Genomic DNA, 57,671 nt, shown 5'->3' on the forward strand with positions numbered 1-57,671 from the left:
CAAGGACCCGTGCCCTGTCTTCGATGGCAGTGTGTGGCACGTCTTCGGTTCAAGCGGCACGGTCACCACCGAGACGTGGAGAATCCTGCATGCCACGGCGCCCGACCTCTATGGCCCGTGGACCGAGCATGAGCCGATCGAACTTCCGATCAACGGCACTGGTGTCGCGGCTCCCGGTGTGATCCACGAAAGCGGCGTGTTCCACATGTTTATTCAGACCGAGTTCATGAAGTCTGGTGGCCGTTGCGAGCACGCGGTTTCCAACGACGGGTTCCATTGGGTGGTTCTCAGCCCGGCCATCCTTGCCATCCCGGACACGGAGGAGGATGGTATCTACGATCCGCATCCAGCGGTCATTGGCGGCAAGCGCTACCTCGCCTATTCGGCCATGCCGAAGTTCACCAGGGTGCCTCAGCCCGACATCTATCTGGCGCGCAGCCAATCCGATTCCTGGTTCGGTCCCTGGAAGCGGATCGGCAAGATCCTGGACCACAACGATGTTCCTCATCACAATACGAGAGAGGATCCGGACTACGAATGGGGCATAGAAGGCGCACAATTGGTCGAGTTGCCGGATGGCCGAGTGCTGCTCAACGCAACTTGCTTTCTTCCGAATGGCCTTCGGGGGAACCGGCAACGGGTGTTTTTTGCCATCGCGGACGAGGTCAGCGGACCCTACGTCTCCATCGGCCCGGTGCTCGAACCGGGGCAGCCGGGAGAGAATGGTCACTCGACGGTGATGATCGAAGGCAGCCAGCTTTCACTGTTCTACCAGAGCCGGGTTGCCGCAACCGATCACCGGTGGCGTTACGGCTTGGCCAGATGCGACGTCGCTCTGTTTTCAAAGGTTGCATGATCACTGCCATTCTGCACGCCGCGTCCTATCCAAGGAGCTTGCGGCAAATGTCGCGAAGGAGCTGTGGCAGGACCTCGAACGCATACCCGACATGCAGTCGCTCGAGCGGCGTGTGATAGTCTCGTCCCCAGGGACCGATATTGATCGTCGGAATGTTGGCCAGGGCTCGCCGCGGTGGCCATCGCACGCTGTCCTTCCAGGCCGGTGTGTTGCGGGCAACGATGTCGAGAGAGGCTTCCTCGGCTTCGCCAAGGAAGCTCATGTCGGAGATGCCGGCGAAATAGTCCGCGCAACCGACCGCGCTGCCGTGGCGCGCCATCGCCTCGGCGGCGACGGTGACGGCGGCGGCTCGCAACCGGGCGGCGGCCGGCAGTTCGGAAAGGTTCGTCGGCAGATAAGGGATTGACCCGAAGCCTGTAACGATGGCCGGCCCGGTCAACCGGCTGAGTTCCCAAGCCTGCTCCGTTATCAATCGGCATTTCTCAGGCAGCGCGAGATCGCCGGCAGCAATCGAGGCGGCAACAGCTTCGAGTTGCGCCCGCTCCGGCTGGCCCAGACGCTCTATCAAAGTCTCGTACCGGTGGACCGGAACAGACCTTGCCGTGTCGACCTGGCCTGTCGTTGCACTGACGCGGCTCTGCAGTTCCTGGAGAAGGCGCGAGGCAGCTTCGGCGCATAATTTGTCGAACCGGTCGAGCACCTCAGTGGGTGTCCGGCGATAGCTCAGCACATTGAAGCTGGCATAGGCCACCCGCGGCGTGGTGACATCGTATCCGGTCTTTCCGTCCCGTATCCCAAGCAGGCTGGGCGGCGTGCCTGGTGCCGATCCACCCTCTTCGGTGAGTTCGGGCGCCCATTCCAGCCGAGCAGCGATTGCGGCGGCGATGGCCGCCGCGTTGAGGCCATTCAGGGGAAAACCGCTATGTGTGGGAACGCCAACGACAAAGGCGGTGGGAAGCAGCTTGCCCACTGTTCCCAGGGCGATCACGCGCCCCTTGCTGCCGTCGCCGTCATCAGCGATCGCGTCGAGATTGATTGCCGCGATCAGATCGAGGTCGCGCTCTTCGCAGATTTCGGGCAGCATCCGTGCCGCCTTGCGGGCACCGGCGGAATTGTTCTCCTCGTCCGGCACGGCGATAAAAAGCAGGTTTCCAGACGGCTTCGCCTCTCCGGCGAAATCGGCGCATACGGATAGGCCCGCCGCAAGGCCGGCCTTCATGTCGAGAAGGCCACGTCCGGCCAGGAAATCGCCGCCCGCGAGATCGTGATGGGCCAATCTGGCGGCTGGAGCCTCGGCTGCGACGAGGCAATCGCGAAGTGCTCGTGTCAGGGCCTCTGGCCGAGTGGCCAGATGCTCCAAGTGCCTATAGTCGCTGGTTCCAACGGTGTCGTAGTGACCTGTCAAAAGCACCGTTGAGCGTCCTGTGCCGCGAAGCAGCATCGCCACGCAGTGACGGCCGTCCCGAGGTCCGATCTCGATCGTCCACACCTCGGCGTTCCGGAATGCTGTCTCCCGTCGCAGTTCGCCCGCCAACCACGGGCCGAAAGCGGCCTCGCCGTCCGTCCCGGTGACGCTTTTCTGTTCGGTGAGTTCAACGGCCCAGCGCCGCGCGTGGCTGGACAGCGTCACGGGAAACCTTTGGCTCATTATCGTCCTGACATTCGGGTTGGCGCGATGAACAGTATCTTGGCCAAGCGCCATCTCTCAAGCACGGTTCGGTGTGTTCCAGGAAAATCCCCCGCGGAAACATTCCTGCTCGGAGGAACTTTCGGACCGGGGCAGCTTTTGTTTTGATCACACGCAAACGATGAGGCGAAGATGCAGGTGCTCGATACAGCCGTACATAGCGGGCCGGAGAATCTCGTGGTCGAGTTTCTCGGCGAAGGCGGCCAAAAGATCGCCACCACCGCGGACTTGTCCGACCGGCAACTGCCGCTCGCTGAAGCCGCGCTGGTCGCTCGGCAGATGATGGTCCAGTGCGCTGTTCGGCATCGCGGCCGCTCGGAACGGTTGGGCGGTGCGAGTTCGCGACGGCAGCGGCAACATAGCCGTATCCATTGATTTCAAGGCCGCAAGACCAGCGAAGGCGGTCGCTGGACGAAGGAGCTGATCGCCCAGCTTTGCAGTGGAAGGCCAGTTATATGTACAATTTCATGTCATTGCATGCGATCGCTGCCCGGAGAAGCGACGGGTTGCGACCGGAACTCATCCGGCTGTTTCAGGTGCGCGCCGCCTTGAAGGCAGCTGGAGTCGCAGACCTGCAATCATATAATGGCGCCGGCTTTGAGCAGGCCGGACCAAATCCGGTCGGAGACGCTGGGACAGGGCAAGATAATGTGGTCCCTCTTCCTGCCGACAGAAGGCAACAGCCAGGCTCTCCGGCGCGTTAGGCTGTTGAAACAGGGATAGCGGCAGAGGTCGCGCTGCTGGTTTGGCGCCAGGCGACGGCCATCGCTGATTACCCCAGCCCGGCATATCGTTGCATCCCTGTCGAATGTCGAACAAAGGCATCGAACACGCCGGGGCCGGGCAGGCCATTCCTGACGTGTTTTGCTGACGAAGCACACGCACCACGGCTCGATCGCAAAACCTTTCGTTCATGGAACATCCAACGTTTCTCGAAGTTGGGCAGCCAAGGAGGAACGTGCCATGAACAGTGTTATCTATCTTATCGGCCTCGTCGTTGTCGTGCTTGCTGTCCTCTCTTTCCTCGGTTTTCGCTAGGTGGTGACCATGCAAAGTGATGACGGCCAGGGCCGTAAACCCTCTGATTTCGACCAGGCGAAACGTGATGTTTCCGACAGGCTTCGTCAGGAAAAAGAACGCGCGAACGAGTTGCTTCACGATGCTCGCGACGAACTGACCAGCAAGGCTGGCGAGTACGCAACAGAAGCCACGCAGGTCATTTCCGACAAGGCGGAGGAGGCGCAGCGCGACGTCGGATCGAGCCTGGCGGCACTGGGCGGCGCACTGCGCGCGGCCAGCGATCACCTGGCCAACAACGACGAAAGGACCGCATCGAAATTTGCGCTGGACGCCGCCGGTGGCCTGGAGCGGCTTTCCTCGTCACTGAAACAAAAGCCGTTCGGACAGGTGCTTGAGGACATGCAGTCTTTTGGCCGACAAAATCCCGGTGTCCTCCTTGCTGGATCGGTGCTGGCCGGACTGGCGCTCGGCCGGTTCATCAAGGCTTCTCCACCGGCAAGCCGTCAAGCATCTCAGAATGCTTCGGAAGACGCCAACTCGCAGACTGCTCAACCGGCTGAACGGGCTGACGGCTCGTGGGGATTCGACCGTATCGGCGATGATGTCGCCACGCAGCATGCGGAGCAAGACAGATGAACACGCAAGACAATCCCAGCCTCGCGACCCTGGTAACCGACCTGGCCCAGCACGCCACCACGCTGGTGCAAACCGAAGCCCGACTTTTGCGGGCAGAGCTGTCCGAAAAGCTTACCAAAGCGGGATCGGGCGCCGCCGAGGTGCTGGGCGGCGCGATCTGCCTGCTCGCGGCCTTACTGGTGCTGCTGCAGGCACTCGTCATCGCTCTGACACGGGCAGGGCTGGGCGCCGGGTGGTCCTCCCTGTTGGTCGGTGTGGTCGTGGCAATTCTTGGCATCATCCTGCTGCGGACCGGAATGGCAAGCATGGCGCCTTCCGAACTTACTCCCGACCGAACCCAGGAACAGCTCAGGCGCGACGCGAATGTGATCAAGGAACAAGTGAGATGAACGAGAAATCCGCAGCCGAATTTGAACGCGAGGCGGAGGCCGCGCGCGCCAGGGTAGTGGAAACCGCCGAATCCATCCGAGGCAAAATGACACCGGGACAATTGCTGGACGAATTCACCGGCATCTTCTCCGGCGGAGAGACTTCGGCCATGCTCAACAACCTGAGAACGCAGGTCAGGGACAATCCTTTGCCCGTGACGATGGTAGGTGCGGGCCTGGCTTGGCTCATGCTGGGCAGCGGTCCTTCAAACGGCGGCCGACGCCCGGCCGGTTACGCGGCGGCTATGGCGCCCGGCCGTCGTGACGATGCGGATGGTGGAGAGTCGGGCAGTACGCTCGCCGACGCTGCCTCGTCGCTCTCCTCGGCTGCAAGTAGCGTCGGCGACACCTTATCGAGCGCGGCATCGATCGCCGCCGAGGGGCTGACGAGCAGCGCGGCGAGTGCAGGATCCGCGACTGGCGACATGGCTGCGAAGGCCGGCCGCTCGGCTCAGGAGCTACTGAATGACCAGCCCTTGGCGATCGCGGCGGTCGGTCTCGCGATCGGCGCCGCGATAGGTGCCATGCTGCCCCACACCGCAATGGAGGATGAGCAACTAGGGGGCTATCGCGAACAGCTTCGCAACACTTCTCAGGACATGCTTAACCAGGGCCTTGAGCAGGCCAAACAGGTTGCCGCCGACGGCTATGAAACGGTCAAGCACGAAGCTGGCCGGCAGGACAAGGACGCAGGCACATTGGCCGACCAACTCGGCGGGATCGTCAAGTCTGCGGCCGACGCGACGGAGCAGTCCGTGCGCGAGCGGACTTCGCGCCTTTCGGAGGAAGAATCCTAGACGACGGCAGCTTTTCGATGGAGTCGTGGCCAAGGCCGCCGGCGTCACTCGCTTTCTCGTCTAGTCTGCGGCCGACAAGAAGGACGCGTTCGTGCGCGAGAAGCTTTCGGACGTCGAAGCCTCGGCGGGCAAGACATCCTAGTTGCGCTTTGACCGCCACGGCGCAGTCGATCAGCGGCGTGTTCGCCGGCGACGAGGCCATGAAAGGTCTCTGGCGAGCTTCACGTTCGAACCTATGGAAATCGCGTCCTATACGATCCTCATCCCGCCTCCAATGCCGCGGGCGACGGCGAGATTGCACGTGTGTGCGAACAGAACCTGCGCAAAAGAGCAAGCCATGGCCGAGTGGCTGAAGGACAACCTTCCGCGAGTCGCCGAGACCTTTCTGACGCGCGTGGAGCCGATAGCGACACCGCCAGGCGGAGGATCGACTTAAACCCGGAGCCTGCCGGGGTGCCGTGGGGCGGGATGCTCAGCCAGTGGTCGGCTATCACAAAGCCGTGGCGCGGCACGAGCGCCGTTCGAATCCAGGAACATTCCTTTGCCCAGGGGGTTAGTATTGCTCCGCAGTACCGGAGCGCTCGTGTTGCTTTCGAATCTCCAGGAGCAGTCGTTTGACGGGCCTCTCGCGGCCATGGTGTCAACGGCGAGCCACCACCTTGTCGTGCCGGGAGATCGGCAGGCCGCGGTCGCTCGGGGCCTGACGACTATTCCGGACCAACCGTGCGGACGGGAAGGCCAACGCGAATGAAGATCGCGCTGGCTTTTCTCATGCTCCTTGCCCTAGCCGCTCCGACACTTGCCGAGCCGCCGACGATGATGATCGGTTATCTCGGTGAACAGCGCAAATCGCCTCTGCCGCTCGGGCCGCTGGATGAGGCCGTTACCGACGAAGGCCTGCAGGGCGCTCGGCTCGGCATTGCCGACGACGCCAGCACCGGCCGGTTTCTCGGCCAGCAATTCCGATTGCAGGAAAAGATCCTGAAGCCGGGCGAGGCTCCGGCCGAGGCCGTCAAGGAGTTCGCCGCCGCGGACATCAGCTTCGTCGTCGCCGATCTCGACGCGGACCGGTTGCTGCAGGCGAGCGCCGCCCCAGGCGCCGAGCGGATGACGCTATTCAACAGCCGCGCCCCGGATGACCGGCTCCGCCAGGACGATTGCCGCAGGAACGTGCTGCATACGATACCAAGCCGCGCCATGCTCGCCGATGCGTTGGCGCAATACCTGATCTGGAAACGCTGGCAGCACTGGTTTCTGCTGGTCGGGCCCCATCCCGGGGACCAGGCGATGGCGGCCGCCTTTCGACGGGCGGCGGCTCGCTTCGGAGCCGAGATTACCACCGATCAGCCGTGGACATTCAGGCCCGCCAACGGACGTGCCGATACCGGGCATGTCACGCTGCAGACCGAAATACCCGCGGTCACGCAGGTGAGCGACTATGATGTTCTCGTGGTCGCCGACGAGGCGGATGAGTTCGGCGCCTATCTGGAGGAGCGCACTGCTCTGCCGAGGATCGTCGCCGGCACCCAAGGGCTGGTCGCCACCGGCTGGAGCCCGGTCAGCGAGGAGTGGGGCGCAACCCAACTGCAGGATCGTTTCCACCGGCAGGCCGGGCGCTGGATGCTGCCCAGCGACTATGCCGCCTGGCTCGCGATGCGCAGCATTGGCGAGGCAGCGACGCGCCTGCACAGTCTCGATCCCGCGGCGATCGCGCAATATATACGCGGCGACGCGTTTCTTCTCGCCGGCTTCAAGGGGCAGGGGCTCAGTTTCCGTGCCTGGGACGGACAGATGCGCCAGCCCATCTTGATCGCAGGGCCGCGCCTGCTGGTTTCCAGCTCGCCCCAACCGGGCTTCCTGCACCAGCGCACGCCGCTGGACACGTTGGGCATCGACCTGGAGGAGAGCACATGCAAGTTCTGATCGCGCTGCTTTTGGCGGCGCTCGCTCTTGCCGCTCCCGCCGCCGCCGAGACCGTCTATGTGTCCAATGAGCAGGACAATGCCGTCGCGGTTGTCGATGGCGCGACGATGACGTTGCTGGCGACGATCGACGTTGGCCGACGTCCGCGCGGACTGGCGCTCTCGATCGACAACAAGTTGCTGTTCGTCGCGGAAGGTGACGACAACCGCATCGACGTGGTCGACGTCGCGAAACGTCTGGTGGTCGGGCAGTTGCCCTCGGGAGCCGATCCGGAATTCTTCGTGGTCCATCCGGACGGCAAGAGGCTGTTCGTTGCCAACGAGAACGACAATCTGGTGTCGGTGGTGGACATCGCCGCGGCCAAGGTCATCGGCACGGTGGATGTCGGCGTGGAACCGGAAGGGATGGCGGCCAGCGCTGATGGCCGCTATGTCGCCTGTACGTCGGAGACCACCAGCATGGTCCATCTGATCGATGCAGCCACCCTCGAACTCGTCGACAATCTACTGGTCGACACCAGACCGCGCGCGGCTTTGTTCACGCCAGACGGCAAGCAGTTGTGGGTCTCGTCGGAGATTCGGGGCACCGTCACCGTTTTCGACACGGTAACTCGAGCGCAAACTGGCAAGATCGAGTTCGCCGTGCCGGGTATTCGACGCGAAGGCGTGCAGGCGGTCGGGATGGAGATCTCCCGCGAGGGCGCAACCGCCTACGTGGCGCTTGGACCCGCCAACAGGGTGGCCGAAGTGGACGTCAAGACGCTGACGGTCCGTCGGCTCTATCTGGTTGGCCAACGGCCATGGCACGTTGCGCTCTCCGCCGACCAGAAGCGTCTGGTCAGCGCAAACGGCAATTCAGGCGACATCTCCTTCATTGAGCTCGAGAACGGGGAAGTGGTGAAATCGCTGCCGGTGGGACGCGGTCCCTGGGGCGTGGTGATCGGCCCATGAACGCCTTGTCGGTCGACCATCTTAGCCACAGTTTCGGAAGCCGGCGGGTTCTGGATGACGTTTCGTTTTCGGTGCCGGAGGGCGGAATGTGCATTCTGCTTGGACGCAACGGCGCCGGCAAGACGACACTGTTCTCGCTGATCACCGGCCTCTACCACGCCCGCGCCGGGTCGGTCCTGGTCTTCGGCCACGCGATGAACGCGAACCCGTCAACTGCGCTTGCCGAAATGGGCGTTGTCTTCCAACAGCCGACGCTTGACCTCGACCTGACAGCCGGCGAGAACCTGCGCTACCATGCTGCCCTGCATGGCCTTCCCAAGGCGTTGAGCAAAGAGCGTTCCGTCGAGGAGCTCAGACGGCTCGAAGTGGCCGACAGGATTGGCGATCCTGCTCGCGCTCTGTCTGGCGGCCAGCGGCGGCGTGTCGAGATCGCACGGGCGTTGATGCACCGGCCGCGTCTTCTGTTGCTCGACGAGCCGACCACCGGTCTTGATGTGCCGGGCCGGGGCGCGCTCGAGCGGCATGTGCGCGACCTCTGCCGCGACCGCGGCATTGCCGTGCTTTGGGCCACGCACTTCCTCGAAGAAGTGAGCTCGGCCGACCGCGTCGTGGTTCTGCACGAGGGAAGGGTGCGTTGGGGCGGCCGCGCCGACCGCCTCGCTGCCGCTGTCGGAGTGGCCAATACGGCCGAGGCGTTCGCCTCGCTGACGGGCTAGCCATGAAGATGGATCACGCGTTGCGGGCACTCACGGGCATCGTGCTGCGAGAAACGCTGCGCACGCTCAGGCAGCGCGGTCGTCTGTTCTCGGCAATCGTACGGCCGCTGGTCTGGCTAGCGATCTTCGCCGCCGGCTTCCGATCCGTGCTGGGCCTCTCGATCACGCCGCCCTACCAGACCTACGTGCTTTACGATGTCTATGTCGTGCCCGGCCTGGCGGCCATGATGCTGCTCTTCCACGCCATGGCGAGCTCGCTGGCCATGGTCTACGACCGCGAGATGGGCAGTATGCGCCTGTTGCTGACGGCGCCGTTGCCGCGCTGGTACCTGCTTGCGGCGCGGCTGCTGGCCAGTGTCGTCGTCGGCCTGCCGCTGGTTTATCTGTTTCTGGTTATTGCGCGCTATTGGGACGTTCGGCCGCCTGCACTCGGCTACGTGGCGGTATTTCCAGCGCTTTTGCTGTCCGGCCTGATGCTTGGTGCCTTCGGATTGCTCGTATCGTCGGTCTCGACCCAGATGGAGAACTTCGCCGGCGTGATGAATTTCGTAATCTTCCCAATGTTCTTCGCCTCGACAGCGCTCTATCCGCTATGGCGTCTGGCCGAGGCGGGGCCGGTCTTGGCAACCATCGCCGCCTGGAACCCGTTCAGCTCGGCGGTAGAGTTGATCCGCTTTGCGCTTTATCTGCGCTTCGATGCCGGTTCAGCCCTCGTCGTACTCTTCTGCCTGTTCGCATTCTTCCTGGCAGCCGTGCTCGGTTATGACCCCGGTCGCGGCCTGTGGTCACGGCGCCCCGGAGGTTAGTCACTTCAGAGCATAGAGGTAGGCCGCGATATCGCGCGCCTGCTGCTCCGTAATCCTGGTCGATGGCATGGCCGTGTGCGGATTGATGTCCCTGGCCGATCGTATCCAGCGGACCAGGTTCTCTGGATTGTTGGTCAGGACGCCGCCGATTATGACACGGTCGGCGAGGCTGGAATCGAGGCGAGGACCGACTTGCCCCTGCGCGCCCGGCACGCCCGTAATCCTATGGCAGCCAGAGCAGCCGTTCGTGGTCATGATCGGCAGAGCGCGCGCAACGTTACCGCCTGTAGCCGCCTCCGCCTCGTGCCGGATGCGCGCGGCCCGATCGGACCACAAGGTCAGCCCGGCAACGGCCGCGGTGAGCAGCACCAGCAAGGCACTGGCGGTGGCAAGCAATCTAGACAGGCCAGAGCGCATGCGCCGCCTCCCTCCTTCCGCTCGCCCTGATCCACAGCCCGGCCAGCAGCAATGCCGCCCCGCCATAGATCAATCCGGCCGGCACCCACATCACCAGCCCGGCAAGCTGCTGGTCTTCGAGGGGGCTCAAATTCCACAGCGCCGCCCCCACGGCGTTCTCCGGGTACCAGAGCCGTGGCGAAAGCAACAGGAGAACGCCGAGCAGGCCAGTGTGCAGCGAGGTGACGAAGAGATGCATCACCGCGCCCCCATAGTTGTGCTGACGGCCGGAACGCGGCAAGATCGCCCACCAGAACAGCAGGCCGGTTCCAAGGAAGCTCGCGTGCTGGGCATAGTGCAGCACGCCGCGCTCCAGCGCTGCCTCGAACACCGTCGGAATGTGCCAGATCCATATAGCGACGCCGTGAATAATGGACGCGCTGAGCGGCCGGGTTGCGAAAGCCCAGACCGCCTGCAACCATCCGGCGTGCCCGGCAATTCCCAGAACGTGGCGGAAGCGGGTGGGGAGGCCCCACATCAAGGCCGCGGCCGGGCAGGCCGCGACCAACAGCGGCGCCGCCAGGGCCATCAGCAGTTCATGCTCGATCATATGCGCCGCAAACACCTGCTCGCCGAGCGCGTGAATGGGGCTGACCAATGCGGCTGTTAACACGCCCCATCCGGCCGTGAACAGCAGCGCCTGGCGCAGCCGCAAAGTCCTGCCGCGGCGGCTGCGCCGCCAAAGCCGGCTCGCGCCCACGACATAGACGAGACCGAGGGCGGCAAGCGGCAGCGTAATCGGCAGTGCGAGCGTCCATCCGGCTTCTGGCGCGCCGGCACCATAGCAGATCGATGTTGAGAACAGCGCGTCGAGGTTCATCGCAGGCACTCGTCCAGGATGAGCGCGGCGCTGCCTTGCATGACGATGACAAGTGCAAACAGCAGCGCCGATAGCATGCCGAGATTGGCGACAAACCGTTCGGTGCCGCGCGTACGCTCCGGCTTGAAAGCGGCACCGCCTCGGCGCTTCGCCCGCCAGGACAGCGCCCCGCCGAGCAGAGAAAACAAGACGAGCAGCAGCGCCAAGGGAAGCACTACCGGCACCTGGCGGTTGCACTGCCAGGGGACCAGCGCGTAATTCAGTTGCGTCGAGAGTGCCCAGGCCAGCGGGCCCGACAGAAGGCCACCCCAGGACGTTCCCACACGCAATGCACGCATTTCAGCCTAGCCTCGGCAGCCAATAGATGAGCAGGTAGATCGGAATCCAGGTCAGGACCACGAAGTCCCAGTAGAAGACATTGTCGCCGACATCGCCGAAGCGACGGCCGCTATAGCCATGGCGCGTGAACATCAGCACAGCCAGCACGATGGTGTCGCCGACATCGGTTATGAGATGCGTGGTGTGCAGCCCGAGGAGGACCCAGAGCATCGATCCATAAGCATTGGTGTCCCAATAGATGTTCAGCGCCGGAAACTCGAACCAGCGCACGACAAGCGGAGCCAGACCGAGCAGCGACATCACCACCATGCCGATCCGCACCGGCCCGATCGCGCATTGCTTCGCGTAACGTTTGAGGATGTGGTTCGGCACCAGGCTGAGGATGAGGAGCAGCGTCACGATCGTCCCCGGCCAATGGTTGGGCTGCGGAGCGCTTAGACGCCAGTTGGGCCACAGGGTCGCGAGATAGAGATAAGCGCCTGCCGCCAGCGCGAAGCCGGTGCCTTCGAGTGCCATGAAGCCTAGCGTGCCCCACCACGTCGGGCTGCGCGGACCATGTCCAAAGGTCGGCAGGCCGGAAATATCGGCGGCGGGGCGCTGGTTCATTCCTCGTCCTCCGGATCGCCCTTGGGCCAAAACCATCCGACCAAAGTGATGGCGATCGGTGCGGCGCCCCAGACAACTGCCCATGGCGTAAATATCGAATAGACAAATGTACCGCCGACGGAGAGCGCCGCAAGCAGCGGCCAGATCGACGGCGTCGCCGATTTCTCTCGAATGTCTGGATGGGCTTCGGCAACAGTCGAAATGAGAAGCTCGCGTGCATCGACCCGCAACCCGGTCGCCACGGGCAGCGCTTCGCGCTCGGCCCAGAGCGGCTCGACATGCGTGACAATCGGAATGCGCGCGAAATTATAGCTTGGCGGCGGCGAAGACGTCGCCCATTCCAACGTGCCGGCATCCCAGGGATTGTTTCCGGCCGGTGCGCCCTTCAGCGCGCCATGCGCAAGGTTGAAAGTGAACAGGACGAAGCTCAGGAAGAAGAGCACCGCCCCGGCCGAGATGAAAAGGTTGATGTTTCCCCAACCAAGTTCGGCCGGATAGGTGTAAACCCTTCGCGGCATGCCCCACAGCCCGACGAGATGCATCGGGAAAAAGGTGGCATTAAAGCCGATAAACGCCAGCCAGAAATGCCAGCGGCCGAGGCGTTCGCTCATCATGCGGCCGCTGATCTTCGGGAACCAGAAATAAGCCGCGCCAAGCAGCGGAAACACCGAGCCGCCAATCAGCACGTAGTGGAAATGCGCGACGACGAAATAAGTATCGTGGACCTGAAGATCCAAGGGCACCGAGGCGAGCATCACGCCGGTTAGGCCCCCGATCACGAAGATGAAGAAGAAACCGAAGACGAACAGCATTGGCGTCCGGATCACCGGCCGGCCATCCCACAGTGTCGCGAGCCAGCAGAAGATCTGCACGCCGTTCGGAATGGCGATCATCATGCTGGATGCGGTGAAGAAGCTGGCGCCAAGCTTGGGCAAGCCGGTGGCGAACATGTGATGAACCCAAAGGCCGAACGACAGGAAGCCGACCGCGATCAGCGACAGGACAAGCCCGAGGTGTCCGAAGGTCGGCCGCCTAGCGAAGGCGGGGATAATTGAAGAGACCATGCCAGTGGCCGGCAGGAAGATGATGTAGACTTCCGGATGGCCAAAGAACCAGAAGAGATGTTGGAACAGCAGAGCATCCCCACCTTCCGCCGGGTTGAAGATGTGCGTGCCGACCAGACGGTCCAGGATCAGGAACGTGGAGGTGATCATCACCGCCGGCATCGCGAAGACGACGACGAAGGAAGTGACTAGCATCGCCCAGACAAAGAGCGGGATCTTGTCCAGCGACATGCCGGGGGCTCGCTGCTTGAACACTGTGACGATGGTCGCCACCGCGACGGCCAGTGACGACACTTCGGTATACGTGATCATCTGCGCCCACACGTCAGCGCGCTTGCCCGGTGCGAATTCGGGACCGGACAGCGGCACGTAAGCAAACCAGCCGACATCGGGCGCCATGTTGAGCGCGAAAGACACCCAGGCGAAAGCGCCACCCGAAACGTAGATCCAGTAGCTGAAGGCGATCAGGCGAGGGAACGCGATGTTGCGGGTGCCGACCATCAGCGGCACGAGATAGATGCCGGTCGCCTGCACGATTGGCACAGCGAACAGAAACATCATCGTAACGCCGTGCATTGTGAACAGCTGGTTGTAGAGGTCCGGCCCGATCAGGCCGCGCCGTGGACCTGAGAGCTGGATGCGCATGGCGACGGCATTGAGCCCGCCCAGGCACAGAAATACGAAGGCGGTGATCAGATAGCGCCGTGCGATGACCTTGTGATCGACGCTCGACAGCGCCCCGACGATGCCGGGAGGCGTGCGCCATGTCCGCGCCAGCCAGCGATGCAGGCTGGCTTCGTCCATGCCGGTGTCGCGAGGTCCGTCGCGTTCGGGAACAATGTCGCCCTTGGACGCTGTGTCCGGCTCCGGGATTTCGCGCTCGCCTGTGATATCGGCGCTGCTCATTTCAGACCCTCGAGATAAGCCACGATGGCGTTGAGCTCGTCGCCGCTAAGATCGACCACCGGCATATGGGATCCGGGCTTGACACCTTGTGGGTCGGCTATCCAGGCGGCGAGATTGCCGCGGCTCATCGTCAATGTTCCGGCGGCCAGGGTTTGCCGGCTGGCTATATGGGTCAGATCGGGAGCGACCGTTCCTCCCGCCGGCGTGCCGCCTATTCTGTGGCACATCACGCAGGGGCGCCTCAGAAACAGATCTTGGCCGGCTTTCGCCTCGGCATCGGTCGGCGCCGCGGCCGGCTGCAACTGGTCGTTCCACCACGCGTCGAACTTTTCACGCGTTTCGGCGATGATGAAGGTGCCCATGTTGGCGTGCTGCGCGCCACAGAACTCGGCGCATTGGCCTCGATAGACGCCGGGCTTGTCGGCCTTGATGTCGAGCACGTTCATGTGGCCCGGAATGAGGTCGAGCTTGCCGGAAAGGCTCGGGATCCAGAAGGAATGGATGACATCGGTCGAGGTCAGAAGAAGCCTCACCGGCTCGCCGGCAGGGATATGGATCTCGTTCGCGGTCGTCAGGATGCGGCCCGGCGTGGCATCCTCATAGCGCACCTCCCACCACCATTGATGCCCCGTGACCCGAATGGTCAGCGCTGCATCCGAGCCGATCGCGGCGAGCGTCCTGTTGGCGAAGAAGCTCAGCAAGGTCAGCCCGACCAGTATCACCGCGGTCAGCGCGACGGCGATCAGAACCACGCGAAGCTTCCGGCCGTCCGCGCCGACGTCGATCGCAAGCGGTTCCGCCTGCGCGCGCGACCGCATCATCAACGGCGCGGCAACCGAGATCATCACCAGCACCCACACCACCGCGCAGAGGCCGGTGAAAAACCAGATCAGCCATGCCAGCTCGCTCGCCGCTGGACCTTTCGGGTCGAGAGCCGATTGCCAGCCTGCGCATCCCTGGAGCAATAGAGCGCTGGCGGTGGCAAACGCCATCGAGACGAGGCGCTTCACGGCGACTTCCCCAGCGTGGCGGCGTCCGGCATTCGGTTTTCCGAGGGATGCACCATCATGTCGTCATTGCGCGATGGCGCAGCGGACGAGGGTGCATTGCCGCCCAGCGACCGAACGAAGGCAGCAAGCTCCCATATCTGGTCGTCGGGGATCTTGTCGCGGAAGCTCGGCATGCCGTTCGGCCGGCCGTCGCGGATGGTGGCATGAATGCTTTCCATCGAGTTGCCATAGATCCACTTCTCGTCCATCAGGGCCGGTCCCATGCCGCCGCCGCCATTGGCATGGCAGCCGGAGCAGTTGAACCAGCTGAACAGGCGTTTGCCCTCGCTCATGTGGAAGGCGTTGGCCTCGAAGCTCGCCGCCTTGTTGTCGGAAGGTGAGGGTCGCTGGCCGCCCGGCTCCAGCGTGGTCACAGGCGCCGGCTGCTCGCCTGAGCCGAGCGCCGATTGCGGCCGCGTGTCGCGCTCCTCACGCTGGCAGGCGGCCAGGGCCATCGTCAAGGGCAGCACCATCGCCAGAGCCAGCCTCATCGCACCGGACTCCCGGGCATGTCCAGACGCGGTACGCCGTATTGCGCCAGAACCGCATCGATCTCGGCCTTGTGTCTGGCAAGCGCGCTGTTCACATCGCCGCGCAGCGCATCATCCTCGCGCCGAACACCCATCGAGATGTCATACATCAGCGGCAGTTGCGGTCCGTCGATGCGAGGCGTGACAGGGGTGATCCGGAGGGGTACCCTCTGCTTCTGGGCGAAATAGCCCGCGAGCGGACCCCAGACCACCGCGAGGTCGATTTCGCCGCTCGCCACCGCCTCGACGATGCGCGCCGGAGGATTGGGAGCGGAGTAATCGCCATAGACAGGGTAGCCGACGAGATGCCCGACGATGCCGCGGCGGCCGAGCGCCTGGACAGGCGGCGAGTTGGCGCCGTCGTCGCCGATGAGCTGAACACCGATCCGCAGGTCGCGCAGCCGCGGATCATTGAAGGAGGTCACATCCGGGCCGCTCTGGCGGGTCACAAAAACATAAGACGAACGATAGTAGGGCGCGGTGGTGCGCAGCATCTCCAGATTGGCCGGCGTGCCGGGCACGAGATCGCAGCGACCTGCCTTCAGCGTGTTGCGGATAAAGCCGCGGCGCTGCGCCCACCAGGTGTAGGTCAGCTTGGCGCCGAGATCGCCGGCGATGATTTCCGCGATCCTGTTCTCGAAGCCCTGACCGGCCGCGTTGGAAAAGGGCAGGTTGTTCGGGTCGGCGCAGACCCTGAGCTCGCGGGTGCCGGCTGTCGCTGGTAAGACCAGCAAGACGAGCGCGGTGATGCCGCGCGCCATCCGCGGGAATACATTCCGTGCCACGCTGTGGATCAAGCCGAATACATCAGGGCAGACGGAACACATAAAGCGTGCCTCCCGCCGTGGTCGCGTTCTTCAGGTCCTTCATCGCATTGACAAAGCCGAGCGCGGCGGTGGCATCGCGCGGGTCGAGATCGCCCGATACGATCGCGCCGGCCCAACCGCCGACGCCGGACAATATGGCGACATATTGGTGGCCGTCCGGGCCACGATAGGTGATGGGTTGACCGATGATGCCCGAAGAGGTCTTGAACTGCCAAAGCAGGTCACCAGTCTTCGCGCTCACCGCCTTGAACCAACCTTCCATCGTTCCATAGAAGACCACGTCGCCGGCGGTCACCACCGCGCCGCTCCATACCGGGAAGTTCTCCTTGAGGCTCCAGGCTGGTTTCTCGGCGGCGATGTCCCAAGCGGTGAAGGCGCCGCGATTGCCGCCTGGGCCTGGGATCATGCGCACGTTCATTCCGACGTAGGGCGTGCCGGCGATGTAGTTCACCTCTACGCCTTCTTCGTCCATGCACAGATTGTTGTGCGGGATGTAGAGCAGGCCGGTTTTCGGCGAGAAGGCGGAGGGCTGCCAATCCTTGAGGCCCGAGGCAGTTGGGCAGATGTCGCGGACGACCTTACCAGTGCCGGTCTTCTTGTCCGGGTTTTCCGCCAACTTCCCGGTTTTGAGATCGACGCCCTTGCTGGAATTGACAGGGCCATAGGGTTTTGCAGACAAGACCTCACCGGTGGTCCGGTCGAGGACGTAGAGATAGCCATTGCGCTCCGGCCGGACCAGCACCTTGCGCGGCTTGCCCTGCCAACTCATGTCGAGCAGGACCTGTTCGTTGATGCCGTCATAGTCGTGCAGGTCGTGCGGGCTCCACTGATAGAACCATTTCGCCGCTCCGGTATCGGGATCTCGGGCAAAAATGCCGGATGTCCATTTGTTGTCGCCGGGCCGCAGATCCGGATTCCAAGGCCCGGGATTGCCGGTGCCGTGGAAGATCAGGTTGAGATCGGGGTCGTAGGAGATCCAGCCCCACATGTTGCCGCCGCCGATCTTCCATGCTTCTGGCGGCCATGTCGTGACGCCAAGATCCTTGCCTTTGTCCATGTCGTAATGCGGTTTGAAGTCCGGCCCGATCAGCACATCCTTGTCGGGGCCGGTATTGTAAGCCGTCCAGACGACATGACCGTCGCCGGCGTCGAGCGCCTTGACCCAGCCGCGAACGCCCATCTCGCCGCCGGAATTGCCGACCAGGACTTTGCCTTTCACCACCAGCGGCGCCATGGTGATGGTCTCGCCGATATTGATGTTGCCGATATGGGCGTTCCAGATTGGCTGGCCACTATTAACATCGAGCGCGATGGTATGGCCGTCGAGCGTATTGAAGAAGATGCGCCCGTCGGCGAAAGCCGCGCCGCGATTGACGACATCGCAACAGGCAACCCCTTGCGCGGCGGGCTCGGGATTGGGCTCGTACTTCCATTTCATCGGCGCGCCGGGCTTCGAGAGGTCGAGCGCGTAGACGATGTTAGGAAACGGCGTCACGATATACATGGTGCTGCCGACGACAAGCGGCGCCGCTTCCTGGCCTTTGTTCACCCCGGTCGAAAAAGTGAAGGCCACCTGAAGGTTCTTGGCGTTGCCTTCGTTGATTTCCGCGAGTTCGCTGTAGCGGGTCGAGGCATAATTCTTGGCGGGCATAGTCCATTGCCCATCGTCGGGCGGTGCGGCCGCGGCGGGCGGCGAGATCGTTAGTGCCGGCGGAGCTACCGAGGCGGCTGTCAGCAAGGGAGCGCAGGCCAACAGCAGCAGCGCAAGAATTCTCTCAGAATGTTTTCGGGGTGCCGCCGAGCGCTTGATAGGTGCCGCGTGAGCGCAGGGTCTTGCCGATTGCGCTGCTTGCTTCATTTTGGCGTCGAACCTCCGACGCCGGCGCCCAGTTCATCCGCTATGTCAGCCTCGTGCCCGGCACACAGCGGATGACCCCAGCCGGAAGCGCTTTTCCCGCCGGGGTCGAGATCGTAGATAATGGCATCCTTGCGATTGGGGTTGACACCGGCCGGAACCTTGTCGAGGCCGAGGGCCGCGCGGATGCGCCAGGCGACATTGTGGTCGGCGCAGGAAGAATCGCCGCTGACGCCGAGTCCACCCACAATTCCCTTGCCGTCGTAAAGGGCTAGGCCGCCGCCAAACACCACCACGCCCCCGATCGGCTTGCCGATCAGCGGATCGTTGGCGCTGCCGAACCTCTTGGCGTCGCCGGCAAAGGCCGCGGCTTGATTGGGGGGATTGGTGAACTGTAAGCCGAACAGCGGACCCCCTGGCTGCACCCCGGCATAGAGGTTGGAGGTGGACAGGGCCATGTTAGCCAAGCTGAGGCCATTGGCTGTGTTGGCCTTCTCAGCCGCGATCAACCTGCTGCCGGGCCACTGCGCATCGACCGCGAGCCCGCTGAAGGCAATGGCGCAGACTATACCGTCGCGGGCGACGATCGCCGCCCATTCGTTGGTCTCGAAGCCGCCATTTGCCGGGCCGCCGCTCGCCTTTACGTTGGCCTTCAACGCCGAGAGCAGCCTGTCGTGATCGGAAGGGCAAGGCGCCTGCGCCCAAGCAGCACCTTGCGGCATTGAGCCGAACGCCAAAGCCAGGAAACCAAGAGTTAGTGGCGAGAACCGACGATGTGCCATGGCCTCGAAGCATGTTGTTGAACATCATCCCAACTGGCAGTCGGTTCCTTTGTTCCTCGATGCGAAAAAGTTTGTAACCGACCATTCCGCCGGCTGCGGCGAGTAAATCCTGAAAGGGATTGGGCGGAGCTGAATCAGAAAACGGTCGCTGGGTCGGGCCGTTTCGCTGACCGGACGCACATGTCGCGACGACCGTAGCTACGCACAGTTCAAACCGCGGCCAGTCAGCAGAGTTTGGGCTGCTGTTGGCCGCTCTGGCTTTAAAGGGGCCGCCCAACGTCTTCGTTGCAGTCGATGTTGCCTCAAACCGAAGCCCAAAACGTGTTCCATTTGCCGGCACAATTGACAAAGCGTTTTGTCTGGACCCGCTTGGAACAACCACACGACCGCGTCGTTCGGTTCTCGATGGAACAGCTTCGTTCAGATTTCGCGGCCATGCTCCAGCCCGGCTACTGGATTGCTCTGGGGTTGCTGGTCGTGCCGTACGGGGTCGGCGTGTTCTTTCTCGTAAGGACCTGCCATTGCCTCTGATCGCTCGAGCAACCTGCAGTCTGGCGGATCGGGGTTAACCGTCCGCTTTCGGCAGGCGAACTGACGCAGTGTTTATTGGCACGGGCATGATCCGGCAGTTCGGCTCCAGCTTTGGCCCGGCTCGCGATTCAGCGTAAAATGGTTCAGGCGACGTCGGCCACGCCTATTCGCCGATAGATGAAGGCTTCCTCCGCGGCAGCAGTTTCCGCTGCGCGGCCTGTTCCGGCGATAAGCATGGCCATTCGCTCGTGAATCGGCGACTTGATGCAGGCCGGATCCGCAGCTGCGGCGTCACCGGCAATCGCCATCGCCTGACACCTACAGCCGCCCCAGTCGACGTCGCGGCGCTCGCAGCTTCGACACGGCTCCTGCATCCACCCGCTGCCGCGGAAGGCATTGAAGGCCGCTGAATCGGCCCAGATTTCTGCAAGCGTGCGCTCTCCGAAACGCTCGAAGCGTAGCGAAGGAATCGTCTGCGCGGCATGGCACGGCAGCACGGTGCCGTCCGGCGCCACCATGAAGGCGTCTCGCGCCCACCCGCCCATGCATGGCTTGGGATAGATGGCGAAATAATCCGTCGGGACGAAATCGATGTTGATAACGCCGGCAAGCCGCTCCTGCGCCGCCGCGACGATCTCCGCCTGTCGGTCGACGGCGGCACGTTCGGGCATTAGCGAACTGCGATTGGCCAGCGCCCAGCCGGCATACTGGACGTTGGCGATCTCGAGCCGCTCGGCGCCCAATGAAAGAGCCATATCGATGAATTCCGGCACTTCCTCGATGTTGTGACGATGGACCGGCGCGTTGATTGTGAGCGGCAGGCCGGCCGCGCGGGCGCGGCGTGCCGTCTCCAGCTTTTTTTCATGGCTACCCCGGTGGTTGCCGATAAGGTCGGTAGTCGCCGGCCGGGCACCCTGAAAGCTCAGTTGTAGGTGGTCGAGCCCGGCTTCGGCAAAAGCCTCGATGCGGCCCTCGGCAAGGCCGACGCCGGCAGTTATAAGGTTGGTGTACACGCCGCGCGCCGAAAGTCCGGCGATCAGTTGCTCGAGATCGCGTCGAAGCGTCGGCTCGCCCCCGGAAAGGTGCACCTGGAGGACGCCGAGATCGGCGGTCTGCGAGAAGAGATCGAGCCAAGTCTGCGTATCAAGCTCGCGGTTTGCCTTCAGCAGTTCAAGCGGATTGGAGCAATGAGGGCACTGCAGCGGGCAGCGATGTGTCAATTCCGCAAGCATTCCGATCGGAGGCAGGAGGGACTCGCTCATAGCTTCACCAGCAACTTGTCCGACCATTCCTGCAGGAAGGCGATGACGTCGGCCGCCACGGCCTCCTCCTCGGCGTCATATTCGGCGGCAAGATCGGCGATGATGTGGCCGACCGTGGACTGACCATTGCAGCGACGCAATATCTCAAGGCTGATCTCGTTCGGCCAGAACACCTTCTCCGGCGAAAGCACGGCGAAGCCCTGCCGCACGGAATCGTATTGTATGCGCACGTGCCTCGGCAGCGATGGCGCCGATCGCAGCGACACCACGGCTCTTTCGCGCTGCGCCATCATCTGGCCGCCCCCGGGCGGAAGGCGCCTGGCGGTAGGTTTCCCGGCTCGCCATAGGCATGTTGAAGCGCATCGAGCATGGCCCAGAGTATGTCGCATTTGAACACCAGCGCATCAATCGCCTGCTGCTGGCGCTCCGCCGTGTCGGCATGCTCGAGGACGTAGGCGAGGGCGAAGTCGGCATCGCGCGATGCCTGTTCTGGCCGCCGGCTGAAATAGGCCACCGTGTCCTCGGTGATGTAATCGTATCTGGCCAGCATCGCCGACACCCGCTCGCCAATGATGGTCGGCGAGAACATCTCCGTCAGCGAGGAGGCGACCGCCTCGAGCAGCGTGCGGTTCGTGCAGAAAGAAAGATAGGCGCCGACGGCGAAGCGGGTCGCCGGCAGCGCCAGCCTTTCGCTCCTAACGGTTTCTGTATCGAGCCCGAGCGAGGTGGCTAAATACAGCCAACGCGCGATGCCGCCGCTCCAGCCGTCCTCGCCGTCGTGGTCCTCGATCCGCTTGCGCCAGGCGGCGCGAAACGCCGGGTCCTCGGCATGAGCCAGGATCATGGCGTCCTTGCGCGGAATGACGGCCTGATAACAGTATCGGTTCAGCGCCCAGGCCTGCATTTCCCACTTCGACAGGGCGCCACTGGTCATCCTGTGATGGAACGGATGATGGATGTGATAGCGCTCGGCACCGACCTGCCGCAGCACGGCCTCGAGTTCGCTCTTGGACAGGCCACCTCTGGTCGCGTTGCGGAAATCGCTCAAAATTCCATCTCCATCCCGTCGTAGGCGACTTCCCAGCCAGCCGCTGTGACTGCCGCGTGTTCGGCGGAATTCTCATCGAGGACAGGATTGGTGTTGTTGATATGGACGAAGATCCGGCGGCCGATCTTCACATCGGCGAGACCGGCGATCGAACCTGCTACCCCAGACATTGCTATGTGCCCCATCCGCGTACCGGTTTTCTGGCCGACGCCAGCAGTGATCATCTCGTCGTCTGTGTAGACGGTGCCGTCGAACAGTAAGCAGGCGGCATCGGCCAGGTGCTCGCGCAAGGCGGCATCAACGCGCGCGCAGCCCGGGATGTAGACGATGGCGCCGCGACTGCCGGCCCCGGTGATCCGGACTCCGATCGTGTCGCAGGCGTCTGAGCTGTAATCGGCGTCTGGATGGGCTCTGTCCTCGAGATAGAGCGCGATCTTCCCGGGCACGGGAAAGCTCTCGACGACCATGGCGGTCTCATGGCCGTGGGCGTCGCAGAGCACAACTTGCTCTTCGGCCGCTAGGAGACGCCGCGGCACGATCGCCGGATCGAGAACGTTGAAAATCGAATTCGCCTCCAGCGTCGCCAGCACCTCTGCGGTCGCATAGACAGCGAAAGGCTGTCGTTCGCGCAGGCTGAGTAGGCCGGCGATATGGTCGACATCGGCATTGGTCAGCACCACCGCCCGGATTGGAGTCGAGCGCAGCGGTGCGTCGGCTGCGGGTTGCAGTTCGGCCGTTTGTGCAATCTGCTGGCGAATGTCCGGGGAGGCGTTGAAGAGAACCCAGTCAACCCCATTCACTGATGCGGCAAGGCTTGATTGGGTTCGCGACCGCACGCCGGCCATCGCGGCGCGAGCCACACGGCTCAGGTGATAGTTGCAGTTCCACTGCGGAAAGCCGCCCCCCGCCGCAGACCCGATGATCTTCACGCGCATGGCGATGCCTGCTCCGCAGTCCATTTGACCGGCAGCCAGTTCTCCGCGACAAACGGTTTCCTGTCCGCGTTTTCCGCGCGATAGCCTGTCGCGAAGTCCTCACACGGCACGGAGGCGCATGCACCTGTTGAGAGGAACCTGCACGTTTGCTGCTTATTTCCTGGGCGGGATTTCAGCCGGCAGATACCGCGAAATTTCGAAGCCCGCTGCAACCTGGCACATGGTCGGCTTCTTCCAGTTCTTTTTCATTGCTCTCTCCTGTTGAGCGGCTTCTGCTCGCGCCTTGGTATAACCAGCCACAGGCCGGCTTGGTTCCTTGCACGAACCGGGAAAGGTCGATCTCGGAGGAGGGGCGGACAAGGCAATCAGCTTTGCCTTACGCCCATCCTGGGTGTTGTTGCCGTCCATCTGACGAGGCTGTCGGATGAAAAGCGATGAAGAGCGCGCAATTCCGGGATATGGTCAAAGGACGCGGATGGTGGCGAATTTGGCCGCGCCTTACACGCCGAAGGCGCGCCAGCGTCCTTGCTGCTATCGATGCCTCGGGCACCTGGCGGACGCCAAACCCCGTCGGCGCCGGAGACATAGCGGCTGAAGGCGAAGCGGAATTCGCCGACCAATCGCCTATGGCATTCATTTTTGGCCGCGACCGCGGCGTCTATGCTGGCCGGACCACGCTGGTTGCGGGTTCAGGCTTGCTTCCAGACGAATTCTTCAGTCGCCAATCGGTGGCCAGACGACACGGAACAATACGGGAAGACTTCTGATCTTGGCCCGCGAAAAACCCAATAAAGCCAATCATCCGGATACGTCCTCCGGGCCAACTATTGCTAAATATTTGATTTTGTTTCATAAGTGCCGCGTCTTGTCCAGAAACGTACACCTAAAACGTACACCTGGAGCGGGCGATGTATCTATGGCGCGAAGACTCGGGATTCTTCTTCCAGATGCGGATCCCTGCCGGGCAAGTCGTACACCTTGGTGCCCTTTGCGCATATGGCTTGGAGCACTGAGAACGCGTGAGGCGCAGCGTCGGACCACGGCGCTCGCCGTGATAGCATTCGAAGGATTGAATGCAGGCATGGACAGGGAGACGCTGACACGCAGCCTGAAGGCCTTGGCGTTGGAGCTTGAAGGACTTCGACAACATCCCTAGTCGAGTTCGATGATGCTGCAGCCATAGGCCGGGAGCGACCGCTTACCGCCGCGTACTTTGCCATCGCCGAGCAAATCCTTGCCAGCGGGGACATTGCCGATGCTTGCCGGCTCGCCCAGCGTGTTGAGGATGAACAGCAGGCGGCGGTCCTTGCTCTCGCGGATTGTCGCTTCGACGCCGGCCGGCATGTCGGCGATGAGCGGCACGATACCGGCGTGCGACAGCACCTGATCGGCCAGCACCTCGACCAGAGCATCGCTGAGGTACGTGCCGAGGTAGATCACGTTGCCCTTGCCGACTTTGCGCGAAGTCATTGCGGCGTGGCCCTCGGCGAAGCGGCTGGCCCAGCTGCCGATAACCTCCGTGCCGGGCGCGACGTTAAGCAGCTCATAAAGATGCGCCGCCGTCACCTGCGCATTCCCGATCTTGAGCTCGTATTGGCGGCTCGCCGACGTCGCCGGCAGCTTCTTGCGCACCGTGTTGGCGCCGAAGCGGCCGCCATGCTCGAACAGGCCCTCGCCGCCGATCGGCGTCAGCAACCCGAACTCCTCGACCGTGATCCCGGCCAGCGCCGAGAGCGTCTTGCCCGGCGAGGTGTCGCGGATGACGTGGTTGTTAACGTCGCGTGATCCGGTGCGGCCGCCCAGGATTACCGTTCCGCCCGCCTTAGCGAAGGCCTCGACCCGCGCCGTCCATGCATCGGTCCATTTCAGCCAATGCGGCACGTAGAGCGCCTTGAGCTTGCTGAGATCATCCTCGGGATGGATGAAGCCGCAGGCGATGTTGTGGCGGTAGCAATAGCGATGCAGCAGCGTCGCATCGTCCTGCGGGCTCGGCATGCCGATGGGGCAGGAGCGGTGCATCTCCTGATTGTCGAAATCTGATCCGGCGATGCCCAAATCCATGCGCACATGCGTGCCGAGGATCTTGTCCTTGAGCGCCGTGACCTCTCCCGCAAACTGCTTGGCCTTGTCATAGCGCCGCCGCGGGATGTCGTCGTGATCGATGATGCCCATCCAATAGATCTCGGCGCCGAAATGCGCCGGCCGCCAGCGGAAGAACATCACGCCATCGGCGCCGCGCGCCACTGACGTATAGGCCATGCGGCGCATCTCGCCGGGTTCGGGCGTCAGCGTCGAGAAGTTCGGCTGCGCACCGAAGCCCGATTGCTGCTCTGGCACGATGAAGTTGCCGGTGAAGCCGCGGCAGATGTCGAGACGCAGCGCCTGCGCCTCGCCGACGCTGCCGACCCGCTGCATCTCGTCATCGAGATGCGGGTAGATGTCGAAGCCGAGAAAATCGAGATCGGTCGAGAACTCGCCGCGGAAGTCGATGTCATCGATCCGCCCCAGATTGTGGAAGACGAACCAGTCTGGATTGGTGGCGCGCAGGATCAGCACCTGATCGTGCTGGAACCGCGCCGTGACGAAGGCGAGGAAGCGGTGATAGTCGACCACATGGGTCGGCCCGACCGGCGCAGGGGCGTAGTCGAGCGGCAGCACCACTTGATCGAAATCGTCGTAGGCTGTGGCCCAGAAATGCCCGCCCCACGCATCGTTGAGCGCGGCGATGGTCTTGTATTTGTCCTTGAGGAAGGCCTGGAACTCGGCCAGGGCCACCGGACCGTAGGACAGCGATCCAGAGGTATTGAACTCATTGTCCGTTTGCCAGCCGATGATGTGTGAATTGCCGCGATAATGCTCGGCCATTGCTTTAGTGATGCGCTTCGAATGCTCGCGGAACACGCCGCTCGCAAGATTGGCGTGCTGGCGCGAGCCATGGCTCATGGCGCGGCCATTGGCATCGACGCGCAAGACTTCGGGATAATGCGCCGTCAGCCAGCGCGGCGGCGTCGCCGTCGGCGTGCACATGATGGTCTTGATGCCAGCCTTGCCCAGAACATCTACGGCGCGGTCGAACAAATCGAAGTCGAACGTCCCCTCATGCGGCTCGATAATATGCCAGGCGAATTCCGCAAGTCGCACCGCGTTGAAGCCCGCGAATGCCATGCGGTCGGCGTCGCGCTGCCAATAGCTCTCATCGACATGCTCCGGGTAATGCGGGGTACCGACGAGGAAAGTGTCGGTGGCGATCGGCCGCCAGACAGAGAGCGGCGCGGATTTCAAGGCAGTCGTCATAGTCGGAAAACTCCAGGAGATACTCTATTTGATGGCGCCGGCGGTGAGGCCGCCCTGCCAGAACCGCTGCAGCAGCAGGAACACCACGATGACCGGGATGATACTGACCAGCGCGCCGGTGATGATGATTGAGAACAGCACCTGTCCGCCGCCACCGCCCTGCTGCGCGAGCTGATACCAGCTCGCAAGGCCCACCGTGATCGGCTGATACTCCGGCGAGCGCAGCACGATCAGCGGCAGAAAGTAATTGTTCCAGGTCCCGACGAACGAGAGCAGCGCCACGGTTACCATGCCCGGCGCCACCAGCCGCAGCACGATGGCACGGAAGATCACGAACTCGCTGGCGCCATCGAGACGCGCTGCGTCGAGCAGTTCGTCGTCGACGCCCTGCTCGATATAGACGCGCATCAGATAGACTCCGATCGGCGAGATCATCGAGGGCAGGATCACGCCCAGCGGATTGTCGCTGAGACCCGACAGCGCCAGCAGCAGGAAGATCGGCACGACGAGGGCCGTCTGCGGGACAAACACCGCGCCCAGCACGAGCCCAAAGGTCAGATTTCGCCCGCGGAACTTGAACTTGGCGAACGCGTAGCCTGCCGCGGTAGAAAAGATCGCGGCACCGAGCCCGGCGACGGTCGAATAGAGCACGCTGTTGAACATCCAGCGCGAGAAGATGCCATTGTCGCGGCTGAACAGATCGCTCAAATTCTGCCAGAGGTTGAACTCGGTGCCGAAGCCGAAGCCGAACGTGGTGAACAGGTCGCCGTTCGTCTTCGTTGCCGATAGCACCAGATAGACCAGCGGCGCGAAGCTATAGACGAGGAACAGTGACAGCAGCAGCGTGAGGACGATCCGCGAGCGCTGCCGTTCGCCGGGCAGGCGCCTGGCAGCTTCGAAAGTGGCGTCGGTGGTCGCAGTCATCATTGCTCCGGCCGACGGCGGTTGGTGATCAGGGTGAAGATGTAGGAGGCACCGGCGATCACGACGCCAAGCACGAACGAGACGGCGGCCGCATAGCCATACTGCTGGTTCTGAGTCGCCAGCGAATAGGCATAGAGGTTCGGCGTGTAGCTCGAATTGATGGTGTTACTGGCGAGCGAGCGCATCAAATACGGCTCATTGAACAGCTGCAGTGTGCCGTTGATCGAAAAGATGATGGTGAGCAGGATCGCCGGCCACAGCAGCGGCAGCTGGATCAGCCGCGCAAATTGCCAGGGCGAGGCGCCATCGATCCGCGCGGCCTCGGCGAGGTCCGAAGGGATCGCCTTCAGCGCGGCGTAGTAGATCACCATATTGTAGCCGACATATTCCCACGTCACCATGTTGGCCAATGAGAAGATCATCACGCCCGGCGACAGGAAGTCCGGCGGCGGCAGGTTGAACGCCTTGGCCATCTGCGTGAACGGGCCGAAGTTGGGGCCGTAGAGATAACCCCAGACGATCGTCGCGATCACGCTCGGCACGGCGTAGGGGAGAAAGAAGCCGAGCCGGAAGACGCCCTTGCCATAGACCTGGCCACGATCGAGCACAATGGCGAACAACAGCGCCAGGCCCAGCATGATCGGCACCTGCACGACGCCGAACAGAACGAGGTTCCACACGCCGCCCCAGAATTTGGCGTCGCCCGTGACCTTGATGTAGCTGGCTGCACCCGCGAATTGCCGTCCGCCCACCAGCGTGTCGCGGTAGAGGCTCATATAGAACGCATAGACCAGCGGCGCGACGATGAAGGCGATAAACAGCAGCACGAAGGGCGCCAGGAACAGATAGGGCGTGAGCTTTCGTAACGTAAAACCGCCCGATCGCGTTGGGCGCATCGCTGCGGCTGGCCAATTCGACATTGCCATGGTCCCCCGTCCGGCAAGATGAAGAGGCCGGGCGCGCCGGTCAAGCGCGCCCGGCGGTTGCCCGGGAGGAGTTAGCCGACGGTGAAGCCTTGTTCCTTCGCGTAGGTGACCACGGCGTCCTGGATGCGGTCGAACGCATCCGACAGCGTGCCCTTGCCGCCGATCGAGGCGCCGAATTCATCGGACATCGACTGGTAGAGGAAGTCCTGGAACGGGCTCCACTCAAACGGCGCCACGGCATTCGCCGATTTGGCGAACACTTTGTTCACCGCTTGGCCGCCGAAGAAATCCGGCTTGGCGTTCGCCCATTCCGGATCCGACAGCAGCGCGCGGGTACAGGGAAAGAAGTTTTGCTTGGTGGTGTAGAGCTTTGTGGCTTCGGGATTAATGTTCAGCCAGATCGCGACTTCGGCGGCCTCGGGCAGATGCTGGGTCGTTTTCATCACGGCCAGCGCTGAGCCACCCCAAGCGCCAGTCGCGAACTTGCTCGCGTCCCACTGCGGCAGATCGGCGGCACGCCACTTGCCCACGCTGGTCTTGGCGACCGAGGTCAGGAACAGCGGACCCCAGCCGGCAGCGAGCCAGGTGGCATAGCGGCCCGAGTCGAGGCCGGTGTACCACTCATTGTTGAAGCCCGGCTTGGTCTCGATGACACCCGCGGTAATAAGGTCCTGCCAATAGGCGGCGAAGTCCTTAGCAATCTTGTCGTTGATGTTGATCGCGAGCTTGTCGCCATCGCGGCTGACCGGCTTCCAGCCCATCGGCCACAACAGACCCAGGACCCAGTCGGCATTGGCTCCGAACGGCGCGTCGGTGATGAACACATTCGGATCGGCCGCATGGATCTTCTTGCCCGCATCGGCAAACTCGGCCCAGGTGGTGGGCGGCGTGATCCCATGCTTGTCGAAGATGTCCTTGTGATAGAGCATCGCCATCGGACCGTAATCCTGCGGCATGCCGTTGACCACATCGCCCTTGGCGACCTGCGTCCACAAGCCTTCGGGGAACTCGCCCTTATGGGCATTGGCGTACGCGCCGATGTCGGCGAAGGCGTCGACCTGGCGGAAGGTCTCGAGGAGCTGGTATTCGATCTGGACGACGTCGGGCAGGCCGCTGCCCGCCTTCAGGCCGGCACGGACCGCCTGATATTCTGGGTTCCCTTGGCCGGCATTCACGAGTTCGACCTGGATGCCCGGATGCGCGGCGTTGAACATGTCGACCTGAAGCTTGAGATCCGGCACCCACGACCACAGCACCACCTTGACGGGATCGGCAGCGCGAACTGCCGTCGGCAGGGCTGCTACCGCAACGCTCGCACCCGCAACTTTCAAGAAGTCACGACGCTGCATCGTCCGCCCCAGCGGATTGAAAATCTTCGTCATTGAAGTCCTCCCACGAAAGATACGCTCCCGCACGATGCAAGCCACGTTTTTCTTTCAGTTAGAAACTTAATGCCGACATACAGTCGCTGTCAATTGCGATCGATTGATCTTCAGTCGGCCATCACGAGGCTGTCGGCAGGGTTGAGGGTCGTCGCATCGAGCACCAGGCGCACCGCTCCAAGCACGACGTCGCGGTGCCCCAGCGCGCCGATCACGAGGCGCGGCGGGTCATACACATTGCCCTTGAGGCGGTGCCGCAGCACATCGAGCACCAGATCACCGCCGCCGACGACCCGGCCCGCCAGTACGATGATTTCGGGGTTCATAAAGGCAGCAACGCTGCCCACCGCCATCGTCGCATAGTCGAGCAGTTCGGTCACGACTGGCGCGATTTTGCCCGCCTGCCGGTCGGTGACGGCAGCCAGGGTGAGCTTCCCCGCCGCATATTGCGTGTTGGCCTCTTCGAGCATCTTGGTCGCCTCCTCGGGGATGCCGAAAAAGCGCAGCGATTGCTTGTCGCCCAGATGTTCGAACGGCCGCCCGGTGAGGAGGGGGTCATCGAGATACCAGCCGAGCTCGCCCGCCGCATGCGAGTGCCCGCCATAGAGCTTGCCGTCGATCACGACGCCCGCGCCGGCGCCGGGCCCGATCGAGAGGCTCACGACGCTGTCGGCGCCACGCCCGGCCCCGAATCCCCATTCGCCCACGGCGGCGAGGTTGCGCCCGTTCTCGACGACGATGGGCATCTGAAAATGTTCGCTGAGCCGCGCCCGCAATGGCATGTCGCGCCAGCCGAGCCCGAGCGTCAGCACCACTTCGCCCTCCGGCTGCCTAACGATAGAGGGCAGGCCAATGCCGATGCCGCGAATGGTCTGGCCGCGCGGGCGGGGGGCCGCCATCAGTCGGCGGATCAGGCCGACCAGATTCTCGAAATTGTGCTCGCCAGCATCGTTGGCGGTCTCGTGCATTTCGGTCTGCACGACACCCTCGAGATTGGCCACGGCGCCATAGAACTCGCCCTTGCCGGCCTCGATGCCGATGATCGCATGCGCCGCGCCGCGGAACTTGATACGCGCCCGCGGCCGGCCCCGGACATTGGCCTCGTCAAACCCGTCATACGCCACCAAATCCTCGGCAATCAGATCCTCGATCACCCGCATCACCGTAGGGATGCTGATGTTCAGTCGCTGGGCGAGGCTCGATGGTGATGCCACTCCTTCGGTGCGGATCAAATCCACCACCGCCGAACGATTGAGTCGGCGTAACAGGCTAGACGTCGTGGACTGGCGCTTCATTCATGGACCAGTTGCAAAGGCCGGCGGACCGGCAACGAGCGTCGGCATAGACCAGAACCGTCCCAGAGTCCGCCTTTTTCTGATGACGCCGAACGTCAGTGTCGCTCCGCAGTGAAAGCTACCGCGGTAGCCCGTTCGATGACTACGGCGATCCGTTCCGTGCGCGCCCGAGCCCTCCGGAGTCACTGCGCTTACTCGTGCAAATAACTGACTCCGGTTGCTTCAATCGGTTACGAGCTCGTCCGCCTTTGGCGCGGAACCAACAAGGACCGTTTTTGGCGCAAAGCGGCGCGCACTACGCTCGACGTAAAGGTCGGCTTTCTTGCCAGTCATCTTGAAAGCTGCCAGGCCGTTAACGCCGCCAATGCGGCCGCGCTCGTAGCGCTATCGTCAAATAGAAGCTTCTCGATCTCCAAGCGACGTTTCATTGCTCGCCTCCCGTGGCTAATCTGCCAACGGCGTTCGTCGCACGGCGTTATTCCTTTACCGCGCCGGTCATTGAGGAAACGTAGTGCTCGACAAAGAATGAGTAGAGCACCACCACTGGCAACGACCCGATCAGCGCGCCTGCCATCAGCGCGCCCCACTCATAGACGTCGGAGCGAACCAGCTCGGTGAGCACGCCGACTGGCACCGTCTTCTTTTCCGACGATTGAATGAAGGTCAACGCGTAGATGAACTCGTTCCAGGATAGCGTGAAAGCGAAGATGCCGGCGGAAATCAGGCCAGGGACTGACAGCGGCAGCACGATCTTGGTGAGGATCTGCCAGCGGCTCGCCCCGTCGATGAGAGCACATTCTTCAAGTTCGAACGGGATCGAGCGGAAATAGCCCATCAGCAGCCAGGTGCAGAAGGGGACGAGGAACGTGGGGTAGGTGAGGATCAGCGCGAACGGGGTGTCATAGAGGCCGAGGTTGAACACCATCAGCGATAGCGGGATGAATAGAATCGAAGGCGGCACAAGATAGGCCAGGAACACTGCAAGGCCGACCTGCCGCGCGCCCGAGAATCTCAGGCGTTCGATCGCATAGGCCGCCAGCACCGCTGCCAACAGTGACAGGAAAGTGGCGGCGGTCGAGATGATGATCGTGTTGAGCAGCCAACCAGGATAGGAGGTCTCGAACAGCAGATAACGTATGTGCTGCAATGTCGGGTGAACAACCCAGAACGGGTTGTAGTTCACGTAGTCGGTCATCTCGGCATTCGGCTTGATTGCCGTGATGGTCATCCAGTAGAAGGGAAACAGGAGCACGATCATAAACACCAGAAGCGGCAGATAGACCGTCACAACCCGGCGGGGCAGGCTTTGCAAATAGCCCATGCCGCCATCGTCGGTCTCGATGCGTTCCGCTTGCCTGATCGTGGCCATATCAGTCTCCGCCGCCTTGCTGCCATTTGCGCCGTTGCAAGCCGAAATAGCTGAACAGGATCGCCGCCAGCAGGAAGGGGATCATGGCGACGGCGATTGCCGCACCTTCGCCGAGTTGGCCTCCGGAAATGCCGCGCTGGAACGATAATGTCGCCATCAAATGAGTGGCGTTTACCGGGCCGCCACGAGTGAGCACATAGATCAGTTGGAAGTCGGTGAAGGTGAACAGCACTGAGAAGGTCATGGTGATGGCAATGATCGGCGTCAGCAGCGGCAGGGTCACGTAGCGGAACAACTGCGACCGACTGGCGCCGTCGAGGGTGGCGGCCTCGTATAGCGATTGCGGGATGGTCTGCAGACCCGCCAGCAGAGTGATGGCGACGAATGGAATGCCGCGCCACACGTTGGCGGCAATAACCGACGCGCGCGCATTGGTCGGGTCGCCGAGGAAGTTGATGCGATGATCAATCAGTCCCATCTGCTGCAGCGCCCATGACAGGATCGAGAACTGCGAATCGTAGATCCACCAGAAAGCGATCGCCGAAAGCACCGTCGGCACCACCCAGGGCAAAAGCACCACTGCACGAAAGAAGGACTTGAAGCGAATGTTCTCGTTGAGGATGAGCGCCAGCCAGAGCCCGAGCGCAAATTTCAGGATCGAAGCGCTGACCGTATAGAGCAGCGTGTTGAAGACCGAGAGCCAAAAGATGCTGTCGCTCCACAGATACTCATAGTTCTCAATACCTACGAAGATGCCAGGGCGACCGATGCGCGCATCGGTGAAACCGAGCCAGACGCCAAGCCCCAGCGGGTAGGTCAGGAAGACCAGCAGCAGCGCCGCCGCCGGCAGCATGAAGCCGAAGCCCAGGACATTTCGGCTTTCGGCCAGACGCGACAGGATTGATGGGCGCGGCCGAACCGCAGCGGACGTCACGGCCATGGCCGGCTCCTCACGAGGTCTGGTTGCATGGCGACGCAAGCCGCCGTCCGAAACCGAACCGGGCAACATGGTCCGCCGCCCGGTTCAGCTGTGGTCAAACGCGATAATAACGGTTGGCCCGCTTTTCCGCCTCTTCCATCGCTTCCTGCGGCGTGGCCTGGCCTGTCACGGCCTTGGCGAACATGTCGACCAGAACATAGTCGGCCATGGTGGCCGCCGAGGCGTAGCCGAGCGGCCCGGCATAGCCGTTGGGACGCAGCGTCTCGGAGGCTTTCGCATATGCCGCATTGTTCGGGTCAGCCTTCCAGACCGGATTGTTGGCGAAGGCTTTGAGCGTCTGGCAACAGTAGCATGCCGAGGAGGTGATCCAGTCCGACATTTGCGGATCCTCGAACATGAACTGCAGATAGGCTTTGGCCGCGTTGGGGTAGGGCGTGTAGTTGAAAATGACGGCCGTGGTCACCTGGAACAGCTCGACGGATTTCCCGACCGGACCGATCGGCATGTTGGTCGTGCGCATGTCCTTGGCAATGTCGGTCAGCTTCGGATCATTGTCCTTGTTGACCTTGGCGGTGTTGTAGACGGAAATCCCGTTGGCGATGACGCTCACTTCGCCGGCGAGGAAGGCCCGGTTGTTGTTGACGTCGAGCCAGCTTTCGGTGCCGGGGATGAAGGTCTTGTAGAGCTCCTGCGCATACTGGATCGCCTTGAGCGTCTCGGGGCTGTTGATCGTGACCTTGCCTTTCTCGTCGACCATCTGGCCGCCATGGCTCCACAGCAGCCAATGCGCATAATTGTTGCCGTCGCCGACGCCGTGACCGTGGGTAAAGCCGGCCGGATGACCTTTGGCCTTGAGCGCCTTGCAGAGCTCGAGGAAGCCGGCCGTGTCCTTCGGAAACTCCGAGAAACCGGCCTCCTTCACCCAGCTTTCCCGGTAGACGATGGCGTTGCCGATGGTGGCCAGAGGCAGGCCCACGAACTTGCCCTCGCGTGTCGCATATTGTTTTGGCCCCTCATACCAGCCGCCATATTTGTTGCCGAGATAATCGCCCAGTTCCGTAACATCGAGCAGCTTGTCGGGGTACTGGTGCGGATCATCGAACCAGACGAACATCAGGTCCGGACCCGAGCCGACATTGGCGGCGACCGCAGCCTTGGGGCGAATGTCTTCCCAACTCTCCTTGTCGACGCGGACCTCCACCCCCGTCGCTTCCGTGAACCGTTTGGTGTTTTTCAGCCACTGGTCCTCGTCGCCCTGCACGAAAGGCGACCAGCGCAGCAGTCTGAGCTTCGCGCCATCCTCCGGTTTGTACGTCAAAGCCTCCTTGGCGAAGGCCGGAGAGCCGACGAACCGGCTCCCCAACGCGCCGGCGGCGGCGCCGGCCGTCGTGCGGATCACGTCGCGTCTGGTGAATCTCATGCTCGTTTCCTCCTGTGTTTTCCTCGTTGCGTGTTGCCCTACTGCTGCGGGAGGCTCATGCGCTTGCCGGTTTCGCCGTGAAAGAGATGAACGAGACCAGGCTCGACCGACAGCCGGATGGTTTCTCCCGGCGCGAAGGAATGGCGTTCCCGAAAATTGGCGACCACATCCTCGCCTCCCGCGGTCCGGCCTATGATCTGTACTTCCGAGCCGGTTGGCTCGATCACCACCACGGTGACCGCAATGCCATTGTCGCCGAGCCGCAAATGCTCTGGCCGTATCCCCAGCACGACGGGTTCGCCATTGCCAATGGAGAACGGGCCGGCCAAAGGCACCGAAATCCCTCCCGCGCCCTGAAAACGCGGCGTGCCTTCGGTCAGGATTGTTCCCTTGAGCATATTCATGGCGGGAGAGCCGATGAAGCTTGCCACGAACAGGTTGTTCGGGCGGTCGTAGAGCTCCAGCGGCGACCCGATTTGCTCGACCATACCGTCGTGCATGACCACAATCTTGTCGGCCATGGTCATGGCCTCGATCTGGTCGTGCGTGACATACACCGTCGTGGTCTTCAGCCGCTGGTGCAACTCCTTGATCTCGGCGCGCATTTGCACCCTGAGCTTGGCATCGAGATTGCTGAGCGGCTCATCAAACAGGAATACCTGCGGATTGCGCACGATCGCGCGGCCCATGGCGACGCGTTGACGTTGGCCTCCAGAAAGCTGCCGCGGATACCGTGACAGAAGCGGGACCAGCCCAAGGATTTCGGCTGCCCGACCGACGCCTGCATCGCTCTCCGCCTTCGGAACACCCTTGAGCATGAGCGAGAACGCCATGTTCTCCGCAACCGTCATGTGCGGGTAGAGCGCGTAATTCTGAAAGACCATGGCCACGTCGCGTTCCTTAGGAGCAACGTCATTGACGATCCGGCTGCCAATCGAGATATGGCCCCGCGAAATCTTTTCCAGACCGGCAATCATCCGCAGAAGCGTCGATTTCCCGCAGCCGGAGGGTCCGACGAGCGTGACGAACTCGCCGTCTTCAATATCGACGCTGACGCCATGCAGGACCTCAGTGGCCCCGAAGGATTTGTAGACATCGCCAATCGCGACAGCCGCCATCGAACTCCTCCCGATGGTCCCTGCGAAAACGTCGCTGGGAGCCGTTGTATCAGGCGTGGCTTGAAACGGATGCCGGCAGTGCGGCGATCCACCACTTGCGTCGGCGACGTCTGCCTCCAGTTCCCCCAGGTCACGCGACTCTGAAACGGTAGCGCTACCAAATCCGCCTGTAAAGCGGGCATGCAGGAACCGCAGAACAGCGGGTCTATAGTCCAAATCCGTGGCCGAAGGGCGCCATCTTGGAACTCGGCTGCGGCCAAGTTGGTGGAAGGCGACCGGCCCGCTGGAGTATCGTCAAATCCTTGCGCGGCGATTGAAGCAGCTGATGACGGATGGAGCGGCCATTGCCGTGGCATCGCCATCCGCCTCGCTGATCAGGGCAAGACCACTGTTGCCGCTCTCGCGTGGCAAGAGACGCGGACTGACGATATACCTGACCGCCAACTCCGAACCAATGACTAAATTAGCGCCAAGGTCGCTGCCGCTGAGAAGGAAACTGAAAATGTCCTTGCATAGGATCGCGGTGATCGGTGGCGACGGAATCGGCCCCGAGGTGGTTGAGGCCGGCGTCGAGGTGCTGGAGACCTTGGCTGCCGCGGAATTCGGTCTTGCCTTCGAGTTCAAGCGCTTCGATTGGGGCTCGGACTATTATCGCCGCAATGGCCGCATGATGCCGCAGGATGGGCTTGCTCGGCTTGAGAATTTCGACGCGATCTATTTCGGCGCGGTCGGCGACCCGGAGCTCCCCGACGACATCACGCTGTGGGGCTTGCGCCTGGCGATCTGCCAGGGGTTTGACCAGTATGCGAATGTGCGGCCAACACGCCTTCTGCCCGGGTTGACAGGCCCGCTGCGGCCCGACCTCGGCCAACAGATCGACTGGGTGATCGTACGCGAGAACAGCGAAGGCGAATACGCGGGGGTTGGCGGTCGCGCCCATCGTGGATTGCCCATCGAAGTCGGCATGGACGTTGCTGTCTTCACCCGCGCCGGTATTGAGCGTATCGCACGTTTTGCCTGCGATCTTGCCTTGTCGCGCCCTCGCAAGCTGCTGACCGTCGTAACCAAATCGAACGCACAGCGCCATGGCATGGTGCTCTGGGACGAAGTCGTGCGCGAAGTGGTCCGCGGCTACCCAGGGCTGACCGTTGACTGGATGCTGGTCGACGCCATGACGCAAAGAATGGTCAACAGGCCCGGCAGCATCGACACTGTGCTGGCGACCAACCTGCACGCCGACATCCTGTCTGATCTGGCGTCGGCGCTTGGGGGTTCGCTGGGAATCGGATCAACCGCGAACATTGAACCGTCGCGCAACCGTCCGTCGATGTTTGAGCCGATCCATGGCTCGGCGTTCGACATCACCGGCAAAGGCATCGCCAATCCGCTTGGATCGTTCTGGACGGCAAGCCTGATGCTCGACCATCTCGGCGAGCACGCCGCGGCGCGGCGCCTAATGGTAGCGATTGAAACCGTCACCGGCCGGGGGGAGCATCTCAGTCCGGATCTTGGGGGGATGGCCCCCACCGCCGAGGTCACCGCTGCAGTGATTGCCGCGCTGTCAGGTCTAAACAGCACGAGTTCATCTCCGCCGGTCGGATAGACAGTCACGGTTGCTCGCTTGCAAGTCGCATGACCAGATTCCCTGTATAAGGTGCTTGGGGTTGCTGACTGTCGGCCGTGGCTTGCGAGATGCGGTCCCAAGCAGGCGCGTGGAGCACCAGTGCGAGACTGTGAGCTTGAATTGGCTCAGACCTGGGCTTGAAAGCCGTCGAAGACTGCCATATCTTTTGCCCAAGAAATCTGACTCTCACTGTGGCAGGATGAATTCTGTGGCCCAGGCACTCAAGATCCCCGAACAGAACGGACCTCTCATCCTGTCCTATATGGACCGGAACGGGAAGATTGCGATCGGACAAGTCGCGGATGGTTTTGGCATGTCCAAGAGCCAGTTGGCCCAAACCGCTGGTCTTGCTCGCGAGACCCTTTATCGGTCAGAGCGCAGCGCTGCGGTAAAAACACAGGGGCGTCTGCGGGAGATGCTCGAGATTATCAGTCGCGTGACGGATTGGGCGGGCGGCAAGGAGCAGGCGATGGCCTGGTATCGGGCTCAGCCGCTTCCAGCATTCGGCGGACGCACGGCTGAGGCGCTGGTGAAGGACGGCAAGGCCGTTGCGGTTCGTGATTATCTCGATCACATGGCCGTTGGTGGCTTTGCGTGAAGTTTGTCGGAACCTGCTATCGGGCGCACGATCCACGTTGGGCATTCAAACCGACTTCCGGTGAAGGAGCAGCGATCCGAGGGGCCCGATTCAATCCCAAAGGTGTGCCGGCGCTCTATCTGGCGTTGAGCCTGATGACAGCCATCAAGGAAGCCAACCAGGGCTTCGCGCAGCGAATCGATCCCTGTGTGCTGTGTTCGTATGAGGTCGACTGCGACGACATCGCGGATCTGACAACGAAAGAGACGAGGGGAGAATTTTCTGTCGCGCTCGAAGACATGGCCTGCGCCTGGGCGACGGCGCTTAGCGACGGGGAGCGTCCGGCGTCCTGGTCCGTCTACGACCGGCTGCGGCCTCGAAATGTTGCCGGCATCGTTGTCCCAAGTTTCGCGGCGAGCGCCGAGATGGAAGATCGCAATCTGGTCCTTTGGGACTGGGGGCCGGATCTGCCGCACAAGATAGCTGTATTCGACCCGAGCGGTCGGTTGCCCAAGGACCAGCTATCCTGGCGGTAACGCGCTTTCGCTCCTCCGAACGGCAGGGGAGGGGTCTTTCGCCCTGCAGGTCTGATGGTTTGGTGACANAGACCAGCTATCCTGGCGGTAACGCGCTTTCGCTCCTCCGAACGGCAGGGGAGGGGTCTTTCGCCCTGCAGGTCTGATGGTTTGGTAAGATTGACACAAAAGCAATCGCGTCTGCGCCTCGCCAACTCAAATCTCGGGTAGCTCAGAACCTCCATTCCCGGAATCAAAGCAGCCAGGCAGGTAGGCAGCTAAAGCGCTGCGGGCGAGCGCGCTAGCAGAACCTCTCAGCGATGCACGTTGCAACGGCGGCAACGACCCACAACTAATCGGGTTCTGCCACAGCCTTCGGCGAGGATTATGCGCTGGAGAAGCGTCGCGAGTTGATGAGCCAGGGTGTTCCGGCCGGAGATCTGCTGATGACGGTGGCGCGCCGGTCGAACGGCGATGGCCACGCGGTGCTCACCATGCGCACCAACCTCGGCGATTTCATCCTCGACAATCTGGAATCCAGGGTGCTCGTCAGGACCGACACCGACAACACTTACCTGAAGCGCCAATCTGACGAGAATTCAGGCGTTTGGGTGACGATCGACGAGGGCCGTGAAGACGCGGTCGCCAGCGTCCATTAGAGCGCAAGGATAACGAGAGCAAATTGGTACCGAACGGGCGTCAGTCCGCCATCTCGGAACAACCGTCACTTTGCGTCTTGTTGTCCCAGGTCGGCCCCTATCATACCGATTAGGTCGACGATGGGGGTCTTCAGCCGCGTCATGTCGCCTGCGGCTCTGCTTGCGTCACCGGCTTGGCGGTTGCCATCGCCCAGATCCCGGCCAGCACCATCGGCGTCGACAGGATCATGCCCATAGTCAGCCAATTGGTGCCGAGGAGGTAGCCGAGCTGCTGGTCGGGTTCACGGAAGAACTCGACGAAGATGCGCGACAGGCCATAGCCGCAGATGAAGGCGCCGCCGACGAAGCGCGGCGTCTTCAGCTTGAGGCGTGAATGGGTGAGGATGCGCAGCACGAGGAACAGCACGACGCCTTCGAGCAGGGCCTCGTAGAGCTGGCTGGGATGGCGGGCAAACGGCCCGCCATTGGGGAATTCGATTGCCCAGGGCACGTCCGTCGGCCGGCCCCAGAGCTCGGAATTGATGAAGTTGGCGACGCGCACCAGGCCAAGGCCGACCGGCACGCCGGCGGCCACGACATCGAACAGCGACCAGGTGCGGATGCCGCGCTTGATGGAAAACAACGTCATGGCGAGGATGACGCCGAGCAGGCCACCATGGAAGGACATGCCGCCTTGCCAGACGGCGAAGATATCGAGCGGGTGGGCAATGTAGCGCGCCAGATCGTAGAACAGGACGTAGCCGGTGCGGCCGCCAAGCACAACGCCGATGGCCGCCCAGACGATGAAGTCGTCGAGGTCCTCCGGCTTCATCGGCAGCACGCCGTTCGGCCACAGCTTCGGGTTGGCGGCGAGCCGTTTGGCATACCACCAGGCGAACAGGATGCCGACGATGTAGCCGACGCCGTACCAGTGCACCGCCAGCGGCCCGACCTGGATGAGGATCGGGTTGATGTTGGGGAAAGGCAGCGAGGCCAGCGGCAGCAGGAAATATTCGTTCAACGGGGAGCTCTCGGTTGCGAACGCGTTTGGGCGCGGACCATGCGGCAGGGTTTTGACAGGGTCAAGGCAACCCTATCCCCCATGCCTGCATTTGGCGCCGTCTATTCACGCGAGCAGGCTGCAGAGCCAAATTGATGCGGCATCGTTGACGATCCCAAAGAACTGCCACGCGAGGCGTCAACGTTACCGGCGATGTGGCTGAACTTATAATTGAATCAGCAATACGATTGGGCCAGCCCGGGTTGCCGCCGCGGTCATTCGAATGATCTGGCGGACAAACCTCACTACGATCTTGATGTTCGTCCATGTGCGAGCGCGCCATGATCGCGGCTGGTTTCTGTTCCAACCCATATACATGTCATGGGTCGGCTTGCTACCTGAGAGCAGAGTTTGAAAAACGAAACCAAGGGAAGTGCGGCCGCGAGGTGGTTTCATTCAACCAAGGCTGTGGCGGCAATCGTCTTCGTCGCAGCGTTGATGCTCGACTTGGGGACAAAGATGTGGGTACGCGCGTCGCTTCCATCCCCCGACGGGCTCGACCCATTGCCGTTTTTGGCGCTGCGCCCGCGGTACAACGAGGGCACGACGTTCGGCCTGCTGTCAGGTGGCACCACAACAGATCTCATGGTTTTGGTGACGGTAACCGTGCTTGCTATCCTTGGTCTTTGGTGGTGGGTCGCGCGTGCCAAAGGGCCACAGGTCATCATTGGCGCTGGTCTCATGGCAGCGGGTGCGCTCGGTAATCTCGTCGATAGGCTCACCATAGGGATGGTGACGGATTTTATAGGTCTGCACGTAGGCGGCTGGTATTCCGTCATCTTCAATATGGCCGACATTTGGGTGGTCTCGGTTCAATGCTGGTGTTCTTTGGCTCACGTGAGAGACGCAAGGAGGGTTCCGGGGAAGCATGAACCGGGAGCAAATCTGCATTCAGACCGCGCGACAGGTGTGAGAAAGAATTGTCTCGAACAGCGTAAATTGGTGGGCTGCCACGTTCTCCCTTGCAACATTCGCCGAATCTTAAGCGTCGTCTGCGAGCACCTCGGGAAAGCGTCCTCATTTGGAGCCGTTCCATTGTCCGATCTTCAACATCGAAAGCTGGGCTCGAACGGCCTCGAAGATCGTTCGTTCGGCCGTTTTGGCCGGGCGTGGTCCCATATTAGTCGGCATGGCGTGCTTGAGCCAATAAGGCTCGTCCATCGGCATGGGCTCGGCGCAAGCCTTGGCTTTGTTTAGCGCAACATCAGGCACTCGCCGACCGTCTCGCCCGGAAATGGGATCGCCGCCACGGCGTCGATACGGCCGGCTCGATCCAGCTCGACGCCCTTAGTGTCGTCGGCCCGCACCGCGCCAAGGGCAATGAAGCCGTCTGCACCTCGCCCAGAACCGCTGCGTCGAGCGGTGCTGTGCAGTGAGAGTCCCGAAAGCGGTGGGGGTCGATTTGGTTTGCAATCACCCCTCCAGCTTTCTTGCGTTCCGCTGCAGCGTCTTCCAACACTGCTGGTCTCCTCGATCAGGTCGCGATCGTGTCGAAGAGGAGTCCTGCTGCTTGGCGCGGTACTGATTTCATAGGCTGCCCTATCGCAAACCCCTGTTGCGAGTCCGGATATTCCACTGTGTCCCTGTCACGGGTCACGGCTGGCTGGTGCCCCTTTAACGCCAAGAACCTCGCTGGCCCACTAATGTTCCCGCGCTTAATCAACCCATCGCTGATCGAAGAAACAGTGGCGCCCGCCCGTCATATTCGCGTGTAGGATGTAGGTCGCCAATTTCCTGAAACGCTCGGGGCAGCAGCAGAGGTCGGAGTATTGGAGGGCAATACCGCTTGGCTTGCTGGACACGTTTAGTGCCCTTCCTGGCTCGATCTCTTCGCGCGGGGCCATCACCTGGGCAGGTCACCTATCATCGAGTTTAACGGCACAGTTGCTCACTGCAAGCCGTCCTTGGCGGGGGCGCTTTTAACGATCCAGAAGTTTTCCTGGCGTACAGCAGGTTCATGAAACCGCTACGGCATTTTGGCGAACCAACCCGCCGTCTCTTCCTCTTGAGAACGGCTTTGCCCATCACCGTGGTGACGCTGATAGTTGCGATCGTCACTGCGGGACTTTTGCTGTGGTCGGCTATCCAGACTGACCGTGTTGCCGTGTCGCGGCAAAAAAGCCTGGTTGCGCTGATCGTATCCAACCTGGAGAGCGGAGTAGCGCATGACCAGGAGAGCGTCACGGTTTGGGACGATGCGGTCAATGCGCTGCGGAGCCGCGACGCAAAATGGATCGACACCAATCTCGGCAGCTGGATGCACACTTACTTTGGCCACGACCAGGTCTACATTCTCGACGCCAATGACGCGCCAGTCTACGCATTCGTCGACGGCTCTATTGTCGCTTCCTCCAGCTACCGTTCCGCAAGTCCTATGACAGCGCCTCTTGTCCTTAATCTTAGGGCAAGGTTGAAACGTGAGGACACCGACGGAGTGACGGAGCAGGTGCTCACGATAGGTGCTTCCGACATGGCCGTCATCTCGGGCCACCCCGCCATTGTGAGTGTAAAGCCGGTCGTTTCCGACAGTGGCCACATCGCGCAAATACCAGGGGAGGAGTTCCTGCACGTCGCGATTCGATATCTCGATGGCAGTCTGCTTACCTTGCTGCGCCAGGATTATCTGCTCGAGGGTGCGCGTTTCTCCTGGGTCAACAAGCTCGCCTCGGCAGAGGCATCTTATCCCCTCGTCGACCGATCCGGCTCGACCATCGGCTTCTTCGTCTGGCAGCCATACCGGCCCGGGACCTTCGTTCTCTTTCAACTGGTTCCAATTCTGGTCGCCTTGTGCGGGCTGGTTCTGGGCGGTGTCATTGTAGCTCTCAGAGCGTTGCGCAGGCGAACTTTGAAGCTAATTGAATCGGAAGATCGAATCTTTCAACTCGCCCACAACGATCTGCTTACCGCGCTGCCCAATCGCGGGCAATTCAACGACCGTTTGGCCGACGCGCTGTCGCGGCTGCCCTCGACGGGCGAGCAACTGGCAGTTCTTTACCTCGACCTCGACAGGTTCAAGCAGGTTAATGATACCCTCGGTCACCCCGCTGGCGATGAGCTGCTTAGGGAGTTTGCAGACCGGTTGAGGCGGCTAACCACCGAGGCAGACACGGTCGCGCGCCTGGGTGGCGACGAATTCATCATCATCAAGCGTTCGGTCGCAGGCGAAGATGAGGTCAGGACGTTATGCGAACATTTGCTCGAGTCCGCGCGCCGTCCATTTCAGGTCGCCGGAGCTCAGGTCTTTGTAGGGGTGAGTGTTGGCGCAGCGTTCGCTCCAAGGGACGGATTGGAGTGGATAGAGCTGGTGCGTAAAGCCGACGTCGCACTATATCACGCCAAGGCTCGCGGCCGCAGCAGCTATGCATTCTTCGCAACCGAGATGGACCAAACCCTGGCAATGCGCAAGGGTCTCGAACAGGACCTGCGCAGTGCTTTGCAAGCGCCCGGCCAGATTCAGGTCTACTACCAGCCGCTATACACCGCAGACACAAACCGGATGGCAGGTGTTGAAGCGCTTGCCCGCTGGTCGCATGCGGAGCGTGGTTGGGTTGCGCCCGACTTGTTCGTACCGTTGGCCGAAGAAATGGGACTGGTTGAACAATTGGGCGAACTGGTTCTCCGCCAGGCGTGTCTGGATGCGGTACACTGGCCAATCGAGACATTGGCGGTGAACGTGTCGGCGTTGCAGTTGAACAATCCGAGCTTTGCCATGAAGGTCACGAGCATCCTGCTGGAGACCCAGATGGACCCTCGACGGCTTGAACTCGAGGTCACCGAAAGCACGCTGTCTCAGCACCGAACTGAATGCCAGCAGAACGTCGAAGCGTTGCGCAGCATCGGCGTGCGCTTTGCTCTTGATGATTTTGGGACGGGGTTCTCCTCACTTGGACGCCTGCAGACCCTGGAAGTCGACCGGATCAAGATCGACCGAAGCTTTGTGCAGGGCTTTGGTCACTCAAATGGAGACGAGGCTATTGTTCAGGCGATAATTGACCTGGCCCGCGCCACTGGCCTCAGCACCACGGCGGAAGGTGTGGAGACGGACAGCCAATGCGATTTTCTGCGCAAACTCGGCTGTGACCAGCTACAGGGATTCTTGCTGTCCAGGCCCGTGCCCAAGCAAGAGATCGAGAATCTCATAACGGGCGCAACAAGGCGCGCTTCCGCCTGAGGCCGCCGAATGCGGGTTCGGGTGGCCCTTAACGGGCTTGTGGCAGGCGATGCGGTTCTGGCACTCGGTCAAAATCGGCCAGCACATTTCCTGGCCGAGAGGAGCTGAGCACACGTCGCCCAGAACCTCCACTTTGTGGTTGCGCCTGCCTCCCATGCCGTTTTCCATAGAAACGTTGCCGCGTTGCTTGTCACTCACTCTGTTGATGTTCCAATCTCCGGGCTGCCGGTACGACGGATAGCTCGCGAGCACCGTCTCCAGGCGAGCCAGGCGGGCCTTTTGGGCGTTCAGCTCATAGCCGGAACGCCATGCGCTTCTCCCGGGTCGTGCGTCTCTGCATTGATCGATTTGAAGCAGCGAAATGCTGAGGCGGACCGCGTCGATCTCTTTGACGAGCGCGGCCATCACCGGTTTGCGACTATGCATGGCCATACTTCCTGTACGAGGGTGGCGCAAAACGTCAAGCAAGAGGAAATGTTCCCTGGCCGCGTGTGGCGGCGGAATTTGCCTGGCATCTGGCCTTTGCCGGGCCGCGAACATCGTGCACGTCGCACCAGTCGGCATTCTTGCCAAGTCGGTCCGAGGCCGCCTGGCCTCTCGATGGTCATGGTTAACGAGATGGCTATGGCCAAAGTTTGCGCCTCACGTCAGATGAGACTTGCGTCGTCAGCCCCGACGATGCCGGCGACGGGCGGCCCGAAGCAAAGCGGTCTAAGCACGGCCCGGGGGCGGCAACAGCCGTCTTGTATTGGAGCTCACTTTAGCCCGGCCTAGCGGCGTGATGACTCTCCCGGTTCGTCGCATTCTTCGCAGGCGCGACAGTGCACCAGGGCGGTGCCGGACATGGAACAATGCACTGGCGGTCTGGTTTGATAGGCAAGCACTGAGAGCTGGAACTCGGGCTTTGCGGACAGACGGAAAGGAACTGAATATGTCGAGATCTTTCTACCCAAGCGGGCCGGGCAACAAAGGCAAGGTCGACAACGCCCCTGACGGATCTCCAGAACAGGATCCCGTGGAGGGGTCGCGCGAAACAATCGACCGCGAACTCGAACGGACAGACCCCAAGGACGGCTCCGACAAAACCGAACGCCTCCGCAGAGATTTGGGACGACAGGTGAAGGAGGAGACGAACTTGCCCGGGCGCGGATCGGCCTGACAGGGTGAATAGTTCGCTGGAATGCATACGAGCACTGGCCGGCTTGGGTGGGCATGCTGGTCGCCCGAGCAGGTCATATTCTCCTAAAACTCCAGGAACCGATTGCTGCTATCCGATTTGACTCCGGTCAGGGAGTCGCAAGTGCATGCGTAAACCGGAAGGCCAACTCGCTTTCATCGCGTTCCAATCGCCAACGCTGGTTCTAAACACGCCCGAGGAGGCCGACTGGCTGCATGAAATCAAATATGACGGCTACCGGACGGAGCTTGTCGTCGAGGGCAGGCAGGCGCGCGCATTTACCCGCCGGGGCTACGACTGGTCGCGCCGCTACAAGCGGATTGTTCAGGCGGCGGCGCAGCTGCCCGTCAAATCCGCGATCCTCGATGGCGAAGCCGTTGTTCTGGGCAGCACCGGCCTGCCGGATTTTCAAGCTCTTGAGCGGGAACTGGGGAATGCGAACTCGCATAAGCTTATGTTCTTTGCATTCGACCTTCTGCACCTCAACGGCCGCGATCTTCGGCGAGAACCACTGATTGCACGCAAGGCCGCCCTCCAGAAGGTGCTGAAGGACACGGCGCCGACGCTGACCTATGCCGAGCACCTAGAGGCATGCGGTCGCGACGTGTTCGACCACGCGTGCCGGATGGGCCTGGAAGGCATCGTATCCAAGCGAGCCGCTTCGCCGTATCGCTCCGGCATCCAGACGAGCTGGCTCAAGGTGAAATGCATCAAGAGCGACACGTTCCCGATTGTCGCCTTTGTCGAGAAGCTTGGTGCTCACCCCCGCCGTATTGCCTCGCTGTATATCGGCAGATGGAAAGGCGACCGGCTGCTTTATGCCGGGAAAGCTCAGAGCGGCTATACGCTGGACGCAGCACGGAGGGTCAGGGAACGGCTAGATCCGCTGGTCGTCGGCAAATCCCCCTTGTCCGAACCGGTTGAGAAGCCGAAGGCGACCTGGGTCAGGCCCGACGTGCTGGCGGAGGTGCAATTCAGCGGTGTCACGGATCGCGGCATCTTGCGGGAAGCCGTGTTCAAGGGGCTGCGGGAAGATCTTCAGGCGATCCCGGCCAAGCCGCCGTCTCCCTCCAAGCGCAGATCGGAAGGCCGGCATGGCATCCCTCGCGAAAACATTCTGCAGCTTCTGCCCGATGCTATCGCGCCGCCCAAGGAAGAGCTCGCGCGCTATTGGGAGCGGGTGGCCGATCAGGCTTTGGTTCATCTGGGCCGGCGGCCGCTGAAGCTGGTCCGCCACGCCTTCGGCGCCACCTTCTATCACAAGGGGCAATTGCCTCCGATACCGGCTTCGGTGCACCAGCTTCGGGTCCAAAAGCGCGAAGGTGGCGAAGGTGTCCGAGTGTGGATTGACGATCTGGACGGTTTGCTTGGCTTAGTCGAAATGGATGCCGTCGAGCTGCATCCTTGGAACGCCACCATTGACGATGTCGAACATGCTGACCGGCTCGTCCTCGACCTTGATCCCGGTGAAGGCGTTCCGTGGCAAGCGGTGGTTGAGGCCGCGCTGTCGCTGCGCCGTATCTTGGAAGCGGCTGGCTTGGAGAGTTGGCCGAAGGTGACCGGCGGCAAAGGCATCCACCTGATGACGCCGCTCGCCTCCAGGATGACCCACGACGAGGTCCGGCAACTGGCCAGATCGCTGGCTCAATGCCTCATGGATGCCGAACCCCACCGATACCTGCTGTCAGCCGACCCGGCGGCCCGAAAAAGCCGCATCTTCCTCGACTATCTGCGCAACGGCCGGGGCAACACCGCCGTCGGGGCTTTTTCTCCGCGAGCACGGCCGGGCTTCCCCATTTCCCATCCTGTCACATGGGGACAGGTTGAACGAGGTATCAGGCCAGACGCCTTCACACTCGCCAATCCCTTCAGACCTGATAGCCGAAGGGCGGCATAACCCAAAGTTTGGCCACAAGCCGCAGCTTTCGCAGTGGAAGAAGCGTGAGGCGGCGGTGGCGCCCTGCCTCACCGATCAGAGCCCAAGTGTTTGACCTGCTTCAAGCTGAAGGAAGGCTGCCGACGGATTCCTGAAAACCGCGTCCTGAAAAGCCTCGGCAGCAGAGGCGTGGGTGAGGTCGACCAGAATGGCTGCCGCTCGCTCAACTTCATCGGCCGAGTGGTCGAGTCGATCCATGCGCTTCAGGACGCGATCATGGAGCATCGACAACCGCGCGGCATGGTAGACCTCGCTTCGCTTGTGACCATCCCAATTGAGTGGTTCGAACAACATCATGGGTTTTGGCTCCTCAAGGCATGCTTGTCGGGTGCGCTATTTTGAGTAGCCGCCGACGGGCTGCTTTTGCCCGCGCCTGCCCGGCTCGCATGCGGCTGCACAGCGCAAGACTGGTCGCAAGCCCGTGGTTGTCGTTGTTCATTGTCTGTGGCTGATCGAGGGAGAGTTCGGCGCGCCTAGCGTGTTGCCTGGCGACTGCCATTTCCAGGTTCAGAAGTTCAACCATTCCAGGCTTCCTCGATCATCACCCTTCCATTAGAAAATCGTCACTTGGCCCTTTCGTTCCGCTCCCGGCCCCAAAAAGGGCCGCAAACACGTGCCGGCTGGGAGCGTCCTATCGCCTGAACGTACACCCGCTGGCTCCGGCCTGCGGGTTCTTTGCTGTCCTAGCTTTTGCGACGCGGCGAAGTCGGGGGCCGGGGATGCTCGTCCCGCCGTCGGAAATCCCCGGAAATGCATCGCCGGCCAAGTTGTCGTCTGCCGCTGCCAATCCGAAACGGACTGTAGCCTGGCTGCTCATATGGACCTGGTACAGCTCCCGATGTCGACTTGCTGACGGGAAACTGGCAGGGTTAGAAATCCTCCTGTTCGTCAGCCGGATCGCCTTCGCGCCTGTTGCCGGGAATAGGCGGACCAAGTTCGGAGAGCATGAATTCGGAGGAATGAGTCGGGTCGCTTGGGTCGGCCAAGCTGTATTCGTATGTGGCGGCATTGGCGCAAATCCCGCTGGTCCACCTCTTGCCCACAATTCGGGCACGGATAGAAATGCCGCTCTTCCGGGATGTCTTCGCCGCCGTGCAGCTTGCCGGGCTAGGCGGGTCAAGCTTTGAAAGCTTCGTCATGTCGGTTTGTCCACCAGCGGCGTCTTACTCGTCGGCGGCTTGTAGGCATTCACCAGGCGCAGCGTGTCCAGGTTGACGGTGATAGGCACGCCAAAGTTCACCGTCGCCAGATCACCATCGATGTGAGTGACGCTGCCGATAAGCTCGATCGGCTGGCCCTGCTGCACTTGGGAAGTCCGGTCGATGATGGAATGCGGGAAGCCATAAGAGGGGATCGAGACGCTTACGCGGTCTGCGGTGACGCGCCGCCGGACTGTCGCCACGATTGCCACCTCATCGCCTATGCTGATGCTGCCCTTAGCCATGCCGATTCAAACTCGGAGCAGGCGAGTTTGTTTCGTAAGGAGATGCTAAAGTGTTATCGCCCCTCTTGGAACATACCTCTACCTTCGCGGTTATTAGCGTTCCGATTTTGCGAAGTGTGGGAAAATCATGAAGCGAGACTTTGCATACCTGTGCGATTGGGCGAGTGCACGGGGCATCAAAATATATCAGCGTTCAAAGACGGTATGGATCGTGGCTGGGGGCTATCGAGGTCGGGATTTGGAAGTTAAGGGGCGGTCGCCACTTGTTGCACTCTTACTATGGATTGAGGCAACCCAGTACAGAGGAACGATTTAGGACTGTTGGCGCACCTGCGAGTAGCCACAAAATGCGCACGACCGTCGGGATCTCCCCCGCTAATGCATGTCGCCTCCAACCGACACGCATTTCAATGATCCCCGCATTCTCAGGATCGATCGCCGGCCGTTCGGATCGCTGGCCGAGCATGATGAAGCGCTGATTGCCCGGTGGAACGAGACCGTCGGCCCCGAGGATGAAGTCTGGCATCTGGGCGACTTCGCGCGCCACGGCAAATCGAACGTCGAAGCCCTGCTGACACACCTAAACGGCCGCAAGAACCTCATCGTCGGCAACAATGATGCTTCCGAAACAACGGCCGCACACGGGTGGCACAGCGTCCAGCACTATAGGGAGCTGATACAGGAGACCCAGCTTATCGTGTTGTGCCATTATCCGTTCCGGACGTGGAACCGGATGGGCAAGAAGTCGATAAACCTGCACGGACATTCGCACGGCAAATTGAAGCCGTTGACGCGCCAATATGATGTTGGTGTCGACAGCTGGGACTTCCGGCCCGTTTCGCTGCAAACCTTACGCGGCAAGCGCGCGCTCCGATGACGCGGCTGAAGCGGAGAGGGTTGGTGAGCGAGCACCGGCGGCCGTTGCCCTTTCACTTTCTATCCAGCACCTTCCGGATCTTCTCCGCCAATTCGTCGATCGTGTAGGGCTTGGTCAAAAGCTCCGTTCCGAAATCGAGCGTGCCGTTGTGGACAATGGCGTTTCGCGTGTAGCCGGTGGTGTAAAGCACTTTTAGCGACGGGTGCGTCCTCTTGAGCTGGTCCACCAGCTCGCGTCCCGACATCTCCGGCATGACCACGTCAGTGAACAGAAGCGAAGGCACTTGCCCGCTTTCGACGGCTGCCAGAGCGTCCCGTGGCCCTTGCATCTCAAACACGGAATAACCCAGCTCCCGCAGCGCTTCCGCAGCCATCAGCCGGACGCGATCTTCATCCTCGACAACCATGATGATCTCGTCCGCACGTCCGGGGTGCTCGCCCGCCACGGCCTCGGTTTGGCTGTCGAGCACGCCGCCATGCGAACGCGGCAGATAAATTTTCAAAGTGGTTCCGATACCCTTCTCGGAGTAGATTTTTACGCTGCCGCCCGACTGACGAACGAACCCATAGACTTGGCTCAGCCCCAGCCCAGTGCCCTTGCCGACCCCTTTGGTGGTGAAGAACGGATCGAAGGCTCTGGCCAAGACATCGGCAGTCATGCCGATTCCGGTATCCGTAACGGCTATCATTACATACTGGCCCGAAGGAATTGCGTTCTCCCTGGCGTAGCGATCGTCGACGTGTGCATTGGACGTCTCGATCGTCAGCTTTCCACCGGTGGGCATGGCATCGCGTGCATTGACGCAAAGGTTGAGCAGCGCGCTTTCCAATTGCCCTGCGTCCACCTCCACATGCCATAATCCCGCAGCGAGCACGGTCTCGATCTGGATGGTCTCGCCAAACGTCCGGTTCAGCAATTCGCTCATGCCGGAGACAAGGCGATTTGGGTTCAGCCGCTTCGGCGCCAGCGGTTGCTGGCGGGAAAAGGCAAGCAGTCGCTTGGTAAGTTCTGCCGCACGTTGTGCTCCGTCGATCGCTCCGGTCACGAATTGGTGGACGTTGGTGTCGCCGTTTCTGAGCTTGCGCTGCACAAGGTTCAGGCCGCCGATGATGACGGCCAGCATGTTGTTGAAGTCGTGCGCGATGCCACCGGTGAGCTGTCCGACAGCTTCCATCTTCTGAGCCTGGCGCAGGTGCTCTTCTGTCTTGGTGCGTTCGGCGACTTCGTCTATGACGCGTTGTTCGAGCGTGGCGTTGAGTGTCTGCAGCGCCTTGAACAATCGGGAGTTGTCGATTGCCGTCGCGGCATGGCCCGCAAGCCCCAGCAAGGCCGCCTCTTGCTGTTCGGCGAAGACGCCGGTCTCTGAATGACCAAAGAAGAGGCCGCCCAGCACCTCGCCAGAACGCGAGACGACCGGCACGGCAAGATAGGAACGCACCGGCAGATGGCCCTCTGGCATGCCCTTGCGGGGAGTGTTCTTTCCGTAACGCGGATCGGCGAGGATATCGTCGGAGCGCACAACGCTTGTACCGCGGAAAGTGGGCTCGAACACCGCGGTGTTGCGCGGCATGGGAAAGTTCTCAAAGGCAGAACGAGGTGCCCCCGACAGGGCGTAGAGCATGTAGCTGTCGCCCTTGTCGTCGATCACATTGTAGAAGAAAGCTCCAAATAGTGCGCCCGACAGCGCTACGCCGGCATCAGTGACTGTCTGGACAATGCGCTCCACGTCAAGCTCGGCCGCAACGGCGGCAGCGGTGGCATTCATCAACTGAAGTTGATGTTCCACCCGCTTTCGCTCGGTGATGTCCATGACGGTGCCGATAAAGCGGACCGCGCGGCCGGATCGGAAAAACGATTCGCCGGTTGCGGCTATCCAGCGCTCCTTCCCATCCCGCAAGCCGATGGTCCGGTATTCAATGTCGTAGCGCGAAGACGTGTCCCGCGCCAGCGCCCGGCGCACGGCCTCGTCGGCCCGTGCCCGATCTTCTGGATGGAGGCCCACCAAAAAGGCGCTCTCATATGTCACCTCCGCGTCCGGCGGCAGGCCAAAAAGGGCTTTGCACCGGGCGTCCCAACGCAGCACCCCGGTTACGGGATCGTAATCCCAGATGCCAATAGCGGCCGCGTCGGTAGCAAGCCTCAGCCGCTCCTCGCTCGCCCGGGCCGCCTGTTCCGAGCGAACGCGCTCGATGTGAGCCCAGGACCGTTCCGTCACCTCGGTCAGCAAAGACAGTTCGCGCTGCGACCAGACGCGGGCCTGCTTGTCGTGGATGGCCATCAAGGCGGCCAGCCGGCCCTGTTTGACCAAAGGCATGCAGATGGTTGCCGTTATGCCGATATCCTGAAAGGTCTTTGCTTCCTCGGGAGCAATTTCCTCAAGGTTGTTGTTGATGATAAGCGGCCGGTTGGCGCTGAGCTTGCTGACAGCCAGGCGACCGAAATCGGCAAGACTGTAATGTCCTTTGATGCTGGGCGAGCCGGGTGCGCTCCAGTCGCCTCGGATTGTGAAATGATCTTGGTCCTGCTCCATGTCGGCATAGGCGCAAATCGAGACGCCAAGATGTTCGCCCAGAAGCCGTGTGGTGATCTCCATGACAGCGTCGGCGTCGGCTGCGAGGGCAATCTCTCTGCCGAGGCGGTCCAAAAAGGCGAGGCGCTCGGCGTTCTCTCGCAAGGCCTTCTCGGCGCGAAGTCTCTCTATCGCGGTACGCGTCCGGTCCGCGACTTCCGAAATGAGGGTCACTTCCTCCTTGGCCCAGCGTCGGGGCGCGGAGTGGTTCAGATAAAGCAGCGCCACCAAACCGCCATGCTCAGTAATCGGCATGTTGACGAGAGATTGAGCGCTGATGGCTTTTAGGGCCTCCGCATGGTCGCTGGTTCGCGGGTCTGTCTCGGCATTTTCGAAAACAACGGTGTCCCCTCGCTTCAGCGTCCCAGCCAGGCTTTTGATGCCCGGCGCGTTCCAATCCTTGTCGATGGTGATCGTCTCATTATCGAGATCGATCGTGCCGTATCCGGCTCGGCTGACGCCAAAATGGTTACCCAGCAGTTCCGCGGCTGCGTAGGCTAGATCGGCAGGATCAGCAATCTCGCGAATGCGATCGCCCAGCGCTGCCAGAAGTTCGAAGCGCTGCAGTTCAGATCGATCATCGCGCGAAGTCACCCCATATCGCCCCCGTTTTGCCCGGACTGGATAATGCGGTCGACGGCCAAGAGTTCCGTTACAGTATGGAACGCTCCCGACTGACGGGTCGACAGTACATGCAATACGGGCCGATATCGCTTTGCAGATTGGGATCTTGCGGGCACGGACGCTTGTGCCGGTACATCATAGGTTAATGACACGCGGCGCGGCGCGCCGCATAGACGTCGGATCAGCGGGCATGCAACGAGCTCCGCTGCTTGGGAGCGACCATCGTACTCTTGCTCGTTTGGAGACGCTTGATGCTTGACCGACCTATTCGCACGAACACCGAAGCTCTCTCCCCGAATGATCTGGACACCCTTCGCGCGGTTTTCGACGCGATGTGCCAGGAATTTGCAATTCTGCCGGACAGTGCGGCGGCCCATTCTATCGCAAGAGAGCTGGTCAGGCTTTTCCAGACCGGGATGACGGAAGCGGCCATGCTGACAATTGCCGTGCGAGCACGTTGGCAAGGGGATTGGAAAATGGAGGGCAGCAGCGCTGGCTGACGTTTGAGGTCAGGCGGGCGCATCTGCTGCATCGTTTTCGAGATGCTGGCGTCGACCCTCGACTTGTCAGCAATCCACTGGCACCGCTGATGGGAGGAATCGATGCCGAAATTTCGCTTCGAATTCATCGAAGGCCTCCTCAAGCCTGCAATCTTTGCCGACATGGCTGATCGAGATGAAGCTGTCCGCCAGGCGAAGCTCGCTGCCAAGGAGGCCATGCTTGACGGAATTGTCGGTGGCGCGGACCCGACAAGTTGGGTAGCGAAAGTCTACGACGAAGCGGGTTATCTGGTCGCCACCCTTGGATTCCACGATCTGATCGCCGGGTCCGAGAATTCGGAGCAGTCCGAGGAGATGGAAGAACCTGGCGTCATGCGCTCGGGCTGAAGTTCGGATTTTCAATTCAGCCGGGCCAATCCAAATCGATCCAGGCTGGCGCGTGATCGCTCGGCTTTTCCCATCCCCGCACTGCAACGTCCACGCCCGCGCCGCCCAGCCTGTTCATAAGCGAGGGGCTTACCAGCAGATGGTCCATCCGAAGGCCGGAACTGCGGTCGAAACCGCCCCGGTAGGAGAAATTCCAGTAGGTATAGACGCCCCTTTCGGGATGGATCAGCCTGACTGCGTCGATCCAGCCCTCAGCCAGCATGTCGGCGTAAGCTTGCCGGCTCTCCGGAAAGTAGACGGCGTCGCCGAGCCATCTCGCCGGGACCGCGGCATCGATCGGCGTCGGCACGACATTATAGTCGCCGCAGAGCACACTGGCAGGCGTGTCCCTGAGCAAGAGCCGTGCGTAGTCGATCAACCGCTCGAACCAGCGGAGCTTGTAGTCGAACTTCGGACCAGGCGCTGGATTGCCATTGGGCAAGTAGAGACAGCCGACGACAAGGCCGTCGATCTCCGCTTCGATGTAGCGGCTGTGCATGTCATCGAGGTCACCCGGCAACCCGCGGCGACGCTCATGCGGCTGCTTGCCTCGAGCGAGAATGGCTACGCCATTGTATGACCTCTGACCATGCCATATCGCTCCGTAGCCGGCGTTCCTGATGGCTTGGGCTGGAAACTTCTCGTCCGATGTCTTTAATTCCTGAAGACACACGATGTCGTAATGCGTCTCGCCCAGCCATTTGAGCAGCACCGGCAATCGTCCGTTGACGCCGTTCACGTTGAAGGTCGCGACCCGGATCATCTGACGCTTTGAGGTGCCCCATTCAATGGTGCTCTCCGCTTGGTGAGTTCATCTTGCCAATCAGCATTAACCGCCAACCGCCAAGAAGGTTTCGCCGGCTGCCGCTTCGTCCTTGTCTGACGGAACAAGCTGTGACCCCGAAGGTTGGGCTCGCGCACACAGCTTCCAACAGGCACGAGCATGGCGTTCGACAGAGATGGATCGAAACTCGCGGCCGGGCTGCTCGTGGCCATATTGGCGGCATTGGCGGGATATAACGTCGTCCGCGCCAAACGTGCGATCGCCAGCCGCGCACACGGACGGGTGATTGAGATCGCTAGTCTGCGCCTGCATGTTATCGAAGCCGGAACCGGCATGCCACTGCTCCTCCTGCATGGCAACGGGTCCATGGCGGACGATTTCAGGTCGAGCGGCATCTTCGATGAGCTGGCAAAGACCTACCGGGTATTCGCATTTGACCGCCCCGGCTTCGGGCGAACCCCACGGCCGCGCGGCCGGCGCTGGTCCGCTCGCGACCAAGCCGACCTCATACATGCCGCCGTCGGCCGGATGGGCATAGAGAAATATCTCGTGCTCGGACATTCCTGGGGAGCTTGGATCGCCCTCGAATCGGCGCGAAGGCATTCTCCATCGGTGGCCGGCATTGTGCTGGTCTCCGGCTATTACTATCCGCCACCGCGGCTGGATCTTGCACTGGCCGCGCTGCCGGCATTGCCTGTGATCGGCACGGCCTTTCGCCACACCTTGCTGCCTCTGCTCGTGAGGATCACCTGGCCGTGGGCAATGGAGAAGATCTTTCGACCCGGCGTGATCGCCAGCGACTTCTCCGCATTCGCCAAGGACATCGCCAGCCGCCCTTCCCAACTGCGGGCGATTTGCTCGGAGTCGGCATTGATGCTAGCCGCGGCCCTGTCGAGGAAGGCCAGCTATAAGGACATTGCCGTGCCGACCGGAATTCTGGCGGGATCCGAAGACCGGTTGTTCGATGCGGAAGGGGATGCACGACGCCTGCATGCCGAAATCGGGGGGGCTTTCCTCGATGTGATTCCGGGCACGGGCCATATGGTTCATCAGAGCGCACCGCAGGCAGTGGTCGGCATGGTGCACGCGATTGCGGGATCGCACGCGTTGTCCCAAGGACCCCGTCGGCCGCGACTCAAGCCGCGTGCCGGCAAGGCGGGCTCGGCCTCGCAGCGGGTCCAGGCGGGCGACAAGTGACGCCGCTTGCACGAAATCGTTGTTCAAAACGAGGCTCCAAAATGAGCGACCAACGTCCGGCCGACATGCAGTCGGTGCTCCACCAGAACATCCAGGCCCTGGTCGAGCACAGGCGAAAAGAGGAGGAGCACCAAGGCGTTCAGGTGCGGATTGCCGGCGTCATTTCGCGCTTCGCGGGAAGCATGGCTTTCGTCTATCTGCATCTCGCAATCCTTGTCGCCTGGATCCTAGCGAACCTTGGCGCGATACCGGCCATCCCAGCTTGGGACCCGACTTTTGTGATCTTGGCCATGGTGGCCTCGGTCGAGGCAATCTTCCTGTCAACTTTCGTGCTGATCAACCAGAACAGAATGGCCGAAACCAGCGAACGCCGAGCGGAACTGGATTTGCAGATCAGCCTTCTCAACGAACATGAAACCACGCGGCTGATCGAGATGGTGGCTGCCCTGACGGCGCGTCTAAACGTGTCGACACCGGCGGACAAAGAGCTGCCGCAACTGGCCGAGAATGTCGATCCCCGAAAGGTGATGACGCAGATCCAGCAAGCATCTGGAGATCAGGAGGAACCTTGATCAAAGGCATCATGGCAAGCCTCGGCAGCGGACCGACCCACAAGGGCTTAGAGCGGAGGAACCTCGCGCGGTTCAAGAGTTCGCTACAGCCTGTAATTAGCCCGTTATCTGGGCCTCGAGGCTGTCGAAGCAGCTTATTCCGGTCGCCGTTCTCCAAGTCGGCTTCATGACGTCACGCAATCGCGGCAGCGCGGAGTTCAAATTCAACCAACCGGCCGGAGCGTGTCGGATGGAACCACTTTGATGCCGAAATCGTAGTAGCGGTGGCGACTTGGGAAATCCCGGATGAGCGAAGGTGCTGTTCTGATCGTCGAAGATGAGACCATGATCCTGCTCGACCTAGAGTCAGCCTTGGAGGAGGCCGGTTTCCAGGTCGTTGGCACTCGGAATCCCGCCGAGGCGCTGGCGGCTTTCGATCCCGATCCAACCAAGTTCAGGGCCGTCCTCACGGACATCCGTTTGGGACCGGGACAATCGGGGTGGGGAGGTCGCTCGGCATTTGCGAAGGTCCAATTCGACCATCCCGGTTGTCTATATCAGTGGCGATAGCGCGGAACACTGGGGAGCGGAAGGTGTGCCCAACAGTATAATGATCACCAAACCCTTCTTTCTGCCGCAGATCATGACAGCCGTCTCCCAACTCTTAAACGCCCAGCAAGGTCCAGAAGCTCACGTCTAGGTATCGGATCTCGGCTCGGTTCACATGCCGCAACTCGAAGTCTTGAATCCCGTATCCCGCGTCATGTTCCTGGGCGCAAATCCCAAACATCCGCAAGCTCCTGGCTGCCCGAGCCTTCATCATCCCGCGAAAACCGACGGAACATTCTTTCCTGTCCAGCGTTGGCGCACGCTGGACAATCCTTATTGCACAATCCCATATTGTCCGGCGTCGGTGGTAGGAACCCCACTGCTTCAGATCGCCTCGGCTTCCTCGCGGGGCGGGCGGCGCGGAGTTGAGATCCAATGCATAGAGACGCATTCACCCCGTCAGAGCTTGCCATACTGAGCCGCGTCCTGGCACGCAGCAATATCAAAAACGAAACTGAAACCGAGAGAGAACAGCGGGCATCGCGCATCCTGGCTTACTACCAAGCGGGGATAACCGACGAGACCGAACTCGAACAGCTTTCTCGACAACCGCTGGGAAGGTAACTGCTAGTCTTCCTTCTTCAGGGCTTCCGCCTGATCCTTGAGTTTCGGCCAATCGGCGCCATGTCGGCGCAGTAGTGTGCGTGCCTGCTTCGGGTCAACGTCGGTGACCTCGACCAGATGTTCGACCTCAAGCTCCTGTCCTTTCGCCACCCGGCTCACTTTGTCTGCTTTTCGTTTCATTGCGGTGTCCATGGTCAGACAACATGAACCAGCATGTGGGATTGCGGTTCCAAGGGCTTCAAAGAAAATTGGCCCCCCACAATCAATCCTCTCGGGAGCCCTCCTGAAAGCAGGGCGCCCTCACTGCTCGAGCTTTCGGTCGAGCTCGTCA

53 protein-coding genes and 2 pseudogenes (1 of these 55 running past the window's edge) are annotated in these 57,671 nt (G+C 61.6%); 22 read left to right on the plus strand and 33 right to left on the minus strand.

The genetic code is table 11. The features are described 5' to 3' along the window. Window positions 1-856 (plus strand): hypothetical protein (locus tag X743_RS145395; protein ID WP_023767842.1); only part of this gene is annotated, 856 nt, incomplete at its 5' end. Window positions 857-881: 25 nt separating this feature from the next. Here the strand turns inward: X743_RS145395 and X743_RS145390 are convergent. Together X743_RS145390 and X743_RS145385 are read right to left on the minus strand one after the other, a co-directional pair. Continuing rightward, window positions 882-2,504 (minus strand): M20/M25/M40 family metallo-hydrolase, encoded by a 1,623-nt coding sequence (locus X743_RS145390; RefSeq protein WP_051508594.1) that lies wholly within the window; start codon window positions 2,502-2,504, stop codon window positions 882-884. 147 nt (window positions 2,505-2,651) lie between these two features. Then, a complete protein-coding gene (locus X743_RS145385) occupies window positions 2,652-2,903 on the minus strand; it encodes a hypothetical protein (RefSeq protein WP_023767844.1) in 252 nt (83 codons plus the stop codon). A 687-nt stretch (window positions 2,904-3,590) separates the two neighbouring features. On the opposite strand from X743_RS145385, the gene X743_RS145380 reads away from it, so the two are divergent. The 8 genes and pseudogenes from X743_RS145380 to X743_RS145350 all read left to right on the plus strand — a co-directional run bounded on the left by X743_RS145380 (window position 3,591) and on the right by X743_RS145350 (window position 9,819). After that, complete coding sequence (locus tag X743_RS145380) at window positions 3,591-4,199, plus strand: DUF1206 domain-containing protein (RefSeq protein WP_023767846.1); 609 nt, start codon at window positions 3,591-3,593, stop codon at window positions 4,197-4,199. Next, window positions 4,196-4,588, plus strand: coding sequence for a phage holin family protein (locus X743_RS145375; protein ID WP_023767847.1), 393 nt, complete (start codon window positions 4,196-4,198; stop codon window positions 4,586-4,588). The genes X743_RS145380 and X743_RS145375 overlap by 4 nt, the downstream gene beginning before the upstream one ends. Next, on the plus strand, window positions 4,585-5,424 hold the full coding sequence (locus X743_RS145370) for a hypothetical protein (RefSeq protein WP_023767848.1): 840 nt from the start codon (window positions 4,585-4,587) through the stop codon (window positions 5,422-5,424). The genes X743_RS145375 and X743_RS145370 overlap by 4 nt, the downstream gene beginning before the upstream one ends. A 164-nt stretch (window positions 5,425-5,588) precedes the next feature. Beyond that, a pseudogene (locus tag X743_RS1000000174150) lies at window positions 5,589-5,860 on the plus strand (DUF892 family protein); the annotation flags it as partial. A 311-nt stretch (window positions 5,861-6,171) separates the two neighbouring features. Then, window positions 6,172-7,347, plus strand: coding sequence for an ABC transporter substrate-binding protein (locus X743_RS145365; protein ID WP_023767849.1), 1,176 nt, complete (start codon window positions 6,172-6,174; stop codon window positions 7,345-7,347). Next, window positions 7,335-8,297: a PQQ-dependent catabolism-associated beta-propeller protein gene (locus X743_RS145360; RefSeq protein ID WP_023767850.1), complete on the plus strand. Its 963-nt coding sequence runs from the start codon at window positions 7,335-7,337 to the stop codon at window positions 8,295-8,297. The genes X743_RS145365 and X743_RS145360 overlap by 13 nt, the downstream gene beginning before the upstream one ends. Then, window positions 8,294-9,013 carry an ABC transporter ATP-binding protein gene (locus tag X743_RS145355; protein WP_023767851.1) on the plus strand — a complete coding sequence of 240 codons (720 nt, stop codon included), beginning with the start codon at window positions 8,294-8,296 and terminating at the stop codon, window positions 9,011-9,013. Before X743_RS145360 ends, X743_RS145355 begins: the two co-directional genes overlap by 4 nt. A gap of 2 nt (window positions 9,014-9,015) precedes the next feature. Then, complete coding sequence (locus X743_RS145350) at window positions 9,016-9,819, plus strand: ABC transporter permease (protein ID WP_023767852.1); 804 nt, start codon at window positions 9,016-9,018, stop codon at window positions 9,817-9,819. Here the strand turns inward: X743_RS145350 and X743_RS145345 are convergent, their stop codons facing one another. The 23 genes from X743_RS145345 to ugpC all read right to left on the minus strand — a co-directional run bounded on the left by X743_RS145345 (window position 9,820) and on the right by ugpC (window position 35,497). Beyond that, a complete protein-coding gene (locus X743_RS145345) occupies window positions 9,820-10,236 on the minus strand; it encodes a cytochrome c (RefSeq protein ID WP_031258222.1) in 417 nt (138 codons plus the stop codon). Continuing rightward, the gene (locus X743_RS145340; RefSeq protein WP_023767854.1) at window positions 10,217-11,095 is read right to left on the minus strand and encodes a cytochrome c oxidase assembly protein; all 879 of its coding nucleotides are present in this window, start codon (window positions 11,093-11,095) and stop codon (window positions 10,217-10,219) included. The genes X743_RS145345 and X743_RS145340 overlap by 20 nt, the downstream gene beginning before the upstream one ends. Beyond that, window positions 11,092-11,433 (minus strand): hypothetical protein, encoded by a 342-nt coding sequence (locus X743_RS145335; protein ID WP_031258224.1) that lies wholly within the window; start codon window positions 11,431-11,433, stop codon window positions 11,092-11,094. The genes X743_RS145340 and X743_RS145335 overlap by 4 nt, the downstream gene beginning before the upstream one ends. 1 nt (window position 11,434) lies before the next feature. Next, a complete protein-coding gene (locus tag X743_RS145330) occupies window positions 11,435-12,040 on the minus strand; it encodes a cytochrome c oxidase subunit 3 (protein ID WP_023767856.1) in 606 nt (201 codons plus the stop codon). After that, window positions 12,037-14,010, minus strand: a complete 1,974-nt coding sequence (ctaD, locus tag X743_RS145325; protein WP_023767857.1) for a cytochrome c oxidase subunit I — start codon at window positions 14,008-14,010, stop codon at window positions 12,037-12,039. Before ctaD ends, X743_RS145330 begins: the two co-directional genes overlap by 4 nt. After that, window positions 14,007-15,020 (minus strand): cytochrome c oxidase subunit II, encoded by a 1,014-nt coding sequence (coxB, locus tag X743_RS145320; protein WP_023767858.1) that lies wholly within the window; start codon window positions 15,018-15,020, stop codon window positions 14,007-14,009. Before coxB ends, ctaD begins: the two co-directional genes overlap by 4 nt. After that, on the minus strand, window positions 15,017-15,550 hold the full coding sequence (locus X743_RS145315; RefSeq protein ID WP_023767859.1) for a c-type cytochrome: 534 nt from the start codon (window positions 15,548-15,550) through the stop codon (window positions 15,017-15,019). Before X743_RS145315 ends, coxB begins: the two co-directional genes overlap by 4 nt. Then, on the minus strand, window positions 15,547-16,350 hold the full coding sequence (locus X743_RS145310) for a substrate-binding domain-containing protein (RefSeq protein WP_023767860.1): 804 nt from the start codon (window positions 16,348-16,350) through the stop codon (window positions 15,547-15,549). Before X743_RS145310 ends, X743_RS145315 begins: the two co-directional genes overlap by 4 nt. 46 nt (window positions 16,351-16,396) lie before the next feature. Then, window positions 16,397-18,274 (minus strand): methanol/ethanol family PQQ-dependent dehydrogenase, encoded by a 1,878-nt coding sequence (locus X743_RS145305; RefSeq protein WP_156934495.1) that lies wholly within the window; start codon window positions 18,272-18,274, stop codon window positions 16,397-16,399. Further along, complete coding sequence (locus X743_RS145300) at window positions 18,271-18,993, minus strand: heme-binding protein (protein ID WP_023767862.1); 723 nt, start codon at window positions 18,991-18,993, stop codon at window positions 18,271-18,273. The genes X743_RS145305 and X743_RS145300 overlap by 4 nt, the downstream gene beginning before the upstream one ends. A 734-nt stretch (window positions 18,994-19,727) precedes the next feature. Beyond that, complete coding sequence (gene pqqE, locus X743_RS145290; protein ID WP_023767865.1) at window positions 19,728-20,846, minus strand: pyrroloquinoline quinone biosynthesis protein PqqE; 1,119 nt, start codon at window positions 20,844-20,846, stop codon at window positions 19,728-19,730. Further along, window positions 20,843-21,139 carry a pyrroloquinoline quinone biosynthesis peptide chaperone PqqD gene (pqqD, locus tag X743_RS145285; protein WP_023767866.1) on the minus strand — a complete coding sequence of 99 codons (297 nt, stop codon included), beginning with the start codon at window positions 21,137-21,139 and terminating at the stop codon, window positions 20,843-20,845. Before pqqD ends, pqqE begins: the two co-directional genes overlap by 4 nt. Next, window positions 21,136-21,894: a pyrroloquinoline-quinone synthase PqqC gene (gene pqqC, locus X743_RS145280; RefSeq protein WP_023767867.1), complete on the minus strand. Its 759-nt coding sequence runs from the start codon at window positions 21,892-21,894 to the stop codon at window positions 21,136-21,138. The genes pqqD and pqqC overlap by 4 nt, the downstream gene beginning before the upstream one ends. Continuing rightward, window positions 21,891-22,829 carry a pyrroloquinoline quinone biosynthesis protein PqqB gene (gene pqqB, locus X743_RS145275; RefSeq protein ID WP_031258230.1) on the minus strand — a complete coding sequence of 313 codons (939 nt, stop codon included), beginning with the start codon at window positions 22,827-22,829 and terminating at the stop codon, window positions 21,891-21,893. The genes pqqC and pqqB overlap by 4 nt, the downstream gene beginning before the upstream one ends. Before the next feature lie 1,152 nt (window positions 22,830-23,981). Then, entirely contained in the window at window positions 23,982-26,123 is a 2,142-nt protein-coding gene (locus X743_RS145270) for a beta-galactosidase (protein ID WP_023767869.1), read from the minus strand. A gap of 24 nt (window positions 26,124-26,147) precedes the next feature. After that, window positions 26,148-27,047, minus strand: coding sequence for a carbohydrate ABC transporter permease (locus tag X743_RS145265; protein WP_023767870.1), 900 nt, complete (start codon window positions 27,045-27,047; stop codon window positions 26,148-26,150). Further along, window positions 27,047-27,967 (minus strand): sugar ABC transporter permease, encoded by a 921-nt coding sequence (locus tag X743_RS145260; RefSeq protein ID WP_032923369.1) that lies wholly within the window; start codon window positions 27,965-27,967, stop codon window positions 27,047-27,049. Before X743_RS145260 ends, X743_RS145265 begins: the two co-directional genes overlap by 1 nt. Window positions 27,968-28,044: 77 nt before the next feature. Next, window positions 28,045-29,355: an extracellular solute-binding protein gene (locus X743_RS145255; RefSeq protein ID WP_023767872.1), complete on the minus strand. Its 1,311-nt coding sequence runs from the start codon at window positions 29,353-29,355 to the stop codon at window positions 28,045-28,047. 110 nt (window positions 29,356-29,465) lie between these two features. Next, complete coding sequence (locus tag X743_RS145250; RefSeq protein WP_084555604.1) at window positions 29,466-30,650, minus strand: ROK family transcriptional regulator; 1,185 nt, start codon at window positions 30,648-30,650, stop codon at window positions 29,466-29,468. Window positions 30,651-31,125: 475 nt separating this feature from the next. Continuing rightward, window positions 31,126-32,019 (minus strand): carbohydrate ABC transporter permease, encoded by an 894-nt coding sequence (locus X743_RS145245; protein ID WP_023767874.1) that lies wholly within the window; start codon window positions 32,017-32,019, stop codon window positions 31,126-31,128. A gap of 1 nt (window position 32,020) precedes the next feature. Then, complete coding sequence (locus tag X743_RS145240) at window positions 32,021-32,959, minus strand: sugar ABC transporter permease (protein WP_031258236.1); 939 nt, start codon at window positions 32,957-32,959, stop codon at window positions 32,021-32,023. Between the two features lie 94 nt (window positions 32,960-33,053). Then, window positions 33,054-34,379: an ABC transporter substrate-binding protein gene (locus X743_RS145235; protein WP_031258238.1), complete on the minus strand. Its 1,326-nt coding sequence runs from the start codon at window positions 34,377-34,379 to the stop codon at window positions 33,054-33,056. Window positions 34,380-34,417: 38 nt separating this feature from the next. Then, window positions 34,418-35,497, minus strand: a complete 1,080-nt coding sequence (gene ugpC, locus X743_RS145230; RefSeq protein WP_023767877.1) for a sn-glycerol-3-phosphate ABC transporter ATP-binding protein UgpC — start codon at window positions 35,495-35,497, stop codon at window positions 34,418-34,420. A 502-nt stretch (window positions 35,498-35,999) separates the two neighbouring features. Here ugpC and X743_RS145225 point away from each other — a divergent pair. The 4 genes and pseudogenes from X743_RS145225 to X743_RS145215 form a co-directional block, all read left to right on the plus strand. Next, window positions 36,000-37,100: a tartrate dehydrogenase gene (locus X743_RS145225; RefSeq protein ID WP_031258240.1), complete on the plus strand. Its 1,101-nt coding sequence runs from the start codon at window positions 36,000-36,002 to the stop codon at window positions 37,098-37,100. A 229-nt stretch (window positions 37,101-37,329) separates the two neighbouring features. Further along, the gene (locus tag X743_RS145220) at window positions 37,330-37,719 is read left to right on the plus strand and encodes an MbcA/ParS/Xre antitoxin family protein (RefSeq protein WP_031258242.1); all 390 of its coding nucleotides are present in this window, start codon (window positions 37,330-37,332) and stop codon (window positions 37,717-37,719) included. Then, window positions 37,716-38,234 (plus strand): RES family NAD+ phosphorylase, encoded by a 519-nt coding sequence (locus X743_RS0136760; RefSeq protein ID WP_031258243.1) that lies wholly within the window; start codon window positions 37,716-37,718, stop codon window positions 38,232-38,234. Before X743_RS145220 ends, X743_RS0136760 begins: the two co-directional genes overlap by 4 nt. Window positions 38,235-38,593: 359 nt before the next feature. Next, window positions 38,594-38,872, plus strand: a pseudogene (locus X743_RS145215) (transglutaminase-like cysteine peptidase); the annotation flags it as partial. Between the two features lie 139 nt (window positions 38,873-39,011). Here X743_RS145215 and lgt read toward each other — a convergent pair. Next, window positions 39,012-39,872 (minus strand): prolipoprotein diacylglyceryl transferase, encoded by an 861-nt coding sequence (gene lgt / locus X743_RS145210; protein WP_023767882.1) that lies wholly within the window; start codon window positions 39,870-39,872, stop codon window positions 39,012-39,014. 390 nt (window positions 39,873-40,262) lie between these two features. Between lgt and X743_RS1000000169955 the strand changes: the two genes are divergently transcribed. Continuing rightward, window positions 40,263-41,108, plus strand: coding sequence for a signal peptidase II (locus X743_RS1000000169955; RefSeq protein WP_156934497.1), 846 nt, complete (start codon window positions 40,263-40,265; stop codon window positions 41,106-41,108). A gap of 820 nt (window positions 41,109-41,928) precedes the next feature. Beyond that, window positions 41,929-44,082 (plus strand): EAL domain-containing protein, encoded by a 2,154-nt coding sequence (locus X743_RS145205; RefSeq protein ID WP_245264297.1) that lies wholly within the window; start codon window positions 41,929-41,931, stop codon window positions 44,080-44,082. On the opposite strand, the gene X743_RS1000000172945 is transcribed toward X743_RS145205, so the two are convergent. Further along, the gene (locus tag X743_RS1000000172945) at window positions 43,996-44,508 is read right to left on the minus strand and encodes a hypothetical protein (protein ID WP_198028488.1); all 513 of its coding nucleotides are present in this window, start codon (window positions 44,506-44,508) and stop codon (window positions 43,996-43,998) included. The genes X743_RS145205 and X743_RS1000000172945 overlap by 87 nt on opposite strands. 878 nt (window positions 44,509-45,386) lie before the next feature. Between X743_RS1000000172945 and ligD the strand changes: the two genes are divergently transcribed. After that, window positions 45,387-47,156 (plus strand): DNA ligase D, encoded by a 1,770-nt coding sequence (ligD, locus tag X743_RS145200; protein ID WP_023767886.1) that lies wholly within the window; start codon window positions 45,387-45,389, stop codon window positions 47,154-47,156. 75 nt (window positions 47,157-47,231) lie between these two features. Here ligD and X743_RS145195 read toward each other — a convergent pair whose 3' ends face one another. Next, on the minus strand, window positions 47,232-47,492 hold the full coding sequence (locus tag X743_RS145195; RefSeq protein WP_023767887.1) for a hypothetical protein: 261 nt from the start codon (window positions 47,490-47,492) through the stop codon (window positions 47,232-47,234). 838 nt (window positions 47,493-48,330) lie between these two features. Further along, window positions 48,331-48,639 (minus strand): hypothetical protein, encoded by a 309-nt coding sequence (locus tag X743_RS145190; protein ID WP_023767889.1) that lies wholly within the window; start codon window positions 48,637-48,639, stop codon window positions 48,331-48,333. A 382-nt stretch (window positions 48,640-49,021) separates the two neighbouring features. On the opposite strand from X743_RS145190, the gene X743_RS145185 reads away from it, so the two are divergent. Then, window positions 49,022-49,516 (plus strand): hydrolase, encoded by a 495-nt coding sequence (locus X743_RS145185; protein WP_023767890.1) that lies wholly within the window; start codon window positions 49,022-49,024, stop codon window positions 49,514-49,516. 52 nt (window positions 49,517-49,568) lie between these two features. Here X743_RS145185 and X743_RS145180 read toward each other — a convergent pair whose 3' ends face one another. Then, a complete protein-coding gene (locus tag X743_RS145180) occupies window positions 49,569-52,679 on the minus strand; it encodes a GAF domain-containing protein (protein ID WP_023767891.1) in 3,111 nt (1,036 codons plus the stop codon). Between the two features lie 281 nt (window positions 52,680-52,960). On the opposite strand from X743_RS145180, the gene X743_RS145175 reads away from it, so the two are divergent. Together X743_RS145175 and X743_RS145170 are read left to right on the plus strand one after the other, a co-directional pair. Next, a complete protein-coding gene (locus X743_RS145175; RefSeq protein ID WP_023767892.1) occupies window positions 52,961-53,209 on the plus strand; it encodes a hypothetical protein in 249 nt (82 codons plus the stop codon). Between the two features lie 102 nt (window positions 53,210-53,311). Then, window positions 53,312-53,596, plus strand: a complete 285-nt coding sequence (locus X743_RS145170; RefSeq protein ID WP_023767893.1) for a hypothetical protein — start codon at window positions 53,312-53,314, stop codon at window positions 53,594-53,596. A 16-nt stretch (window positions 53,597-53,612) separates the two neighbouring features. Here X743_RS145170 and xth read toward each other — a convergent pair whose 3' ends face one another. After that, the gene (gene xth / locus X743_RS145165; RefSeq protein WP_023767894.1) at window positions 53,613-54,398 is read right to left on the minus strand and encodes an exodeoxyribonuclease III; all 786 of its coding nucleotides are present in this window, start codon (window positions 54,396-54,398) and stop codon (window positions 53,613-53,615) included. A gap of 180 nt (window positions 54,399-54,578) precedes the next feature. Between xth and X743_RS145160 the strand changes: the two genes are divergently transcribed. From X743_RS145160 to X743_RS01000000169350, 3 genes are all read left to right on the plus strand, one after another. Beyond that, on the plus strand, window positions 54,579-55,616 hold the full coding sequence (locus tag X743_RS145160) for an alpha/beta hydrolase (protein WP_023767895.1): 1,038 nt from the start codon (window positions 54,579-54,581) through the stop codon (window positions 55,614-55,616). Next, window positions 55,613-56,188 (plus strand): DUF1003 domain-containing protein, encoded by a 576-nt coding sequence (locus X743_RS145155; RefSeq protein ID WP_245264298.1) that lies wholly within the window; start codon window positions 55,613-55,615, stop codon window positions 56,186-56,188. Before X743_RS145160 ends, X743_RS145155 begins: the two co-directional genes overlap by 4 nt. A 285-nt stretch (window positions 56,189-56,473) precedes the next feature. Further along, a complete protein-coding gene (locus tag X743_RS01000000169350; protein ID WP_023767897.1) occupies window positions 56,474-56,737 on the plus strand; it encodes a response regulator in 264 nt (87 codons plus the stop codon). A gap of 606 nt (window positions 56,738-57,343) precedes the next feature. On the opposite strand, the gene X743_RS07530 is transcribed toward X743_RS01000000169350, so the two are convergent. Then, the gene (locus tag X743_RS07530; RefSeq protein WP_084555606.1) at window positions 57,344-57,520 is read right to left on the minus strand and encodes a hypothetical protein; all 177 of its coding nucleotides are present in this window, start codon (window positions 57,518-57,520) and stop codon (window positions 57,344-57,346) included. A gap of 120 nt (window positions 57,521-57,640) precedes the next feature. Continuing rightward, window positions 57,641-57,671, minus strand: the 3' portion of a protein-coding gene (locus tag X743_RS1000000172335; RefSeq protein ID WP_023767901.1) for a hypothetical protein. Its footprint extends 146 nt past the window's final position; 31 of the gene's 177 nt are visible here — the last part of the coding sequence; its start codon lies off the right edge, out of view — the gene reads right to left on this strand; it ends in the stop codon at window positions 57,641-57,643.

Source organism: Mesorhizobium sp. LNHC232B00 (genome assembly GCF_000502435.1).
Taxonomy (GTDB): Bacteria; Pseudomonadota; Alphaproteobacteria; order Rhizobiales; family Rhizobiaceae; genus Mesorhizobium; species Mesorhizobium opportunistum.

Coding starts and splice junctions, on each gene's coding strand:
- pqqE (WP_023767865.1), bottom strand. CDS start 20,846: ATGAGCGAGTCCCTCCTGCCTCCGATCGGAATGCTTGCGGAATTGACA.
- X743_RS145365 (WP_023767849.1), top strand. CDS start 6,172: ATGAAGATCGCGCTGGCTTTTCTCATGCTCCTTGCCCTAGCCGCTCCG.
- X743_RS145350 (WP_023767852.1), top strand. CDS start 9,016: ATGAAGATGGATCACGCGTTGCGGGCACTCACGGGCATCGTGCTGCGA.
- X743_RS145305 (WP_156934495.1), bottom strand. CDS start 18,274: ATGAAGCAAGCAGCGCAATCGGCAAGACCCTGCGCTCACGCGGCACCT.
- X743_RS1000000172945 (WP_198028488.1), bottom strand. CDS start 44,508: ATGCATAGTCGCAAACCGGTGATGGCCGCGCTCGTCAAAGAGATCGAC.
- X743_RS145270 (WP_023767869.1), bottom strand. CDS start 26,123: ATGACGACTGCCTTGAAATCCGCGCCGCTCTCTGTCTGGCGGCCGATC.
- pqqD (WP_023767866.1), bottom strand. CDS start 21,139: ATGATGGCGCAGCGCGAAAGAGCCGTGGTGTCGCTGCGATCGGCGCCA.
- X743_RS145260 (WP_032923369.1), bottom strand. CDS start 27,967: ATGTCGAATTGGCCAGCCGCAGCGATGCGCCCAACGCGATCGGGCGGT.
- X743_RS145385 (WP_023767844.1), bottom strand. CDS start 2,903: ATGTTGCCGCTGCCGTCGCGAACTCGCACCGCCCAACCGTTCCGAGCG.
- X743_RS145390 (WP_051508594.1), bottom strand. CDS start 2,504: ATGAGCCAAAGGTTTCCCGTGACGCTGTCCAGCCACGCGCGGCGCTGG.
- X743_RS145380 (WP_023767846.1), top strand. CDS start 3,591: ATGCAAAGTGATGACGGCCAGGGCCGTAAACCCTCTGATTTCGACCAG.
- X743_RS145170 (WP_023767893.1), top strand. CDS start 53,312: ATGCCGAAATTTCGCTTCGAATTCATCGAAGGCCTCCTCAAGCCTGCA.
- X743_RS145240 (WP_031258236.1), bottom strand. CDS start 32,959: ATGGCCGTGACGTCCGCTGCGGTTCGGCCGCGCCCATCAATCCTGTCG.
- X743_RS145315 (WP_023767859.1), bottom strand. CDS start 15,550: ATGAGGCTGGCTCTGGCGATGGTGCTGCCCTTGACGATGGCCCTGGCC.
- X743_RS145255 (WP_023767872.1), bottom strand. CDS start 29,355: ATGACGAAGATTTTCAATCCGCTGGGGCGGACGATGCAGCGTCGTGAC.
- X743_RS145195 (WP_023767887.1), bottom strand. CDS start 47,492: ATGATGTTGTTCGAACCACTCAATTGGGATGGTCACAAGCGAAGCGAG.
- X743_RS145250 (WP_084555604.1), bottom strand. CDS start 30,650: ATGAAGCGCCAGTCCACGACGTCTAGCCTGTTACGCCGACTCAATCGT.
- xth (WP_023767894.1), bottom strand. CDS start 54,398: ATGATCCGGGTCGCGACCTTCAACGTGAACGGCGTCAACGGACGATTG.
- X743_RS145330 (WP_023767856.1), bottom strand. CDS start 12,040: ATGAACCAGCGCCCCGCCGCCGATATTTCCGGCCTGCCGACCTTTGGA.
- X743_RS145360 (WP_023767850.1), top strand. CDS start 7,335: ATGCAAGTTCTGATCGCGCTGCTTTTGGCGGCGCTCGCTCTTGCCGCT.
- ligD (WP_023767886.1), top strand. CDS start 45,387: ATGCGTAAACCGGAAGGCCAACTCGCTTTCATCGCGTTCCAATCGCCA.
- X743_RS145245 (WP_023767874.1), bottom strand. CDS start 32,019: ATGGCCACGATCAGGCAAGCGGAACGCATCGAGACCGACGATGGCGGC.
- X743_RS07530 (WP_084555606.1), bottom strand. CDS start 57,520: ATGAAACGAAAAGCAGACAAAGTGAGCCGGGTGGCGAAAGGACAGGAG.
- pqqB (WP_031258230.1), bottom strand. CDS start 22,829: ATGCGCGTGAAGATCATCGGGTCTGCGGCGGGGGGCGGCTTTCCGCAG.
- X743_RS145375 (WP_023767847.1), top strand. CDS start 4,196: ATGAACACGCAAGACAATCCCAGCCTCGCGACCCTGGTAACCGACCTG.
- X743_RS145235 (WP_031258238.1), bottom strand. CDS start 34,379: ATGAGATTCACCAGACGCGACGTGATCCGCACGACGGCCGGCGCCGCC.
- X743_RS145310 (WP_023767860.1), bottom strand. CDS start 16,350: ATGGCGCGCGGCATCACCGCGCTCGTCTTGCTGGTCTTACCAGCGACA.
- X743_RS145370 (WP_023767848.1), top strand. CDS start 4,585: ATGAACGAGAAATCCGCAGCCGAATTTGAACGCGAGGCGGAGGCCGCG.
- X743_RS145185 (WP_023767890.1), top strand. CDS start 49,022: ATGTCGCCTCCAACCGACACGCATTTCAATGATCCCCGCATTCTCAGG.
- X743_RS145160 (WP_023767895.1), top strand. CDS start 54,579: ATGGCGTTCGACAGAGATGGATCGAAACTCGCGGCCGGGCTGCTCGTG.
- ctaD (WP_023767857.1), bottom strand. CDS start 14,010: ATGAGCAGCGCCGATATCACAGGCGAGCGCGAAATCCCGGAGCCGGAC.
- X743_RS145175 (WP_023767892.1), top strand. CDS start 52,961: ATGCTTGACCGACCTATTCGCACGAACACCGAAGCTCTCTCCCCGAAT.
- X743_RS145335 (WP_031258224.1), bottom strand. CDS start 11,433: ATGCGTGCATTGCGTGTGGGAACGTCCTGGGGTGGCCTTCTGTCGGGC.
- X743_RS01000000169350 (WP_023767897.1), top strand. CDS start 56,474: ATGAGCGAAGGTGCTGTTCTGATCGTCGAAGATGAGACCATGATCCTG.
- ugpC (WP_023767877.1), bottom strand. CDS start 35,497: ATGGCGGCTGTCGCGATTGGCGATGTCTACAAATCCTTCGGGGCCACT.
- X743_RS145265 (WP_023767870.1), bottom strand. CDS start 27,047: ATGACTGCGACCACCGACGCCACTTTCGAAGCTGCCAGGCGCCTGCCC.
- X743_RS145300 (WP_023767862.1), bottom strand. CDS start 18,993: ATGCCGCAAGGTGCTGCTTGGGCGCAGGCGCCTTGCCCTTCCGATCAC.
- X743_RS145225 (WP_031258240.1), top strand. CDS start 36,000: ATGTCCTTGCATAGGATCGCGGTGATCGGTGGCGACGGAATCGGCCCC.
- X743_RS145190 (WP_023767889.1), bottom strand. CDS start 48,639: ATGGCTAAGGGCAGCATCAGCATAGGCGATGAGGTGGCAATCGTGGCG.
- X743_RS145355 (WP_023767851.1), top strand. CDS start 8,294: ATGAACGCCTTGTCGGTCGACCATCTTAGCCACAGTTTCGGAAGCCGG.
- X743_RS145345 (WP_031258222.1), bottom strand. CDS start 10,236: ATGCGCTCTGGCCTGTCTAGATTGCTTGCCACCGCCAGTGCCTTGCTG.
- X743_RS145340 (WP_023767854.1), bottom strand. CDS start 11,095: ATGAACCTCGACGCGCTGTTCTCAACATCGATCTGCTATGGTGCCGGC.